Below are 56,751 nucleotides of genomic sequence, written 5' to 3' on the forward strand. Positions count from 1 at the left end.
CGCTGGTCACGATCGGGTTACAGCCTGCTGGCTTCGGGAAATGCTGGTTCTCATGACCACTGTGCCTGAGGTCGCCACCACCCCCGAGGTGCTGGAGAGCGAGTTCTCGCTCGTGACCGCCGTGACCCGGCTGAACTTCCTGAGCCGGCGCGACAACGTCGCCATCGACGGCCCCAACGACCGTGCGGACGACGACGACGACTGGGCCAGCTTCAAGGCACTCGGCACCTCGTTGGACGTCGACGAGGCCCTCGAGCTGCTCGCCCTCGGCGAGGTCGTCGCCCGCAAGGCCCACGCCCACCGCCAGCTCGGCATCCGAGCGGCGCTGCGTGGCGGTGCCGACTGGCAGCAGATCGGGCGGGCGCTCGGCATCTCGCCGCGGGCCGCCTGGGAGCGACACGTCAGCTGGCTGGACGGCCAGGCGGCGGCGCGCCGCGACGGGGACGTCGAGGCGCTGGACGCCCACACCGTCGCCGCTGCCCGCCAGCTCGCCGGCCGCCGGCCCGCCTGACCCGCTACTCGAAGTACCGCCGGGGCACCTGGACCAGCATCTGGTCCAGGTGCCCTTCGCTCGCTCCGCGCTCCCGCAGCATCGGCAGCACGTCCTGCGGGACGTGGGTGAAGTTCCAGTTCGGCATCGCCTGGGTCATCGCGGTGCGCGCCTCCCCGGGGAACCAGTCGATGTAGCAGCTGGCGTCCTGGCTGAGCACCATCCGGTCGGCGTAGCCCTGCTCGGCCAGCGCGACGATGGTGTCCACCCGCGCGCTGGTCGGGTTGTAGAGGTCCAGGCCGAACCGGTCCATGCCCAGGATGCAGCCGGCGTCGGCCAGTTCCTTGAGGTGGTCGAGGTCGTTGCTGTCGCCGGCGTGACCGATGACCACCTTGGTCAGGTCGGCGCCCTCCTCGCGGAGCACCTGGACAGCCAGTCGGCCGGTCTGTGCGGCGGCTGAGGTGTGCACGGTGATCGGCGCCCCGGTTTCCCGGTGGGTGGCTGCGACGGCCCGCAGGGTGCGCTCGACGCCCGGAGTGAGCCCCTTGGCCTCGACGGCGCACTTGAGGAAGGCGGCGTGCACGCCGGTGTCGGCGATGCCGTCGCGGACGTCCCGGGTGAAGTCGTCGACCATCGGGTCGGTGGGCGTCTCGATGAGGGTGCCCGGCCCGCGATGGGCGTACTGGAACGGAATCTCGTCGTAGGTGTACAGCCCGGTGGCCACGATGATGTTCAGCTCGGTCTGCGCCGCCACCCGCTGTACCCGGGGCAGGTAGCGGCCCAGCCCCCACACCGTCGGGTCGACGATGGTGTCGATCCCCAGGCCCTTCAGCTCGTTCAGCTTGGACACCGCATCGGCGACCCGCTCCTCCTCGTCCCACCAGTCGCCGGTGCCGTAGTTCTGCTGGTGCTCGGTGGAGAGCACGAACACGTGCTCGTGCATGAGCGTGCGGCCCAGCTCGGCGGTGTCGATCGGGCCACGGACGGTGTGCACGGTGGGCATGCGAGCTCCCTTGCTCGAGGTCAGGTCACCGGTGCAGCACCGCGAACGTGGCGACGGCGTGCACCAGGCTGCGGCCATCCTGCTCGACGTCGGCCTCGCACACCGTCAGGTGCTCGCCCTGCTTGCTGACCCGGCCGGTGACCTGGAGGGTGCCGGGACCGCCGGGCCGCAGGTAGGTGATGGTCAGCTGGCTGGTGGCCGGCACGTCGTCCTCCCCGGTGCGGCTGCGCACGGCCTGGCCCATCGCGGTGTCGACCAGGGTGGCCAGCACCCCGCCGTGCAGCGTGCCCGCCTCGTTGAGGTGCTGCTCGGTGACGTCCAGCCGGAGGTGCGCCTCCCCGTCGTCCGCCGTCCGGTCGTACACGCCGAGGGTCTCCACGAAGCGTTGGGGGTCTGTCATCCCCGCCCGCTACCCGGCGGTGTGTCAGCGACCCATCGACATGTCGACCGGGGAGAGAGCGGTGGCCATCTGATCACCTCAGGTGATCACATGGGTGCGAGAAGGCATTAGCGCTCATCACGCTGTGTGTCTAGGGTCACGTCGGCACAGGGCCATACCGCGCGAGGAGGACAACCATGACACCGCTTCACCGCGCTGTGACCAGTTCCCGGACTCCTGAGGTGGCAGAGCAGGACGTCGACGTCGACGGCGCCCGGATGCGCGTGCTGACCGCCGGCAGCGGCCGGGCACTGGTCTACCTGCACGGGGTCGGGGACCTCGGCGGGTGGCTGCCCTTCCTCGCCGACCGGGCCCGTTCGTACCGGGTCGTCCGGCCGGACCACCCGGGCTTCAACGGCAGCGAGAACGCCGACGTGACCACTCCCGCCGACGTCGCCGGGCGACATGCCCGGCTGCTGGACCGGCTGGGCCTGACCGACGTCACGGTCGTGGGCTGCTCCTTCGGCGGCTGGGTCGCCGCCGAGCTCGCCCGGCTCGAGCCGCGTCGGGTGCAGAGGCTGCTGCTGATCGACCCCGCCGGCATGCCGGCACCGGAGCCGGCGCCGCGCGTCCTGGACCTGGCCCCGGCCGAGTCCGCCGAGCTCACCTTCCACGGCGTCTCCGCCCGGGAAGCCGCCGTCGCGCGGGCCCGGCAGCTGGCCGCCACCGACCCCGCCGCCGCCGCCCGCGAGCTGCGCAACCGGACCACTGCCCGCCGGCTGGCCGGCGACCCGTACATGCACGACCCGGAACTCCCGGCCAGGGTCGCCGGGCTGCGCCAGCCGGTGCGGTTGCTGTGGGGGGCGTGCGACCGGATCGTGCCCCCATCGCACGCCCGCGCCTGGACCGCGGCGCTGCCGCAGGCGGAGCTGGCGGTCGTGCCCGACACGGGGCACCTGCCGCACGTCGAGCAGCCCACGGTGTCCGCCGAACTCGCCCGGCTCGACTGAGCGGCGGCGGACATGGAGCTCAGGCACCTGCGCTACTTCGTCTCCGTCGCCGAGGAGCTGCACTTCCGCAAGGCCGCGGAGAAGCTGCACATCGTCCAGCCGGCGCTGAGCAAGCAGATCAGCGCCCTGGAGAAGGAGCTCGGCGTCCAGCTCCTGGAGCGCGACCGGCGGCACGTCACGCTCACCGAGGCCGGCCGGGTCTTCCTGGAGGAGGCCCTCGAGGTCCTGGCCCAGGCCGACGGGGCGGTGGCCCGGGCCCGGGCGGTGAGCCGGGGTGAGGTGGGCCGGCTGAACATCGGGTTCATCCAGCCGGCGTTGGCCGACCTGTTGCCGCGCTCGCTGCAGGCGTTCCGGCAGCACTACCCCGGCGTGCTGCTGACCCTCAGCGAGGCCACCAGCCGGATGGCGGTGGAGCGGATCTCCAGCCGGAACATGCACTTCGCCTTCACCCGGCTGCCGATCGACGCCCGTCCGGACCTGAGCACCGAGGTGCTCAGCGAAGAGCCGGTGCTGCTGGTCGTGCCGCGCGACCACCGGCTGGTGGAGCGCGGCTCGGTGCGGCTGCCAGACCTGGCGGGGGAGGACGTCATCCTCATCGACCGCAAGGTGGAACCCGAGCTGCACGATTACTACGTCGCCCTGTGCAACGACGCCGGTTTCAGCCCACACGTCGCGCACGAGGTCAACAGCACCTCGGTGGCCATCGGCTTGGCGGCCGGCGGGCTGGGCGTGGCGTTCGCGCCCTCCTCCGCCCGGCTCGCCGCCCAGCACGGGGTCGCCTACCTGCCGATCGAGGGCGAGGCTCCGCGGCTGACCATGGGGGCGTTGTGGCACTCCGGCCCGCGGCCCACGGTGCTGGACAACTTCTTGCGGCTGCGTCCCTGGGAGGCCGCGCCGCCCCCGGCAGTCCGCACCCGTGCGGTGCCGGTGGTGTCCCGTGGCGTCTGAACCGACCTGCGGGCGGCCGCTCGCCGGGCTGCCGGGAAGCAGCCTCGGGCAGTTCCGACACCGCCGTTCCGGCTGATTCCCCAGGGTCATCAATTGAGAACATCCGAGTTCTCCGCGGAATGTCCTCGCTGGCTACTGTGAACTGCGACACGCCCACCGGGACGAAGTCAGGAAAATGGCCGTACCGTGCCGTTTCGTCCCGCACACATCAATGACGATGGAAAGAGGTGCGACCCGTGAGGAATGGTCGTCGAACGACGTCTGCCGCGGCACTCTCCGTGGCAGTGCTGCTGGGCGTCACCGCCTGTGGCGGAGACTCCGACGACGGTGGTGGTGGGTCGTCCGCCTCCGAGGGAGGGGCCACCACGGTGACCGTCAGCTACAACCCGGCTTCCCAGTTCGCCCCGATGTTCGTCGGGATGGACCAAGGCATCTTCGAGGAGCACGGGGTCCAGCTCGAGCTGGTGCCGCAGACCGACGTCGCCGCGATCATCTCCGGCGTCGCGAGCGGGCAGTACGACTTCGGGTTCGCCACCGTCGTGCACGTCATCAACGCCCGGGCCAACAACATCCCGATCAAGGCGGTCGCCACCCCGGACGGCCAGCAGGCCGTAGAGGAGGCCCCGGACATGGGCAACGCCCTGGTCGCCGGACCCGACTCGGGCATCAGCGACGCCGGGGACCTGGAGGGCAAGACCCTCGGTGTCATCGGTCTGGCCTCGCTGAACACCCTCGCCGCCCAGGAGCTCGCCGACGCGGCCGGCGTCGACCCCACCAGCATCCAGCTGGTCCAGATGCCGTTCGGTCAGATGCCGGCGGCACTGGCCGCCGGCGACATCGACGCGGCCGTGGTGCAGAGCCCGTTCATCGCCGAGGCGGTGGCCAGCGGGTCGACGGTCATCGCCAAGCCCAACGTAGAGCTGTTCGCCGACTCCGCCGTGGGCCTGTTCACCACCAGCGAGCAGAAGATCGCTGAGGACGAGGAGGTCGTCCGTGGCTTCGCCGCCGCCATGGTCGAAGCGCAGGAGTACGCCGCGGCGCACGTCGACGAGGCCCGGCAGACGCTGGTCGAGCACCTCGGCCTGACTCCCGAGGCGGCCGCGGCGGCGACCTGGTGCACCACGTGCACGCCGGAGCTGGACACCGATGGCTTCGCCACGGCGCAGGAACTGATGGAGAAGTACGCCGGCCTGGAGGACGCCCCGGGCGTCGACGAGTACGTCTGGAAGCCGGCGCTGGACCTGTGATCCCGGGGTCCGGTGCGGGCCGGCTCGAGCCGGCCCGCACCGGACCCCTCCTCCGGGGGCCTCCCGCCCCCGACCCCGTGCACGTGTCGACGATGAGGTTGAGCATGTCCGTGATCTCGCGGTTCGCCCGGGTGGCCATGGTGCCGCTGGCGACGCTGGCGCTGGTGCTGGCGCTCTGGCAGGCGGTCACTGCCGGCGGCCTGTTCCGCCCCGACCAGTTCCCCACCATGACCGCCACGCTGCAGGCGCTGGCCACCGCGCTCGGTACCGAGGCCCTGTGGTCCACCGTCGGCGCCACCCTGCAGGGCTGGGCCATCGGCCTCGCCGTCGCCGCTGTGCTGGCCGTCGTCGTCGGCTCGCTGCTGGCGGCCAACGACACCGCCTTCCGCAGCGCGGCCAGCGTGATCGAGCTGTTCAAAGCGATCCCGGCGATCGCGATCCTCCCGCTGGTGATCCTGGTGCTGGGGTCGACGCTGGACATGAAGGTCTTCCTGGTCGCCTTCGGCGCCTTCTGGCCTTTGGTGGTCCAGGTCGTCTACGGCGTCCGGTCGGTCGACCCGACCGTCCGCGACACCGCCCGGGTCCTCGGCGTGCGCGGGATCCGGCGGTTCCTCACCGTCACCATCCCCAGCGCCTCGCCGTACATGGCGACCGGGCTGCGGATCGCCTCGGCCAGCGCGCTGATCCTCTCCGTCGTCGCCGAGCTCGTCGGCGGCGCCGAGGGCATCGGCCGGGCGATCCTCTTCGCCCGCAACGCCGGCGTCACGTCCTACCCGACCATGTACGCCTACATCCTGGTCTCCGGTCTGCTCGGCATCGTGCTGACCGGCGCGTTCTTCCTGGTCGAGAAGAAGGCCATGCACTGGCACGAGAGCCAGCGCAACGCCAAGAACAACGAGTTGGGGGCCCGATGACCACCGCGACGACCGGCAGCACGGCAGCGGGACAGGACGCCGGCCGCACCGGCTCGGCGAGTGCCAGCGGTGTCGCGCCGGGCGCCGCCGTCCCGGTCACCGACGTGCCCAGCACTCAGGTCACCGGCGCCCCGGGCGGACGCCGTCCGAGCCGGGCCCGGGCCCGCGGCCGCAACGTGTTGCTGGCGCTCTGGCTGCCCGTCGTCCTGCTGGTCGGCTGGTGGTTCCTGTCCGCGAACAGCACCTCGCCGTACTTCCCGCCGCTGCAGCAGATCCTGCAGTCGGTGTGGGACGAGTGGGTTGTCGGCGACGCCAAGCAGCAGTTGCTGCCCAGCCTCCGCAACCTCGCGGCCGGCTTCGTCGGGGGCTCGCTGATCGGCGTGCTCGGCGGCGCGCTGCTGTGGCGGCTGCCGGTGCTGCGCAAGGGCGCCAACCCGGTCGTCTACTTCCTCTACGTGCTGCCCGCCCCGGCGCTGCTGCCGGCGATGATCGCGCTGTTCGGGCTGGGCGAGGCGCGGCAGATCGCGCTGATCGCCTTCGGTGCCACCTGGCCGGCGCTGCTGAACACCCTCGACGGCATGCGGGGCATCGATCAGGTCAAGTTCGACACTGCCCGGGCGATGCGGTTCAGCTCGCTGCGCACCGTCACCACGGTGGTGCTGCCGGGAGCCTCGCCGCAGATCGCCGCCGGCCTGCGGGCCAGCCTCCAGGTCTCGATCATCCTCATGGTGGTCAGCGAGATGATCGCCGCCTCCGAGGGCATCGGGTACTTCATCCTCCAGGCCCAGACCGTCTTCGCCATCGTGACGATGTGGGGCGGGATCGTCGTCCTCTCCGTGTTGGGCACGCTGCTCAACTACCTGTTCGTCTTCGCCGAGCACCGGCTGCTGCGCTGGTACTACGGCTCCCGCGCCGTCGGCACCGACAAGTCCTGACGGCCCCTCCCGCACCCCCTCCTCGCACCTCCCCGGCACGGAATCGGAGACACGGCATGACCCAGACCCTCGGTGCACACGCGGCCGGCTCGACCCCCGGCGGCTCCGCCGTCCTCGACGTCGTCGGCCTGCGCAAGGTGTTCAACGCCGGCCGGCCGGACGAGCGGATGGCCATCGACGACGTCACGTTCAGCGTGGCCAAGGGCGAGTTCGTCTGCATCGTCGGGCCCAGCGGCGCAGGCAAGACGACGCTGCTGCGCTGCATCTCCGGCCTGTCGGCGCCCAGCCGGGGGAGCGTGGAGTTCGAGGGCACCCCGCTCTCCGGCGTGCCCGATCAGCTGGGTGTGGTCTTCCAGGACTACGGCCGCTCGTTGTTCCCGTGGTTCACCAACGGCAGCAACATCGCCCTCCCGCTCAAGGCGCGGGGGGTGGGCAAGGAGGAGCGGCGGAAGCGGGTCGCCGAGGTGCTCACCGAGGTGGGCCTGGGGCACGTGGAGAAGCAGTACCCCTGGCAGCTGTCCGGCGGCATGCAGCAGCGGGTGGCGATAGCCCGCACGCTGTCCTACCAGCCCGACCTGCTGCTGATGGACGAGCCGTTCGCCTCGGTCGACGCGCAGACCCGCTTCGACCTGGAGGACCTGATCCTCAAGGTCCGCGAGGAGGTCGGCATCACCGTCGTGCTGGTCACCCACGACATCGACGAGGCGATCTACCTGTCCGACCGGATCGTCGTGCTGTCCGGCTCGCCGAGCAAGGTGCGGGAGATCGTCGACGTGCCCCTCGGGCGCCGGCGTGACCAGGTCGCCACCCGCTCGAGCGAGCAGTTCCTCGAGCTGCGCAAGCACCTGCTCTCCCTCGTCATGCCGCACTGACGTGACCGTCGGTACGACGATCGGGCGGGCTCCCTCGGCGACCACCACGGTCGTCGAGCAGCTCGCCGCGACGATGGCAGCGCTGGGGACGACGGACCTGTTCACCCTGATGGGCGCGGGCAACCTGCGGCTGGTGCACCACCTGGCCACCGGGCACGGGGTCGCCGTGCACCACCTGCGGCACGAGAACGGCGCGGTGGGGGCGGCCGACGGGTGGGCGCGGGTCACCGGCCGGGTGGGTTGGTGCACCGTCACCCAGGGGCCGGGGTTCACCAACACGCTCACCGCCCTGCTCACCGCCGACCGGGCGCACTCGCCGGTCGTGCTCATCACCTCCGACTCCTCGGGGCTGTCGGCCCGGCAGGCGCCGTTCGCCGGCGGCGTGCAGGGACTGGACCCGGAGCTGCTGCTCGACCCGCTCGGCCTGCCGGTGGTCCGCGCCCGCGCGGAGACCGCGGCCGCCGACCTGGTCACCGCCCACCGGCGCGCGGTCGAGGAGTCGCGGGTGGTGGTGTTCGTGGTGCCCGTCGGCATCGACCTGCTGCCGGCCGGCGACCCGCCGGCCGTCGCGGCCCCGGTCCGCCGCCCGGTCCCCGAGCCGGACGCCGCAGCGCTGGCTGCGGCGGTGGCCGCGATCGCGTCGTCCCGCCGTCCGGTGGTGGTGGCCGGCCGGGGAGCGGTGGAGTCCGGCGCCGGGCCGGCGTTGCGCCGGCTGGCCGCGCTCACCGGCGCCCACCTGGCGACGACGGTGCGTGCGCTCGGGCTGTTCGAGGGCGACCCGGCCGACCTCGGCATCCTCGGCGGCTTCTCCACCCCGGAGGCGGCAGCGGTGGTCGCCGAGGCCGACTGCCTGGTGGCGGTGGGCACCTCGCTGAACTTCTTCCACACCCGCCGGTCGCAGTTCGTCACCGGCCGCACGGTGGTGCACGTCGACGCCGACGCCGCCGCGTTCACCGCGTTCGACGAGCCGACGGTGGCGGTGCGGGGCGACGCCCGGGCAGTTGCCGAGCGGCTGGGCGCGGAGCTCGCCGGCCGGGTGGGGGAGCGGGCGCGGGCGGTCGCCCCGGTGCCTGGCGGCTTCGCCGACGTCTCGGCGCCCGGCCGGATGGACCCGCGCGCGGTCTCGGTCGAGCTGGACCGGCTGCTCCCGCGGCCCCGCCGGGTCTACGTCGACAACGGGCACTTCGGGGGCTTCCCGATCATGCACATGACCCACGACCGTCCCGGCTCGCTGGTCTGGCTGCCGGAGTTCGGCGCGGTCGGCAGTGCGCTGGCCGCCAGCGCGGCCGGCGCGCTCGCCGAGCCCGACGGGCAGGCGGTGCTGTTCATCGGCGACTGCGGCTTCTACCTGACCATGGGCGACCTCGAGCTGGCCGTGCGCGAGCGCCTGCCACTGGTGGTGGTCTGCATGAACGACGGGGCGGCGGGGTCGGAGCTGGCGCACATGAAGGACTGGTCGGTGCCGCCGGAGCAGGCGGTCTTCGGCTACGCCGACCTGGCCGCCGCCGCGCGGGGCATGGGTGCGCAGGCCGCGCTGGTCCAGGAGGTGGCCGGGCTGGCACCGGCGCTGCGCGACTGGGACCCCGCGGCCGGGCCGATGTTCCTGGACTGCCACATCAGCCGGGACGTCCGCTCGCCGCTGTACGACCACGTCTGACCGTCGGGCCGGTTGGGGGCGGGGCGCCGCCCACCGGCCCGACGACCTCAGCCGGTCGGTGCGACGAAGGTCTTGGCGGCGGAGCCCCGGCCCTCGGCCAGCTCCGCGAACGCCGCGGGTGCCTCGTCGATCGTCACCAGCCGCACCGACTCCGGCGGCCGCACCGTCCCGGCCCGCAGCCAGCCGACCGCCCGCTCGAAGTCGGCCCGGTCGAAGCAGTTGGCCCCGACGATGGAGATCTCTCGGCGGATGACGGAGAACCAGGGCAGCTCGGTGACGTCGCTGTGCAGCCCGACCATCACCACCTGACCGCCGGCCCGGGCCAGTTGCACGCCGGCGGCCCGGGTGGCGGCGGTGCCCACGACGTCGAACACCACGTCGAACCCGTCCTCGGCCCGCTGGGCCGCCAGGGGGCCTACCTCCTCGGTCGACCCGACGGTGACGTCGGCGCCGGCCTCGGCGGCGGCGGCCCGGCGCCGGGAGTGCGGCTCGACCACGGTGATCTCCGGGATGCCGGAGAGCCGGGCGGCCTGCACCAGCAGCCCACCGACCGAGCCGGCGCCGATGACCAGGGCCGCCCGCGGCCGGGCGGGCAGTGCGAGCTGGACGTCGTGGCACGCCTGGGCCAGCGGCTCGGCGGTCGCGGCGAGCTCGTCGCTCACCCCGTCACCCAGGGCCACCAGGTTGCGCACGGGCGCCGCGACCCGCTCGGCGAATGCGCCGGGCCGGTGCACGCCGATGATCTCCAGGCGCGGGCAGAGGTTGTCCCGGTCGCTGCGGCAGGCCCAGCATTCGCCGCAGGTCACCTGCGAGTTGACGGTCACCCGGCAGCCGACCCAGCCCCCGTCCGCGGCGTCGCCGACCGCGGCGACCACGCCGGAGAACTCGTGCCCGCGCACGTCACCGGGCCGGGCGATCCCCATCCGCCCGCGGTAGGCGGAGACGTCGGAGCCGCAGATGCCGGCCCGGTGCACCGTGACCACCGCCTCGCCCGGGCCGGCGACCGGCTCGTCGGCGTCGGCGGCGGTCATCTCGTCCGGGCCTGCCCAGCGCAGCGCCCTCATGCCGGCCGCGGCAGTCCGCGGGCGGCCTCGGCGCCGCCCAGCCCCTCGTGCATCGCGCTGCGGAAGAAGATCAGCGGGTCGGCGTCGTGCCGGTTCGTGGCGGCGGTGACCGAGCCGATCAGCAGCATGTGGGTCGCCTGCTCCAGTGCCGCGGACAGCGTGCACTCGATGGAGCCGGCGGCGCCGGCCAACAGCGGGGCGCCGTTGACGCCCGCCGCCCAGTCGACGTGGGCCATCTTGTCCGGCTCGCGGGAGGCGAACAGCCGGGCCACGGCCTGCTGGTCGGCGGCGAGGATGTTCACCGCGAAGCTGCCTGCGGCCTCGATCGCCTGCCAGGTCCGGGACTGGCGGGCGAGGCAGACGATCACCTGCGGCGGTTCGGCCGACAGCGAGGTGAACGAGTTCACCGTGCCGCCCTGCGGGCCGTCGGGCCCGGTGCTGGTCACGACCGTCACGCCGGTGGCGAAGGTGCCGCAGACGGCACGGAAGGCCAGCGGGTCGGGCGCGGGCAGGAGCGGTGCCGGCGGGGTGGCCTCGATCGTCATCCGGGTGGTCCTCTCCTCGCGACGTCGTCGTCGTCCGATCGGCACGTGCGCAGCACGGTGGCGCCGTTCTGTCCTGCTCTGTCTACGGCAGCGGACGGCTTCTCCGCCAATGCCCAGATAATTCCTGTGATGCCGTTCCGTGCTCTGTGCAGGAATGGCGCGGCCGCTCATTCCCCGGAGTTATGAGCAACGCACTGGTGCTCATCACTCGGGCATCGAGAATGCGTCATGGATCGCCTAGGTTCAGGACGACGGCGGCGCAGTCGGCGTTTCCCACGATGACGTAGGAGCTGAGCATGACGACCGTAGAAGTGGACCGGACTACCTCGGTCACGGGGTTCGACGCCGGCGCGGTCCTGCACGATGCCGCAGCGCTGCACGACCTGGTCGACGCGCACGGACCGGAGAACGACCGGGCCGGGCGGATCGCTGAGCCGGTCGTCGAGGCGCTGTACGCCAGCGGGGCCATCTCGGTCTTCACCCCCCGCGGGCTGGGCGGGGCGGAGATGAGCCCGCGGCAGTCGATGGACCTCTTCCGCACGTTGTCCTACGCCGACCCCTCCACCGGCTGGGTCACCATGGCGCTGGGTCTGGCCACCGGCCTGGCCGGGGCCTTCTTCGACCGGGACACCGCCGAGGAGCTGTTCGCCACGCCCCGGCTGGGCATCGCCGGTCAGGGGACCCGCCCCGGGCGGGCGGTGCCGGTCGACGGCGGTCACCTGCTCAGCGGGGAGTGGGCCTTCGCCTCCGGCATCAAGCACGCGACCCACCTGCACACCGCCGCGGCGGACACGGCGACCGGGGAGTCCCGGTTCTTCATCGTCCCGGTCGAGCAGGTCACCTTCATCGAGAACTGGGACGTCCTGGGGCTGCGCGGCACCGGCAGCATCGACTACACGCTGTCCGACGTCTTCGTGCCGGCCAGCCACAGCTACCCGAGCCTGAGCACCGAGCCGGTGACCGGGGGCGATCTCTACCGGATCGGCATCGGCAACTTCGCCAGCCTCAACCACGGCGCCTGGGCGCTGGGGGTGGGCCGCCGGCTGCTCGACGAGCTCGCGGCCGTGGTGCGCGCCAAGGCCGGGCAGCCCGGTGGGCAGGCCAGCAGCGACAGCTTCGCCGAGCAGTACGCCGCAGCCGAGGTCCGGCTGCGCGCCGCCCAGGCCCTGCTCTACGAGGTCTGGGAGGAGATCGAGGCGGTGCTGGCCGCCGGCGACGCCCTCCCGCTGCGGCTGGAGACGCTCAACCGGGCCGCGCTGAACAACGCCACCTGGAGCACGCACGCGATCGCGGAGTTCGTCTACAAGTCCGGCGGCACCGGCGCGCTGCGCTCCGGGACCATCCAGCGGCTGTTCCGCGACGTCCACGGCGGGACCCAGCACATCTCGTCCTCGCCGATGATCATGCAGTCCGCCGGCCGGGAGCTGGCCGGCCTCGCCGACGGCAAGCGGTGGGTGCACTTCTCGCTCAAGTGACCGCTGGGTCCGTGCCGCCCGACCCGAGACCGAAGGAGTTCTCACCATGAGCATCGACACCCATGCCGCGCCGGCGCAGGAGTTCGGCGACCAGGCGGACCTGCAGGAGCTGTACCGCGACCTCGCCGCGGTCGACCTCCGCCCGCTCTGGACGATCACCGAGCAGTTGCTGACCCCGACCCCGCGGCCGGCCGCCGTGCCGTGGTTGTGGTCGGCGGCGACGATGAAGCCACTGGCCCGCCGGGCCATCGAGCTGGTGCCCGTCGAGCGCGGCGGCGAGCGGCGGGTGCTCAGCCTGCAGAACCCCGGGCTGGGCGGCCGGCCGTACGCCGTCGGCACGCTGTGGGGTGCGCTGCAGTGCCTCGGGCCGCGCGAGGTCGCCCCGGCGCACCGGCACACCCCGGGCGCCATCCGCTTCGTGCTCGAGGGGGAGGGTGTCTGGACGACGGTCGACGGCGACGCCTGCGACATGCGCCCCGGCGACCTGGTGCTCACACCGTCGATGAACTGGCACGACCACACCAGCAGCGTCGACGGTGAGATGTTCTGGTTCGACGGCCTGGACCTGCCGATGGTGGCCGCGTTGGACGGCGTCTTCTTCGAGGAGTACCCGGGGCCGGGGGAGTCGCAGCCCGAGCCTGCCGAGCACAACGTCTCCGAGCGCCGGTACGCCGGCGGCACGCGGTACGTCTCCGGTGCCGTCGCCGAGCAGCTGAGCCCACGGCACTCCCGGCTGCTCAACTACCGGTGGGTCGACACCAGCGCCGAGCTCGACCGCCTCGCGGCGGCCTCCGACGACCCGCTGCTCGCGGTCCAGTACGTCGACCCGGAGACAGGTGCGAGCGTGCTGCCGACGATGGCGTGCGCGGTGCACCGGGTACGCGCCGGCCGCCGCACGGCTGCCGTGCGCCGCGCCGGCAACGCGATCTACGTCGTCTTCACCGGCACCGGCTCCAGCGTCATCGACGGCCAGCGGTTCGACTGGGGCCCCGGTGACATGTTCGTCGTCCCGTCCTGGGCGGCGGTGGAGCACGCCGCCGACGAACAGGCCGACCTGTTCGTCGTCTCCGACGAGCCGGTGCTCCGGGCCCTCGGCATCGCGCGCGCCGAGGTCCTCGCCGAGCCGCAGGCCGTCACCCGCACCTTCACCGCCCGCTGACCCCGAGGAGTACGCGATGAAGCTGGCCCTGTTCGACTCCGCCGACGGCCCCGCCCGCCTCGGCATCGTCACCACCGGCGCGGACGGCGACCGGGTCGTCGACGTCACCGGCGCGCTGCCCTGGCCGCACGACCCCGACCCGCTCACCGCGGGCTGGTGGCGGGCGCTGTGCCGGGACCTGGACGCGGTGCGGCCGGCGCTGGAAGCGGCCGCCGCCGCCGGCACCCCACGCCCGGTCGACGAGGTCACGTTGCGCGCCCCGGTGCTGGGACCGACGAAGATCGTGGCGGCGGCGAGCAACTACGGCGCGCACGTCGAGGAGATGCACGGCGTCCAGGAGCGCACGCTGGGCAAGGTCGAGCCCTGGATGATGGAGTTCGACGTCTTCCTCAAGGCGCCGTCGTCGATCGTCGGGCCGGGCGCCGACATCGTGCTGCCGCCGGAGGTCGTGGCGGCCGGGCACGAGGTGCACCACGAGTCGGAGCTGGTCATCGTCATCGGCAGCGGCGGCCGCGACATCCCGCTGGAGCGGGCGATGGACGCCGTCCTCGGCTTCACCGCGGGTCTGGACATCACCGTGCGGTCGGCCGCCGACCGCTCCAAGCGGAAGTCCTACGACTCGTTCAGCCCGCTGGGGCCGTGGATCGTGACCCGTGACGAGGCCGGCGACGGCGGCGACCTGGACATCCTGCTGACCTCCGGCGGCGACGTACGCCAGTCGGTGACCACCGCCGACCTGGTCACGCCGGTGCCACAGATCGTCGCCTACGCCTCGACGATCATGACCTTGAACCCCGGCGACGTGCTGTTCACCGGCGCACCGCCCGGGGTCGGCCCGATCACCGCAGGCGAGAAGCTCGAGATGAGCATCAGCCGGATCGGCTCGATGACGGTCCAGGTGGTCTGAGTGGACGACCAGCGCGCAGCGGTGCTGGACCGGCTGTTCGACGTGCGCGGGCTGGGGGTGGTGGTGACCGGCGCGGCCAGCGGCCTCGGGTTCGCCATCGCCGAGGTGCTGGCCTGCGCCGGTGCCCGGGTGACCCTCGCCGACCGGGACGCCGAGCGGCTGGACCGCGCGACCGGCGAGCTGGCCGACCGCGGGACGACAGTGCGCAGCCAGGTGGTCGACGTCGCCGACCCGGACGCCGTCGACGACCTGCTCCGCGAGGCGGCGGAGGCGCACGGCGGGCTGCACGTCGTGTTCGCCAACGCCGGGATCTCCGCCGGGCCCGGGCCGACGTCGGAGACCGGGCAGCTGACCGCGGTCGACCGGGCGCGCTGGGACCGGGTGCTGGACGTGAACCTCGGCGGGGTGTTCGCCACGCTGCAGGCGGCCGCCCGGCACGTGACCCCGGACGGCCGCGGCCGGGTGGTGGTCACCTCCTCGGTGGCCGGGCTGGGCGGCGACCCGATGGTCGGCTACGCCTACGCCGCGTCCAAGGCCGCGGTGCTCGCCCTGGTGCGCCAGGCCGCCGCGGACCTCGGCCGGCGCGGCATCCTCGTGAACGCGATCTCCCCGGGCTCGTTCCGCACCGAGATCGCCGACGGCCGGATCCGGGAGCCCGGCGTGGCCGAGCAGTTCGCCGCCACCACGCTGGTCGGGCGGCTGGGTGAGCCGGCGGAGCTGCAGGGGCTGGCACTGTTCCTGGCCTCCCCGGCATCGAGCTACGTCACCGGCGCCACCTTCACCGTCGACGGCGGAGCCACCGCGATGCGCCCACCACCGTGGGTGGCCGGTCACCCGGCAGCGCCGGTCGGCGGCTGAGGACAGCGTCTCGCCGCTCTGCACCGCCGGCCGCGGCTCCACCGGGCGGACGGTGGGCGAGCGCGCCCGCTCGGCCAGGCCGTTGTCGGGCGGCAGTGGTCTGATGGGGCAAGTCGACGGCGAGGAGGCCGACGTGCAGCAGGTGAGGCTCGCCTACGGGCGCACAGGACTGACCGTCGAGCTGCCGGACGACGCGGCGGTGATCACCCCGGTCGAGCACGCGGCCGCCCCCGACGTCGCCGCTGAGCTCCGCCGGGCACTGCGGGAGCCGGTGGGCGGTGCGCCGCTGCGCGAGCGGGTGCGGCCGGGGCAGACGGTGGCGATCTCGGCCTGCGACGGCACCCGCGCCCAGCCCCGGCACCTGATGATCCCGGCGGTGCTCGAGGAGCTGGACGGCATCGTGCGACTGGAGGACGTCGTCGTCCTGGTCGCCACCGGCACCCACCGGGCCAACACCGACGCCGAGCTGCGCGCGATGTTCGGCGACGAGGTCGTGGATACCGTGCGGATCGTCAACCACGACTCGCGGGCGAGCGACACCCACCGCTGGATGGGCACCTTCGGCGACGGGGTCCCGGTCTGGCTCAACGAGCAGTGGGTGGACGCCGACGTCCGGATCACCACCGGCTTCGTCGAGCCGCACTTCTTCGCCGGCTTCTCCGGTGGACCGAAGATGGTCGCCCCCGGCCTGGCCGCGCTGGACACGGTGCTGGTGCTGCACGACGCGAAGCGGATCGGCGACCCGCGGGCGACGTGGGGCGTCACCCAGGGCAACCCGGTGCACGACGACGTCCGGGCGATCACGGCGGCCACGGACGTCACCTACTCCTTCGACGTCGTGCTCAACACCCGGCAGGAGGTCATCGCCGCGTTCGGCGGGGACACCCTCCAGATGCACGCGGTGGCGATCGAGCGGGCCCGCGAGGTGGCGATGGCACCGGTGGACGCGCCGTTCGACGTCGTCGTCACCACCGGCTCGGGCTTCCCGCTGGACCAGAACCTCTACCAGTCGGTGAAGGGCATGTCCGCGGCCGCGCAGGTCACCCGGCCCGACGGGCTGATCGTCTGCGCCGCCGCCTGCGAGGACGGCTTCCCCGACCACGGCTCCTACCGGGAGGTGCTCACCTCGGCGGCGTCACCGGAGGCGCTGCTGGAGCTGATCTCCGCGCGGGAGCAGACTGTGCCCGACCAGTGGCAGGTGCAGATCCAGGCGCGGATCCAGTCCGCGCACCGGGTCGTGATGCACACCGACCACCTCACCGACGCCCAGCTCGCCGAGGCGCACCTGGCGCAGACGACCGACATCGCGGCCACCGTCGCCGAGGCGGTCGCGGAGGCGGGCCCCGGCGCGCGGGTCTGCGTGCTCCCGGAGGGCCCGCAGACGATCCCCTATGTGAAGGGCTGACGGTCCGCCCTCCGGCGCGGGGTCACCGCTGGGGGAGCAGGAGGGCCTGGTCGGGGTAGCACCAGGCCCAGTGCTCGCGGGGCTCGGCGGAGGCGACCACTGGGTGCCCGGTCGCGGTCGCGTGAGCGGTGGCGTGCCGGCTCGGCGAGGAGTCGCAGCAGGCCACGTGGTCACAGCTCAGGCAGCGCCGCAGGTGCACCCATTGCCCGCCGTCCCGGAGGCAGTCCGCGCACGCCTCGGCCGGGCCGGGTGCGGCCGGCAGCCCCTCGGCATGCCGACAGACGGCGTCCCCGTCCACCCGCCAGGACATGGCGGGTCAGTGCGTCCGGCTCAGCGGCAGCCGGACGCAGAACGTCGTCCCCTCCGGACCGGTCGTGTACGTCAGCGAACCGCCGTGCCGCCGCTCGATGATCCGCCTCGCGTTGTCCAGGCCGAGCCCGCTCCCGTCGCCGGCCCGCTTGGTGGTCACGAACGGCTCGAACAGGTCCTGGCGCACCGCCTCCGGCACCCCCGGGCCGTCGTCGGTGACCTCCACGAACACCGCGTGCTGGTCGGCCCGGGTGCGCAGGGTCAGCACCCCGGACCCGTCCATCGCGTCGGCGGCGTTGTCGATCAGGTTGGTCCAGACCTGGTTCAGCTCGGCCGGGTAGCCGGGCACCAGGGGCAAGTCGGCGGCGTAGTGGCGGTGCACCTCGATGCCGGTGAGCTTGCGGGCCAGCATCACCAGCGTGCTCTCCAGCCCGGGCTTGACGTCGACGTCGGAGTGCCGGGCCTGGTCCAGGTGCGAGTACTGCTTCACCGCGCCGACGAGGGAGGAGATGCGGGTGGTGGCCTCCTCGATCTCGTCCATCAGCGCCTCGGTCTCCAGGGTGTAGCGCAGCCAGCCGAACGCGGCGTCCCACTCCAGCCCGCAGTCGACCTGCTCCACGACGTCGTCCACCCACTGTGCGTCCATGCCGGAGCCGGCGAACACCGGCGCGAGCTCCAGCGCCTGCTCGACGCCGATCTCCTCCAGCCGGTCGGCGATCGCGTCCTCGAGGTCGCTCTCCTGGAGCGCGGTCAGATCGGCGTGCGGCTTGAGCGCCCGCTCGACGGACATCTCCTGCGTCTTGATCAGCCGGCCGACCAGCTCGGGGGAGAGCCCGGCCTCCGACAGCAGGCCGAGCTTCCGGCGCATGCCGGCCACCCGGGAGCGCAGCTGCTCGGTGGCCCGCACCGCGGCCGCTGCCGGGTTGTTCAGCTCGTGGGCGAGGTTGGCCGACAGCGCCCCCAGCTGCACCAGGTGCTCGCGCTGGCGCATCGTCGACTCGGTCATCCGGATGCCCTCGTACAGGCCGTCGAGCAGGTGCACCGCCATCGGGCACAGCCGGTGCACCAGCGCGGCGAAGTCCTCGGCCGGCAACCGCAGGAACCGGCTGGGCCGGGTGGTCCGCAGCGTGGTCTGGAAGTTCGGGTCACGGCTCTGGGTGAACGCCCGGACGGCGCCGGCGTAGGCACCGCGGTGCGTCGTGTCGTTGAGGACGACGTCCTCGCCGTCGGTGTGCTTGGACAGCAGCAGCCCACCCTCCAGCAGCACGTACAGCGCGTCGGAGGGCTGTCCCTCGGCGAAGACGACGACGTCGGCGTCGTACACCCGCACGTCGCTGCGCTCGGCCACCCAGCGCTGGTCGACGTCCTCGAGCTCGGCGAACAGGAACAGGCTGCGCACCTCGGCGAGGTCGACCCCCGAGGAGGGCCCGTGGCTCGCGGTCATCTCAGTTCGCCTCCAGGTAGCGGTGCACGAGGGTGACGGCCATCGCGCCCTCGCCGACGGCGGAGGCGACCCGCTTCACCGACTCGGCGCGGACGTCGCCGGCCACGAACACGCCGGGGACGGAGCACTCCAGGTGGTACGGGGCCCGGGTGAGCGGCCAGTCCCGCGGCGGGCGGCCCGCCTCGTCCAGCAGCGCCGGCCCGGTGCGCAGGAAGCCGCGTTCGTCGCGCAGGAACGCCTCGCCCAGCCACTCGGTGGGCGGCGAGGCGCCGATGAACACGAACAGCCGGGACGCCGGGACGACCTCGGTCGCACCGGTACGGGAGTCGGCGAGCACCAGGCGCTCGAGGTGGTCGGCGCCCTCCACGGCCTGTACCTGGGTGCAGGTGCGCACCTCGATCAGCGGGTCGGCCTCGATCCGGGCGACCAGGTACTCGGACATGCTCTGCCGGATGTCGGTGCCCCGGCAGAGCACCACCACCTTGCTGGCGAAGCGGGCGAAGTGCAGCGCGGCCTGGCCGGCGGAGTTGGCCGCGCCGACGACGAAGACCTCCTCGCCGGCGCAGTCGGCGGCCTGGTGGGCGACGGCGCCGTAGTAGACGCCGCGGCCGGTGAGGTCGGCGGCGCCCTCGGCCGGTAGCAGCCGCCAGGAGACGCCGGTGGCCAGCACGACGGCGTGCGCGGCGACCTGGCTGCCGTCGGCGAAGAGCAGCGCCCGGCCGTCGCCCTTGGGTGCGATCTGCACGACCTCGGCGGCGGTGAGCAGTTCGACGCCGAACCGCACGGCCTGGTCGCGGGCCCGCTGGGCGAGCTCGCTGCCCGACACCCCCAGCGGGAAGCCGAGGTAGTTCTCGATCCGGCTGCTCTGGCCGGCCTGCCCGCCGGTGGCCGTGCGCTCGACGAGCAGGGTGCGCAGCCCCTCGCTGGCCGCGTACACCGCTGCGCCCAGCCCGGCCGGCCCGCCGCCCACCACCACGACGTCGTAGAACGGGCTGCCGGCGGTCGTGGCCAGCCCGACCTGCTGCGCGACCTGCTGCAGGGTGGGCCGGCGGAGCACGGTGCCCTCGGGGAAGAGCAGGGCCGGCAGCGTCGCGTCGTCCGCCAGGTCCGCGGCGGTGCGGATGCCGGCGGCGTCCTCGCCCTGCAGGTGCCGGTAGGGCACCTGGTTGCGGGCCAGGAACTCCTTGAGCTGCTGGGTCTCCGCCGACCACTGGTGGCCCAGCAGCGTGATGCCCTCGAACGGCGCCCGGGCGGTGCGGGCCCAGTCCTCGAGCAGCTCGTCGAGCACCGGGTAGAGCAGCTCCTCCGGCGGGTCCCAGGGCTTGAGCAGGTAGTGGTCCAGGTCGACGTCGTTGATCGCCCGGATCGCGGCGTCGGTGTCGGCGTAGGCAGTGAGCAGCACCCGCTTGGCGGTCGGCGCCAGGTCCATCGCCTGCTCCAGGAACTCCACGCCGGTCATCCCGGGCATCCGGTGGTCGGCGAGGAGCAGGGCGGTGGCCTCTCCGCGCGCGGTCAGCTCACGCAGCACGGCGAGTGCGTCGCGGCCGCTCTCGGCGCGGACGATCCGGTAGCGGTCGCCGTAGTGGCGTCGCAGGTCGCGGGCGACGGCGCGGCTGACCGCCCGGTCGTCGTCGACGGTGAGCAGGACGGGTCGCGCGGGCACAGCACCTCCGGTCGGCGCCGTCGAGGTGACCGCCCCGGTGGGCAGGCCCCCGATGGCGCCTCCATCCAACCGGGTGCAGGTGAACGGCGGTAGTCCCGACCGCCAGCTCTGGCACACCGGCGCTCGGCGCGGCAGGGTGACGTCATGACCGCGCCCGCGCACGAGCCCGGAACCCGTCGATGACCGCGCCGGTCGAGACGCTCGGCTGGTGGGAGGACGGCGAACGGCTCCTCGGGACGGCGCTGGGCCGGCTGACCGACGAGGAGCTCGACGCGCCGTCCCTGCTCACCGGCTGGTCGCGGCGGCACCTCCTGGCGCACCTGGCGGCCAACGCCGACGCGCTGGTGAACCTGCTGACCTGGGCGCGCACCGGGGTGGAGACGCCGATGTACCCCTCGATGGAGGCGCGAGACGCCCAGATCTACGAGGCGGCGCAGCTGCCGGCCCCCGAGCTGCGCGCTGCCGTGGTCGCGGCGACCGGCCGGCTGGCCGCCGCGGTCCGTGGCCTGCCCGAGGAGGCGTGGACAGCCCAGGTACGCACCGCGCAGGGGCGCCAGGTGCCGGCCGCGGAGGTGCCCTGGATGCGCTGTCGGGAGGTGTGGGTGCACGCGGTCGACCTGGACGAGGGCGTCGCCTTCACCGATCTCCCGGACGACGTCCTGGCCGCGCTCGTCGACGACGTCTTCCGGATGTGGGACCGCCGCGACTCCGTGCCCGACGTCGCGCTGTTCGCCGGTGACCGGGAGTGGGGCACCGGCACCCTGGCCGTCGCCGGTCCGCTGCCGGCGGTCGCGGCGTGGGTCACCGGCCGCGGTGCGGGGGAGGAGCTGCAGGCCGACGGTCCGCTGCCGACGCTGGCGCCCTGGCTCTGACCGGCCTGCCGACTCAGCTGGCGGGACGGTCCCGCGGCATCGCCAGCGCAGCGAGCATCGCCGCACCCAGGACGGCGGCACTGACCGCGAAGGCGACCTGGTAGGAGAAGGCGTCGGTGAGCCAGCCGGCGACCAGCGGCCCGGCCACCGCGCCCAGGTCGGCGACCATCTGGAACACCGCCACCACCCGGCCGCCCCGAGCCGGGCTGACGTCGCCGACCACCGCGGCCGGCACGCTGGCCAGCAGTGAGGCGCCCAGCCCGAAGGTGGCCATCGAGAGCAGGAACGCCGCGGTGGTCGGCGGCAGCACCAGGACGGCGATCGCCGCGGTGGCCAGCCCCGAACCGAGCAGCAGCGAGGGACGGCGGCCCCAGCTGTCCGCCAGCCGGCCGGCCCGCAGCAGCCCGATCGCCTGCGCCACCGACCCGGCCAGCAGCCCGGCGCCGGCCCAGGCCACCGTCTTGCCCAGCTCCTCGGTCACGTACAGCGGCACCAGGGAGTTGCGGACGCCGAACAGCACCCAGCCCACGCCCAGGTTGGCGACCAGCGCCGCGACGTAGGCCCGGGACCGCAGCGCCGCGCGCAGCCCGCCACCGTCGGCGCCCGCGGGGGGCACGGCCACGGCCGAGGGGCCGCCGCCGCGCACCTGGTCAGCGGCGGGGGCCGGGTCGGCGGCGGGATCCGGGTCGGCCGCCGCCTCGGCGACCGGGGGCAGCGCGGCCGGGCGCAGCAGGACCAGCGCGACCACCCCCGCGACCAGCAGGAAGCCGCCGTAGACGAAGAACGGCAGCCGCGGGGAGACCTCGGCGAGGAACCCGCCGACCGCCGGGCCGGCGATGCCGCCGAGGATGAAACCGCCCTGGTAGGTGGCCGCGGCCCGGCCGCGCTGGGCCGCTGGAGCCGTGCGCAGCAGCAGCGAGAGGGCGGCCACGGTGAACATCGCGCTGCCGATCCCGCCGGCGGCGCGCAGGGCGACGAAGAGCGGGAAGTTGCCGGCCAGGGCGGCCGCGGCGGTGGCGACCGCGACGATCGCCAGCCCGGCGGCGAGCACGGCGCGCTCGCCGATCCGCTCGACCAGGGAGCCCCCGGCGAAGGCGGAGATGAACCGGAAGAAGGCGAACGCGCTGACGGCGAACCCGACGGCGGTGGTGCCGACCCCGTAGTCGCGGACGAACAGCGGGATCGCCGGGGCGACGATGCCGAAGCCGAGGGCGACGACGAAGGCGACGATCGCCAGGACACCGACCTCGCGGGGGAGCGGGGCGTCCTTGCTGCGATGTCGCACGAGCGCCGATCCTCACACGCGGCCCGGCACGCCGCTGCGGGGCGTCAGGGGATGAGCACGAGCCGCCCTGCGACGTCCCCGGCGCGCAGCCGGTCCAGCGCCTCGTTCACCTGGGTCAGCGGCAGCGTGCCGGCCACCGGTGGCGCCAGCTGCCCGGCCGCGGCCAGGGACACCGCCTGCTCCAGCTCGGCCAGCGTGTTGCCCACGCTGGCGATGACCCGTTGCTCGGCGACCACCAGCGCCAGCGGGCTCACCGTCAGGGCGTCGGCGCTGTAGCCGACCAGCACCAGCCGGCCGCGGCGACCGAGCACCGCCGTCGCCAGCTCCAGCGTCGCCGTGACGCCGGCGAGCTCCACGACGACGTCGGCGCCCTGCCCGCCGGACAGTCGGGCCACGGTGTCGGCGAGTTCGGCGGGGGCGACCGCGGCCACCGCCCCGGCGGACCGGGCAGCCGACCTGCGGGCGTCGTCCCGGCTGACGGCCACGACCACGCCGCCGCGTCGCCGGGCCTCCTGCACCGCGGCCAGCCCCACGCCGCCGGCGCCGAGCACGACGACCACGTCACCGGGCTCGACCGCGGCCTCGGTGAGCGCGTGCACCGCGGTGGTGCCGGCGCAGCACAGCGGTGCGGCAGCCTCGAACGGCAGCTCGTCGGGCAGCCGGACCAGGCAGTGCGCCGGCACGACCAGCTGCTCGGCGAAGGCGCCGTCCGCGGCGAAGGCGAGCACGCCGCGCGGGGTGAGGCACAGGTTCTGCCGGCCGCGCAGGCACCAGCGGCAGCTGCCGCAGAACAGGTAGTAGTAGACGGCGACCCGGTCGCCCTCGGCCCAGCCGGTGACCGCCGACCCGACCGCGTCGACCGTGCCGGCGGCCTCGTGGCCCAGCGTCATCGGCGTCCGGGACGGCGCGTACAGGCCGTCGGTGAAGTGCAGCTCGGTGCCGCAGACCCCGGCCGCGCGCACCCGCACCCGCACCTCGTCGGGGGCGGGTTCGGGCACCGGGACGTCGTCCAGGGCCAGGGGTCGACCGGGTGCGTGGAATCGAGCAGCGAGCATCGAGCAGCTCCCTCCGCCGGCATGAACCGGATCAGGTGTGGACGGTCGGCGGTGGTCGTCCGCCTTCTCAGCCCGCGCCCGGGCTCCCGTGTGCGCCGCTGAAGCTACCGCAGCGGGGGAACCGGCTCGACGCGGCGCAGGAACGACCGGATCGCCAGGTGGTGGGAGAGCTGCTCGCGGTGCGCCTCGCACGCCGTCCAGGTCTTCTCCCGGTCGGGGGTGTGCACCTTCGGGTTGTTCCACACCAGGACGACGGTCGCCGGCTCCCGGCAGCCCTTCGCCGAACAGATCACGCCGGCGTCCCCGGCCGGCCTCGCGTCCTCGGTCATGGGCCGAGTCTGAGCCGGTGCACAGGGAACTGTCAGGAGGGGGTGCCAGGGTCGGTCCGGCCGCACTCCCTGACCCCGGGTGCGGCCACCAGCCCCCGCGGCCGGAAAGGCGGTCGCGGGGGGTGAACCCGGCCATGGGGGCGGGTAGGGCGAGGTGCATGACCGACACCAAGCCCCTCGCCCTCGTCACCGGTGCCTCCAGCGGGATCGGGTACGAGCTCGCCAAGCAGTTCGCCCAGCACGGTTTCGACCTGGTGATCGACGCCGAGGACCCGACGATCGACACGGCGGCCGCGAAGCTGCGCGCCGAGGGCGCCGAGGTGACCGCCGTCCAGGCCGACCTGCGCACCCCCGACGGGATCGAGCAGCTGTGGACCCGGGTGCAGGGCCTCGGCCGCCCGCTGGACGCCGCCGCGCTGAACGCCGGCGTCGGCCGCGGCGGTGCGTTCGTCGACACCGACTGGGCCGATGACCTGGAGGTCATGCAGCTCAACGTGGTCTCCACCGCCGCGCTGTTGAAGCTGGTGCTCGTGCAGATGACCGGTCGCAACGCGGGCCGGGTGCTGGTGACCTCCTCGATCGCGGCGACCATGCCCGGCGCCTACCAGCCGGTCTACAACGCCTCGAAGTCCTTCGTCCAGTCGCTGACCGAGGCCGTGCAGCAGGAGCTCAAGGACTCCGCCGTCACGATCACCGCGCTGATGCCCGGCCCCACGGACACCGAGTTCTTCTCCCGGGCCGACCTGGACGACACCGCCATCGGCCAGGGCCCCAAGGACGACCCGGCCGAGGTCGCCGCGCAGGGCTTCGAGGCGCTGATGGCCGGGGAGGAGAAGGTGCTCGCCGCCTCGCTGAAGACGAAGGTGCAGGGCGCGGCGAACAAGCTGCTCCCCGACTCGCTCAAGTCCTCCGCGCACGAGGCGATGGCCAAGCCGCGCGACTGACCTGCTCCGACGACGCCCCTCCCGGTCCGCCGGCAGGGGCGTCGTCGGCGTTCCGGGCGACGCCGGCTTCCGGTCAGTGGTCGGCTCCACTGCACCGAGCCGGGGCGGAGCTGGCAGAGTCGGGGCATGGACGACGTCGTCATCTGTTCCCCGGTCCGCACTCCCGTCGGTCGCTTCGGCGGGGTCTTCGCCGGTCTGTCCGCCAACGAGCTCGCCGCCACCGCGCTGCGGGGCCTGGCGGAGCGGACCGGGCTGGGGGAGGGTGAGGTCGACGACGTCATCCTCGGAAACTGCAGTCCCAGCGGTGAGAACCCGGCGATCGGCCGGATCGCCGCCCTGGACGCCGGCCTGGGCGTGCAGGTGCCCGGCCTGCAGATCGACCGGCGCTGCGGATCCGGCCTGCAGGCCATCATCTACGCCGCGATGCAGGTGGCGGCCGGCGCCGGCAAGGTCGTCGTCGCCGGTGGGGTGGAGTCGATGAGCAACGTCGAGCACTACGCACTGGGGCTGCGCAGCGGGGCCAAGGGTGACGGCGTCATGCTGCACGACCGGCTGGCGCGTGCCCGGGAGACCGCCGGTGGCCTCCACCACCCCGTGCCCGGCGGCATGCTGGAGACCGCGGAGAACGTCCGCCGTGAGTACTCGGTCGACCGGCTGGAGCAGGACGCCTGGGCGTTGCGCTCCCAGCAGGCTGCCGGCGCTGCCATCCGCGAGGGCCGGTTCGCCGAGGAGATCATCGGCGTCGAGGTGCCCGGGACCCGCAAGACGCCGGCCCGCACGGTCACCGAGGACGAGCACCCCCGCCCGGACACGACGATGGAGGATCTGGCCGGCCTGCGCCCGGTCATGGGCCGGGTCGACCCGGAGGCGACGGTGACGGCCGGCAACGCCTCCGGCCAGAACGACGGCGCCGCCGTCTGCGTGGTGACCACCCGCGCCGAGGCCGACCGCCGTGGCTGGCAGCCGTTCGTCCGGCTGACCGGCTGGGCCGTGGCGGGCGTGCCGCCGGAGACCATGGGCATCGGCCCGGTGCCGGCGACGGCCAAGGTGCTGGAGCAGACCGGGCTGACGCTGGCCGACATGGACCTCATCGAGCTCAACGAGGCGTTCGCCAGCCAGGTGCTGGCCTGCCTGGGGGAGTGGGGCCTGGGCGGGGACGACCGCGACCGGGTCAACGTCAACGGGTCCGGCATCTCCCTGGGGCACCCGGTGGGGGCGACCGGCGCCCGGATCCTGGCCACGCTCGCCCACGAGATGCGCCGCCGGGAGGCCCGCTACGGCCTGGAGACGATGTGCATCGGCGGTGGGCAGGGGCTCGCCGCGGTGTTCGAGCGGGTCGTCTGACCGCACCCCCAGGTCTCGATCGGGCAACGAGGGCGACGACCGGTTAGTTAGGTAAGGCTGCCCTCAGGTAGAACAACACCATGTTGCTCTCCCGGTCGCTCGCGCGACGCACGTCCACCACCGCCGTGGTCCTCCCTGTCCTCGCGGTCGCCGTCCTGGCCGGCTGCTCGTCGGAGTCCGACGAGCAGCCGGCCGAGGCCGCCGCCGGCTCGGCAGCCGAGGCCGCCTTCCCGGTCACCATCGAGCACGCCTACGGGACGACGACGATCCCGGAGGAGCCCGAGCGGGTGGTCTCCCTCGGCTACACCGAGCAGGACGCGATCCTCGCCTTCGGTGTCGTCCCGGTCGCCGTCCGCTACGCCTTCGGCCCCGAGGACGACGTCTTCTTCCCGTGGGCCGACGAGGCGGCCGGGGACGCCGATCCGGAGATCCTGCCGCGGGCGGAGGTCGACCCGGAGCAGATCGCGTCGCTCGACCCGGACCTGATCATGGCGGTCACCGCCGGGCTGACCGAGGACGAGTACGAGACGCTCAGCGCCATCGCGCCGACGGTCGTCCAGCCCGAGGAGCACATCGCCTTCGGCACCCCCTGGCAGGAGCAGACCCGGATCACCGGCGAGGCGCTCGGTCAGCCCGACCGCGCGGAGGAGCTGATCGCCGACGTCGAGGAGCAGATCGCGGCGGCGCGAGCCGAGCACCCGGAGCTGGAGGGGAAGACGGTGACCCTCTCCGGCCCGGCGTACGGCGGGGAGTACCCCTTCCACACGTCCGACGACACCCGCACCCGGTTCTTCCTGGACCTGGGCATGGTCGTCGACCCGGCCCTGGACGCCGCGGCGCAGAGCGAGTTCTACGGGACCGTCAGCCGGGAGGAGGCCCGGATGCTGGACGCCGACGTGCTGGTCTTCCAGTCCGGGTCCGAGGCCGAACGGGCGGGGATCGAGGGCGACCCGGTGCTGTCCGGGCTCCCCACCGTGACCGAGGGCCGGTCGATCTTCATCGAGGGCGACGACTACGCGGCCCTGCAGTTCGCCAGCGCCCTGAGCCTGCCCTACCTGCTGGACGGCTTCGCGCCGGAGCTGTCCGAGCTGGTCGGCTGAGCTGAGTGCACCCCGGGGCCGCCGTGGACATCTCCGCGGCGGCCCGGCGGCCGCGCAGGTCGTGGCGCGGTCGACCCGCGCTCGACGAGCACCGGGGTCACCAGCTCGGTGTGGCGCGACGGGAGGTCCTGCGCGCCGGTCGTCAGCTGACCGAGCAGCAGGTCGGCCGCGCCGACGGCGAGCAGGGCGGCGCGGTTGTCGACGGTGGTGACCGGCGGCGACCACCACTCGTAGAACGGTTCGTCCTCCGTGCAGATCACCGACAGCTGGTCGGGCACCCGCAACACGCTGTCGCCGATCACCGGCAGCGCCCCGAACGACGCCTCGTGGTTGGTCACCAGCAGCGCCGTCGGCGGCTCGGGCAGGCCGAGCAACTCGGCGGCGGCCCACCGGCCGAAGTCGGGTGTGAAGGGCCCCCGGCACACCAGCTCGTCCAGGACCGGGACGCCGGCCGTCGCCATCGCGGCCCGGAAGCCGGCGTCGTGCAGTCGGCCGGAGGTCACCGCCGGCGGGCCCTCGATCGCGGCGATCCGGGTGTGCCCCAGCTGGAGCAGGTGCTCGGTGGCCAGCCGGGCTGCGGTCTCGTAGGCGGACATCACCGACGGGGCCAGGGAGCCGGGCACCTCGCGGTTCATCGTCACGACCGCGTGCCCCGCCTCGACCAGGGCGTTGACCAGGTCGGTGTTCGCGCCGGAGCCAGCGATCACCACGCCGTCGAAGTGGTGCTGGCGCACCGTCTGCAGGAACGAGGCCTCGCGCGCCGGGTCGCCCCCGGTGGTGCAGACCAGCAGCTGGTACTCGTGCTCGGCGGCCCAGCCCTGCAGGGTCTCCGCGATCGTGTGGAACGTCGCGGTGCGCAGGCTGTTGACGACCAGGCCGATCAACCCGGTTCGCCGGGTGCGCAGTGCGCTGGCCGTGCGGTTGGGCTCGTACTGCAGGGCCGCGGCGGCCGCCTCCACCCGGGCGCGGGTGCTGGGCAGCACCGCCGGGTGACCGGACAGGGCGCGGCTCGCGGTACTGGTGCTGACCCCCGCGGCCGCAGCCACGGAGCTCAACGTCGTAGGCACAGCGCGCTTTCTACCGAAGTGGAGAAAGGGGGAAAGCGCTGGGCCGTGCACAGCCGGCGGGTGTAGGTGTGCTGTCCGGGGAGGGCACATCCGTCGATGTGTCTTTCGATGTACGGGTCCATGTGTCCTCACGTGGCCGGTCGGCGCGCCCACAGGACGGCGACACCCACGGCACGCCGCACGAGGAGCAGCACGCGGCCCGCCGTCGGGCCCGCCCGGTTGCTCACCCGGCCTGCGGGCTGTGTGATGGTCCTCACGTCCAGTACGCCCGGATGGACCATCGCGTGACCGCCAGCGTGTCGAGACGAGGAGCCCTCGTGTGCCAGCTCCGCACCACCCCAGCACGGTCAGTCCAGCTCGGCCCGAGGAGCGCGACGTGAGCGGCCCCGCGCGCTCGTCCACGCAGGGCATCGCACGGTCCGTACCGGTGGCGGCGTCGACCACCGGCGGCGATCCCGATGCCGAACCGGAGCGGATCGCCGAGTCGGCCACCGGTCTGGACATGATCCTGACCGACGCTGCGCTCGGGCCGCTGCGCCGGTTGGTACCGCCGGTCAGCAGCAGTCTCCGCTTCACCGCGGCGCTGGCCCGCCGTCCGCGCACCGTGCTCGGCCACACCGGCCGGCTCGTCGGGGAGTGGGGTCGCATCGGGCTCGGCCGTTCCGAGGTGGCGCCGAACGCCAAGGACAAGCGTTACGTCGATCCCGCCTGGTCGGGCAACCCGGTGCTGAAGCGGGCCATGCAGGCGCACCTGGTGACGGCGCAGACGGCGACCCGACTGGTCGACGACGCAGCCCTGCCGTGGGCCCACGACGAGCGGATCCGGTTCTCCGTGACCAACATCGTCGAGGCCCTGGCGCCCAGCAACAACCCGGCGCTGAACCCCTCGGCGTGGAAGACGGCGATCGACACGGGCGGGCGCAGCGCGGTGTCCGGCACCAGGCGGCTGGTCCGTGACCTGTCCTCGGCGCCCCGGGTGCCCTCGATGGTCGAGCCGGACGCCTTCGAGGTGGGCAAGGACCTGGCGCGCACCCCCGGCGTCGTCGTGCTGCGGACGCCGGTCTTCGAGCTGATCCAGTACCAGCCCACCACGCCGACGGTGCACGCCGTCCCACTGGTGATGGTGCCGCCGACGATCAACAAGTTCTACATCGCCGACCTGGCCGAGGGCCGCAGCATCGCCGAGCACATGGTCGCCGACGGGCAGCAGGTCTTCATGATGTCCTGGCGGAACCCCGACGCGCGGCACGCCGACTGGGGCCTGGACACCTACGGGCAGGCGGTGCTCGACGCGATGGCCGCGGCGGAGCGGATCACCGGCGCGCGGCGGACCAACCTGATGTCCTTCTGCTCCGGCGGGATGATCACCGCGATGGTGCTCGGGCACCTCGCCGCGATCGGCGAGCAGGAGCGGGTCGCCTCCGTGTGCTTCGCCGTGACCGTGCTCGACCAGGCCCGCGGCGGGACGGTGGGGGCGTTCCTGGACGAGAAGTCCGCCCAGTCGGCCATCCGGGCGTCGACGAAGAAGGGGTACCTGGACGGCGCGACGCTGGCGGAGGTGTTCGCCTGGCTGCGGCCCAACGACCTGATCTGGAACTACTGGGTCAACAACTACCTGCAGGGCAAGCCCCCGCCGGCGTTCGACATCCTCTACTGGAACTCCGACACGACCCGGATGACCGCGGCACTGCATCGGGGCTTCCTGGACATGGCCGTGCACAACTCCCTGACCAAGCCGGCTGCGGCCACCATGCTCGGCACGCCGGTGGACCTGTCCGCGGTCACGGTCGACGCTTACGTGGTCGCCGGGATCGCCGACCACATCTGCCCGTGGCAGTCCTGTTACGCGACCACCCAGCTGCTCGGTGGGGACACCCGGTTCGTGCTCTCCACCAGCGGGCACATCGCCTCGCTGGTGAACCCGCCGAGCAACCCGAAGTCGACCTGGCGGACGGGCGCGCCCAACGTCCCGGACGCCGACGAGTGGCTCGCCGCCGCACACACCGAGAAGGGGTCGTGGTGGACCGACTACGCCCGGTGGGTGGGTGAGCGGGCCGGCGACGGGGTCGACGCGCCGGCGGAGCTCGGCGGTGGCCGGCCCACCCTGGGCGCGGCTCCTGGCACGTACGTGTTCGACAAATGAGCGCCGGGCAGGGAACCCGCCGGGCCGGCGACCCCCCGCTGCGGACGGTCACCGTCGGGGGCCGGACGCTGCGTGTCTCGGTCCACCCCGGCGACGGCACGCTGCCGCCGCTGCTGTTGCTCAACGGCATCGGCGCGAGCCTGGAGGTGTTGCAGCCCTTCGTCGATGCGCTCGATCCCCGGCGTGAGGTGATCCGGTTCGACGTCCCGGGTGTGGGCGGCTCCCCGAGGCCGGTCATGCCCTACACGATGATGACGTTCGCGCCCGTCGTGGCTGGGTTGCTCACCAAGCTGGGCCACCGGGAGGCCGTCGACGTCCTCGGCTTCTCCTGGGGTGGCGGTCTGGCGCAGCAGTTCGCCGTGCAGCACCGGCGGCGGTGTCGGCGGCTGGTGCTGGCCGCGACCGGGACGGGGTCGCTGATGGTGCCGGCGCACCCGCGGGTGCTGTCCAAGATGCTCACCCCGCGGCGGCACCGCGACCCCGGCTACGCCCGGACGATCGCGGGGGAGATCTACGGCGGCACGATGCGCCAGCACCCCGAGCGCGCGGCCGAGGTGCTGCATGCCGACTCGCGGCTCGGCCCGCGGCGCGGTTACTACTACCAGCTGGCCGCAGGTGCCGGCTGGTCGAGCCTCCCGCTGCTCCGCATGATCAAGCAGCCCACCCTGGTGATCGCCGGCGACGACGACCCGATCATCCCCGCTGTGAACCCCCGCCTGATGGCCCGGCTCATCCCCGACTCGCAGCTGCACCTCTACCGCGGCGGACACCTCGCCCTGGTCACCGAGGCGCCGGAGCTGGCGCCGGTGGTGGAGCGCTTCCTCAGCTGACCAGTGCTGTGGGAGGGGAGCGGCCGGCGCCTCCGCCGACGTGTCGTACCCCCGCCGTACGGTCGCTGCAGCTCCTCCACGAGGGGGAGGGGACGGGGGCAAGGTGTACGAGTTCGACGGCGCGCTGGTGGTCAGTGCCAGTGACCTGACCGGCTTCATCGAGTGCGAGCACCTCACCCGGCTCTCCCTCGAGGTCGCCCGCGGCTCCCGCAGCCGCCCGCCGGTGGTCGACCCGATGACCGAGCTGGTCGCCGCCCACGGCATGGCGCACGAGGAGCGGCACGTGCAGCGGCTGCGCGACCGGGGCCTGTCCGTCGTGGAGGTCACCGGGCCGTCGGGCAAGGACGCCGCCGGGCTGCGTCGCGCCCAGGACGAGACGCTCGCCGCGATGCGCGCCGGCGCGGACGTCGTCTACCAGGCCACCTTCTTCGACGGCACCTGGCGCGGGCACGCCGACTTCCTGCTCAAGCGCACCGACCGGGTCAGCGACCTGGGGGCCTGGGCCTACGACGTCGCCGACACGAAGCTCGCCCGCCGGATCAAGGTGCCGGCCCTGCTGCAGATGGCGCTGTACGGCGACCTCCTGGCCGGGCTGCAGGGCGTGCCGCCTGAGCTGCTCACCGTGGTCACCGGCGACCAGCAGGAACTGGTCTTCCGGTACTCCGACGCGGAGGCCTACACCCGGGCCGCCCGCACCCGGTTCCTCTCCCGGCTCGCTGACGGGGAGCTGGCGCCGCCGTACCCGAACGCGCACTGCGGCGTCTGCCCCTGGCGGGAGACCTGCACGGCGCGCTGGCGCGAGGAGGACTCGCTGTCCCTCGTGGCCTTCATGCGCCGCGACCACGCGACCGCGCTGGTCGAGGCCGGTGTCCCGACCGTCACCGCGCTGGCCACCCGCGCCCCCGACGAGCTGCCCGACGCCATCGGCCGCAGCTCGCGGGAGCGGCTCACCCAGCAGGCGCGACTGCAGGTGGCCGAGCGCGAGTCCGGGCTGCCGAGCTACGAGTTCCTGCCGCGCGAGCCGGGGCGCGGCTTCGAGCTGCTGCCGCCGCCGAGCGCCGGCGACCTGTTCTTCGACATCGAGGGCGATCCGTTCGCCGGCGACGCCGGGCTGGAGTACCTCTGGGGGGTCTTGGACACGGCGGGGGAGTTCACCGCCTTCTGGGGCTGTGACCCGGCCGCGGACGACCAGTCCGATGCCGAGCGTCTCGCGTTCGAGGCGCTGGTCGACCACCTGACCGCGGCCCACGCCGCCGACCCGGCGATGCACGTCTTCCACTACGCGCCCTACGAGCCGACCCGGCTCACGACGCTGTCGGCCCGGCTGCAGACGCGGGAGGCCGAGGTCGACCGGTTGCTGCGGGGCGACGTCCTCGTCGACCTCTACGCCGTGGTGCGCCAGGGGCTGCGGCTGAGCAAGGAGTCGTACTCGATCAAGCAGGTGGAGGACTACTACCGCGGGCACACCCGCACGCACGGCGCGGACGTGTCGGACGCCGGGGAGAGCATCGTCGCCTTCGAGCGCTGGCTCGCCACCCGCGATCAGGCGCTGCTCGACCAGATCGAGGCCTACAACCGCGACGACTGCGTCTCCACCCGGGAGCTGCGCGACTGGCTGGAGGCCCGGCGCACCGAGCTGCTCGCCTCGGGCGCGCGGCTGGGCCGGCCGGAGGACGGCGACCCGGACGGCTCCGCCGAGAACGCCGCGGCCCAGGAGCTGCGCGAGGAGCTGGAGCTCCGGCTGACCGCCGGGCTGCCCGACACCGACCGGACCCCGGAACAGGAGGCCACCTGGCTGCTGGCCCAGCAGCTGGGGTGGCACGCCCGGGAGGCCCGCTCGGCCTGGTGGGAGTACTTCCGGCTGCGCGACCTCGCGGCCGACGACCTGGAGCGGGAGACCCCGGCCCTGGGCCCGCTGGAGGCCCCCGAGCTGGTCGGAGCGGCCCAGCGGTCGCAGCACTGGCGCTACCGCTTCCCGCCGCAGGAGACCAAGGTGTCGGCCGGCAACCGGTACGAGCACCTGGTGCCCGACCCGGACGGGAAGCGGCTGACCAGCTCGGTCGTCGACATCGACCCGACCGCCGGCTGGGTGGTGCTGGCGCGCGGCGCGGCCGCCGCACTCGAGCACCCGACCGGACTGCTGCCCACCTCGCCACCGAGCGACAAGCTGTTCCGGGCCGCACTCACCGACCTCGGTGAGCAGGTCGCGGTCAGCGGCATCGACGCCCCGGGCCCTGCGCGGTCGGCCCGCGACCTGTTGCTGCGCCGACCGCCGCGGCTGCTCGCCGCGGCGCCGCAGCGCGAGCCGGGAGAGGAGTCGGCGGCCGCGGTGCGCCGGCTGGCCGGACTGCTCGACGGCGGGGTGCTCGCGGTCCAGGGCCCGCCGGGAGCCGGCAAGACCTACACCGGGGCACGCGCGGTCGTCGACCTGATCCGCGCCGGCAAGCGGGTGGGGGTGACCGCCTCCAGCCACAAGGTGATCGGCAACCTGCTCGATGCGGTGATGGCGGCCGCCCGCGAGGCCGGGGTGCCGGTCCGGGCGCTGCAGAAGGCCGACGAGCTGCAGCGGTGCGGCGACGTCGACGTGCAGTGCGTCGGCTCCAACGGGCAGGTCGTCGACGCACTCGACGGCGGCGACGTCGACCTGGTGGCCGGCACCTCGTGGCTGTTCGCCCGCCCGGAGCTGGCCGGCCGGCTGGACGTGCTGGTGGTGGACGAAGCCGGGCAGCTGTCCCTGGCCAACACCCTGGCGGTGAGCCGGGCCGCGGCCAGCCTGGTGCTGCTCGGCGACCCCCAGCAGCTCCGCCAGCCGGGCCGGGGCATCCACCCCGACGGCGCGGACGTCTCCGCACTGCAGCACGTGCTCGGCGAGCAGGAGGTGCTCACCCCCGACCGGGGGGTCTTCCTGGACCGCAGCTGGCGGATGGCGCCGGCGCTGTGCCGGGTGGTCTCCGGGCTGTCCTACGGCGGGGAGCTGCAGCCGGCGCCGGTCACGGCCGACAACGAGCTCGACGCCCCGGCCCGGTGGGCGGCGCCGGCCGGGATCGGCTGGGTGCCGGTGGTGCACGAGGGCAACGGCTCCGCCTCCCCGGAGGAGGCGGCCGTCGTCGCCGAGCTCGTCGCCGGGCTGATGGGCCGGAGCTGGCGGACCGGCGGGGTCGAGCGGGTGATGGGGCCGGCCGACGTCCTGGTCGTCACCCCGTACAACGCGCAGGTCAACCAGGTGCGCAGCGCACTCGCCGCGGTCGGGCTGGGTGAGGTGGAGGTCGGCACGGTGGACAAGTTCCAGGGCCGGGAGGCGGCGGTGGCGGTCTTCTCCCTGGCCGCCTCCAGTGGTGCCCACGTGCCCCGGCGGCTGGACTTCCTGCTCGACCGGCACCGGCTGAACGTCGCGCTGTCCCGGGCGAAGACCGTCGCCTACCTCGTGGGCAGCCCGGCTCTGCTCACCTCACCGGTGCAGACCCCCGAGCAGCTGCGGCTGGTCAACGGGCTGTGCCGGCTGGTCGAGATCGCCACCGCGGCGGCCCTGCCCGCGCCACCGGCTCCGGCCGTCGCCCAGGTGTGAACACGGCGGCGGCGGTCGACCTCCGGCGCGCCCCGGTCCCCTCGTCGGCTCCGGTGCGGGCCCGGTTCCGCCGGCAGGGGAGGCGGGACACCGCACCGGAGCTCGCCGTCCGCCGGCGGCTGCACGCCCGCGGGGTCCGCTACCGGGTCGACGTCCGGCCCTGTCGCGCCACCCGGGCCCGTGGCGACCTGGTGTGGAAGGGCCGGCGCCTCGTCGTCTTCATCGACGGTCGAAGGACCTCTCTGCCCCCCACCACTCGCAAGCTCGCGGCGGGCCCCTGCAGAGAGGCCGATGGGCGGCGAAGCTGACCGCCAACGTCGCCCGCGACCGGCGCACCGACGCGGTGCTGACCGGTCTCGGATGGCGGGTGCTGCGCTTCTGGGAGCACGAGGACCCCGAGGTGGTCACGGAGGCCATCTGTGCCGCGCTGGGGCGCGCGCCGGGCGCTCGGTGAGCGGCCTCAAGTAGATGTTCTTGCTTTGGGCGTTCCCTCGATGTTCTGGTTAGGCTAGCCTCACCATCGTCCGGTTGCGCACGAGCCGGTCACGACGAGCGCGGGAGCAGCGATGACCACGGCGGTGACCGGACGTGCCGGAACGGCGGTTCTCGAGAACCTCACCCAGCCGCAACCGGCGGTCGCCGCACCGAGCTACCGCTTCTTCAGCGCCACCGTGAGGCGCGTCCAGCGGCTGAGCGCCAGCTTCCTGCGCCTCACCCTCCGCGGCCCGGAGCTCACCGGCTTCGGCGCGGCCGGTGACGACCAGCGGATCAAGCTGGTGCTCTCCCGGGACGGCGCCCCGGTCACCGATCTCCTCACCGACGGCCCGACCTGGTACCAGGACTACTGCGCGCTCCCCGACGAGCGCCGTCCGTACCTCCGCACCTACACCGTGCGCGCCGCCCGCCCGGAGCTCGGCGAGCTGGACGTCGACGTGGTGCTGCACGGGGTCGAGGAGGGCCACTCCGGCCCGGCCGCCAGCTGGGCCGCCGCCGCCGTCCCGGGCGACCCGATCGTCGTGCTGGGCCCCGACCGGCCCCGCCCCGGCCGGGCCGGGTCCGGCCGGCCCTGGGGGGTCGAGTGGGCGCCACCGGCCGACGGTCCCCTGTTCCTCGCCGGGGACGAGACCGCCGTCCCGGCGATCAGTGCGATCGTGGAGGGGCTGCCCGCCGGCCGGCGCGCCATCGCCGTGCTCGAGGTCCCCGAGGCCCGCGATGTGCTGTCGCTCGCCGTCCCGCCGGGGGTGGAGGTCCGCTGGCTCGTCCGCGGCAGCCGGGCCCCCGGCGAGGCGCTCGGCACGGCGGTGCACGCCGCCCTCTGCGAGCTCGGCGTGGCCGCCCGCACCGCCGGGCAGGAGGTCGAGGACGTCGACCTGGAGGGCGGCGTCCTCTGGGAGGTGCCCGACGAGGGCGGCGCCGACGGCTGTTACGCCTGGCTGGCCGGGGAAGCGGGCATGGTCAAGAAGCTGCGCCGCCGCCTGGTCCGCGACCTCGGCGTGCCTCGCACCTCGGTGGCGTTCATGGGCTACTGGCGGCTGGGCGCAGCCGAGGGCAGCTGACCCTCGCTACGGTCGGACCCGTGCTCCGTCTCCTGCTCCTGCTGCTCCTCGTCTGGGTCGCGGTGACCGTGGTCGGCGTGATCGTGGAGGGCCTGTTCTGGCTGGCCATCGTCGGCCTGCTCTTCTTCGTCGCCACCGCGGTCCTCGGCGCGTCCCGACGACGATGACGACCCTGCTGGTCGACGTCGCCAACACCGTGGGCGCCCGGCCCGACGGCTGGTGGCGCGACCGGGCCGGCGCCACCGCCCGGCTGCTGGAGCGGCTCGCCGCCCTGCCCGGCCGGGAGCTGACCGGGCCCGACGGCGAGCCGGTACCGGTGACCGCACTGGTCGCGGTGGTCGAGGGGCAGGCCCGGGACGTCTCCGCCCCGGCCGGCCTGCGGGTGGTCCGGGCGCCCGGCAGCGGCGACGATGCGCTGGCCGAGACCGCCGCCGACCTCGCCGACGGCGACGACGACCTGCTGGTGGTCACCGCCGACCGGGGGTTGCGGGACCGGCTCCCCGCCGTCGCCCGGATCGCCGGGCCCGGCTGGCTGCTGGCCGCGGCCGACCGAGCGGCCGACCCCGCCGAGGGCTGAGCCACCCGCACGGCGGAGCCACCCGCACGGCGGAGGTACGTCCCCCGAGCGGGGGAGCCGGTGGTCCAGCGCGCTCACGACGCTGGACGGCGACCCCGGGACCCACCCGGGCCGCTGATCCGGAGGCCTCCCGTGAACCTCGCCCCTGCGCCGTCCTCCACTGCGCGGCGACGCGCGCCCACGGTCGGCCGGCTGCTGGTCGCCGCCGCCGTCTGGAGCCTGCTGCACGCCCTGCTGGCCCTGCGCTGGCTGCTGGACCCGGGCAGCTGGCCCGGACTGGACGCCGACGAGCGGTACGGCGTGCTCACCCTGCTCGATCGCACGTCCACGGCGTGGACCGTGCTGGCGCTCTCCGGCGCCGGCCTGTTCCTCGTCCTGCTGACCCGCCGGCGGGACGGGGCGCCCCCGCTGGTGGCCGCCATGGCGGTGCAGGCTGCGGTCCTCGGTGTGCTCGCCGCTGACCTCGGCTCGCTGGTGCTGCTGGGCTACCTGGCCGCGATCGTCGGCCCGGCCACCTTCCTGGTGGTCTTCACCGTCGGGGCGGCGCGGGACCGGCGCACCCGGCCCTGGCTGATCGGGGTGGCTGCGGTGGTCGCCGCCGGGATGGCCGCCGGACTGCTGCGCCCGGGCACGGTCACCGACCTCGCCGGCGAGCTGGGCTCCGGCTTCGCCGAGCACGCGATGCCGCACCTGCACCTGGCGCTGCTGCTGGCCGGCGCCACGATCTGGGGGACCACCGCGATGCTGCTGCGGCGGTCGGCGACCGGCCGGTGCGCGGTCTGCGGGCGCCCCGGTGCCGCGTGGACCCGGCCGGCCGCGGCCCGGCGCTGGGGGACAGTGGCCACCTGGATCGCCGTGGCCGGTCCGCTGCCGTACGCCCTGCTGCGGATGACCTGGCTGACCCCGTGGCCGCTGGGCATGCCCACTGATGGGGTGCTGGAGCCGCAGATGCGGTTGTTCGGGCTGGGCCTCGGCTTCGCCGCGCTCGGCGGGGCGGTGCTCACCCTCGGGCTGATCCGGCCGTGGGGTGAGGTCTGGCCGCGCTGGGTGCCCGGGTTGCGCGGCCGCCCGGTGCCGGTGCGGGTCCCCGTGCTGGCCGGCGGGGTGGTCGCCGTGGCCCTGCTGGCAGCCAGCCCGGCGTTCCTGGCGATGGCGGTGGAGCAGCTGCTGGCCGGCGACCTGGGCGACGCTGCTCTCGTGCTGGTCTTCCCGACGCTCCCCTGGGGACTGGCGCTGGCCGCGGCGGTGACAGGCTACGCGTTCCGGCGCCGGGGTACGTGCGCCACCTGCGGGCAGGGCGAGCCGGCGCTGTCGGTGCGCGACTGACCGGGGCCTTCGACGCCCGCGCCGATCGGGTGGCGCGGGCGTCGTCGGGGTCTTGTCCGGCCGGAGAGGATGGCGTCGTGGCTCGAGAGGTGGTGCGGCGGACGGTGGCCCAGTCGCTGCACCGCTGGCTCTACCTGCTGCTGGGCGGGGCGATCGGGGTGGCGGTCGGGATCGTGCTGGCCTGGCCGGTGCAGGTGATCGCCACGTCCGGCCTGCCGCCGGTGCTGATCGGGGTGCTCGTGGCGCTGCTGGTGGCCGCCCCGGTCGTGGCGGTCGGCGCGCTCGCCGAGGTCCGGCCGGTGGAGGCGGTCGCGGTCGGTGGGCTGCTGGCCCGTGGGTTCACCGACCGCCCCGGGCCGTCGACCACCGCGCCGCAGCGGGCCCGCACCGCGCTGCTGCTGGCCCTGCACGTGCTGGCCGGCACGGCCGCCGGTGCCCTGCTGGTCATCGGTGTGCCGTCCGCGGTGGTGCTGGTGGCCGTGCCGGGCGGCGCGGGAGCGGAGGACCTGCTGGGGATGGCCGTGCCCGCTGGATGGCCGGGCCGGGTCGTGCTGACCGCCGGCCTGCTGCTGCTCGTCGTGGCCGGCGGGGAGCTCCTCGGCCGGGGCCTGGCCGCGGTCGCCCCCCGGCTGCTGGCCGGCTCCACGGCCGAGCGGCTGGCTGCGGCCGAGGCCTCGGTGTCGGTGCTGACCGGCCGGGACCGGCTGGCCCGCGAGCTGCACGACAGCGTCGGGCACGCGCTGAGCCTGGCCAGCGTGCAGGCCGGCGCCGCCCGCCGGTTGCTCACCCGCGACCCGGTGGCCGCAGAGGAGGCCATCCGGGCGACGGAGGACGCCACGCGGCGGGCGCTGGTCGACCTGGACCACGTGCTCGGCCTGCTGCGCGAGGAGGAACAGGCCGCCACCGACGTCGCCCCGGCCCCGGACCTGCGCGACCTGACCGAGCTGGTCGGCACCGCCCGGGCCGCCGGTGCAGTGGTCTCGGTGGAGGTCCGCGGTGCCGTCGAGAGCCTGCCGGCGCTGGTCTCCCGGGAGGCCTACCGGATCGTGCAGGAAGGGCTGACCAACGTGCTGCGGTACGCCCCGGGCACCGCCTGCCGGCTGGTGGTCGACGCCGCCGGCGACGACCTCGAGCTGGTGCTGGCCAACACCGGGCCGGGCGCCGCGGCCGCCGGCGCCGGCGGTGGGCGCGGGCTGCGCGGCGTGCGGGAACGGGTGCGCGACCTCCGGGGCGAGGTGCGGGCCGGCGTCGGCGACGACGGCCGGTGGCAGCTCGCCGTCCGGCTGCCGGTGCACGCCCGGAGCGCGGTCCGGTGACCGTCCGGGTGGCGCTGGTCGACGACGAGCCGATGATCCGCCGCGGCCTGGCCGCCGTGATCGGCGCTGAGCCGGACCTGTCGGTGGTCGGGGAGGCCGGGGACGGCGCTGACGTGCTGGACCTCGTCGGCCGCACCTCGCCGGACGTCGTTCTGATGGACGTGCGGATGCCCCGGCTGGACGGGATCGCCGCCACCCGGGCGCTGGTGCGGGCCGGCTCGCCCGCCCGGGTGCTGGTCCTCACCACCTTCTCCAACGACGACCACGTCTTCGACGCCCTGGCCGCCGGCGCCGACGGGTTCCTGCTCAAGCGGTCGACGCCCGAGGAGCTGCTGCACGGCATCCGGACGGTGGCCCGCGGGGAGTCGCTGCTGTTCCCCGACGCCGTCCGGGAACTGGCCCGGCGGCACGTGCGCGCCGCCGACCCGGTCGCTGCCCCGGAGCTGGCGCGGCTGACGGAGCGGGAACGGCAGGTGCTCCGGCTGATGGCCCAGGGGCTGAGCAACGCCGAGATCGCCGGAGAGCTGTTCCTCGGCGTGGAGACCGTGCGCACCCACGTCGCCGGGGTGCTCGCCAAGACCGGGGCCCGGGACCGGACGCAGGCCGTGGTGCTGGCCTACCGCTCGGGCTTCGTCCCCGGCTGAGCCACCGGGCGGGCAGGGTGCAGGCTGCCTCCATGACCTCGCCCCTCAGCCCGCCCGCTGCGGTGCGCGCCGCCTCGGACCTGGCCGCCACCGCGCTGGTCGCCGTCCGCCCCGAGCAGCTCACCGCGCCCACGCCGTGCGGCGACTACGACGTCCGCGCCCTGGTCGACCACCTGGCGTGGGCCGCCCTGCTGTCCCAGCGGTCGGCGACCGGCATGCCGCTGGAGCAGGACGGGAGCAGCCTGCGGCCGGCGCCGTTCCTGGACGGCGTGCCGGTGGAGCAGTGGGCCGCTGCCGTCCCCGTCGAGCTGGACACCGCGGCCGACGCCTGGGCCGACCGCGCCGCGTGGCAGGGCGAGACGCTGCTCGGCACGACGCCGATGCCCGCCGGGGTCGTCGGCCCGCTGATGCTCGCCGAGTTCGCCCTGCACGGCTGGGACCTGGCCCGGGCGATCGGCGCCCGCTACGACGTCCCGGCCGGGCTGGGGGAGGCGGTGCTGGCGGCGGTCGAGCCGCTGGCGCCGATGGGCCGGGACGGCGGCTGGTACGGGCCCGCGGTGCCCGTGCCGGCCGACGCCCCCGCCTTCGATCGGGCGCTCGGGCTCGTCGGCCGGGACCCCGGCTGGCGGGCCTGACCGGTCAGTCGAGCATCGTGACCACGCGCAGCCGGGTCGAGCGCCGGCGGCCGGGCAGGCAGGCGGACAGCGCCAGGACCACGGCCACGCCGTCCTCGATCAGCGCGGCCTGCCAGTCCGGCATCAGGTCCGCTGCCCAGCGCCGCCAGGCCAGGCCGCCGAAGGAGCCGGCCGCGGCACCGGCGGCGCCGGCCAGCACCGGCAGCGCGGCGTTCTGCCCCTGACGCCGGGCGAGGAGCCCGGCGCCGCCGGCCCCGCTGGCCAGGCGCGCGGGGAGGACCGCAGGACTGGTCCGTGGCGGGATGCCGGGCTGCTTGTCGGCGTAGACCTCGCCGCCCACGGAGAGCAAGGAACCCAGCTTCTTGACGACGCCGGTGTCGGCGGCGGTGAGCGTCGGCGCGGCGAGCCCGAGGGAGCTGCGGCACCCGGCCGCCGTGCCGAGCAGCAGCGAGCGGGCGACCAGCCCGGCCGAGGCGCGCTGCTTGACCAGGACCCGCTCCTTGCGCGTCGGCAGTGCGGAGACGACCGCCTGCACGGCCGCACCGTAGGCGAGGTGGGGCACCGCGTCGGCCGCCCAGTCCGAGGACGTCCAGGTGCGCGGATCGGTCACGCCCAGCGCCGCCGTCGGCCCGTCGGTGGCCGCCATCGACGCCGCACCGACGACGACCGCACCGACCGGCCCGGGCATCCGCACCCCGCCGGCGCGGGCCAGGCTGGCCAGCAGGCCGACGCCGAGGCCGTTGCCGATCCCCAGGAGCGCACCGAGCCCGGTGGTCCGGGCCTGGCGCTCCGCACCCCTGCCCGGCACCTCCACTCCGGCGGCGTCGGCGAGCGCGGCGGCGGTCTGGCCGGGCACGGTGCTGGCCGGACGGCCGCGGCGCAGCATGTCGGCGTAGGTCAGGGCGTTGAGGGCGGTCGTGCCGGCGGCGCCGGCGAGCAGCCCACGAGCGAAGGTCCCGGTCATCCTCTGACCCTCGTTCTCCCGCGCTGCTCCGGCAACTGCAGAGGCGGCCGGGACGTGCGGTGCGACACCGTGGGCGCTCTCACCCCCGGTCGACCCCGGATCGACACGCATCGTGCACATCCGAGTGGCACCGTGGGAGACAGCGCCCGAGGTCGTGTGCTCCCCGACCCCCGCCAGCCGTTCCGCGGTGCTGCGCGTCCACTCCCTGAAGGTCTCCCATGGTCATTCCTGTGTCCTCCCGTGTCCCGGGGCTGCTCCGTTCGGTGCTCGCCCGGGCCGTCCCCTCGTCCACCCCGCCCTCGCTGCGCCGGCTGCGCGTGGCCGTCGCCGTCCTGTTCGGTCTCGACGGCTTCGTCTTCGGCAGCTGGGCCGCCCGGGTGCCCGACGTCAGCGCCGCCACGGGCGCCGGCCACACCGCCCTGGGCGTCGCGCTGCTGTGCCTGTCCCTCGGCGCGCTCGCCTGCATGCAGGTCACCGGTGCGCTGTGCACCCGGTTCGGCACCGGGCGGGTGGCGGCGCTGGCCGGCGTCGCCGCCAGCCTGAGCGCCGTCCTGCCCGGGCTGGCCGGCACCCTCCCGGCGCTGTGCGCCGGGCTGTTCCTGTTCGGCGCCGTCACCGGTGCGGTGAACGTCGCCGCCAACAGCGTCGGGGTGCAGGTCGAGGCGCGCGCCGGGCGGCCGTTGCTGTCCGGGCTGCACGCCGCGTTCAGCGGTGGTGGTCTGGTCGGTGCCCTCGTCGGCGGGCTCGCTTCGGCCGTGATGGGGGTCGCCCCGCACCTGGCCGGCGTGGCGATCATCGGGCTGCTCGCGATGGCCTGGGCCGGGCCGGTGCTCGTCCGCGGCGACCGCCCGGAGCCGGCGGTCGACCTGCGGGGGCCGGCCGCCGAGGGCACCCGCGGCGCCCGTCCCACCGGCGTCCTGGTGCTGCTGGGCGCCGTGGCGGGGGCGACCGCCTACGGCGAGGGCGCGCTCAGCGACTGGGGTGCGCTCCACCTGCGCGAGCAGCTGGCCGCCGCCCCCGCCCTGGCGGCGGCCGGGTACGCCGGCTTCTCCTCGGCGATGGCCGCCGGCCGGCTGGCCGGCGGTCGGCTGGTGCTCGCCCTGGGTGAGCGGCGGCTGCTGGTCGGCGGCTCGTTGCTGGCCGCGGCCGGTGCGCTGGCCGCGGTGACGACGACGTCGCTGCCGGTCGCCCTGGCCGGTTTCGTGCTCGTCGGGCTCGGGCTGGCCAACGTCTTCCCGCTGGCGATCGCCCGGGCCGGTGCGCTCGGCGGGCCCTCGGGCGTCGCGCTGTCCACCACGGTCGGGTACACCGGCCTGCTCGGTGGCCCGCCGGTGATCGGCTTCCTCGCCGAGCACGCCGGGCTGCCCGCCGCGCTGGGCACGGTGGCGCTGATGGCGGTGCTGGCCGCGGTGCTGGTGCTCGGCATCGAGGGCGAGCAGGTGCGGCGCCCGCCGCTGCCCCGGCGCGGCTGGACGCAGCCGGTGCTCTTCGGCCGGCGCCCGGTGGCGGTCGTGCTGCGCCCGGTCGGTGTGGCGCTGCGTCCGGCCGCGGCCCGCGTGAACGTCGGCGCCTGCAGCTACGTGCGCGACCTGCAGCTGCTCGAGGTCGGCTGACCGGCGCTTGTGAACAACGTGTTCCGGGACGTCGCACCCCGTTGACCGGCGGGGGCGAGGGGAACACGCTGGCCCCCGCCTGATCCCAGGGGCCACGAGCCGGAGGACCGCAGATGACCGTCGAACCCGCACCCGCCCGAACAGTCCACGGACCGGGGCGGGGGGTCGAGGCGGAGACGGTCGACGCCGGCTACCTGGAGAAGCGGCAGCTCCGCGGCGGCACCGCCGGCTGGGTGCTGCTCGCCGGGCTCGGCGTCGCCGCGGTCATCTCCGGTGACTACGCCGGGTGGAACTTCGGGCTGGAGCAGGGCGGGTTCGGTGGGCTGCTGATCGCCGTCGTCCTGATGGCGGTCATGTACTCGGCGATGGTCTTCGGCCTGGCCGAGCTGGGCTCCGCGCTGCCCACCGCCGGCGGCGGGTACACCTTCGCCCGCCGGGCGCTGGGGCCCTGGGGTGGTTACGCGACCGGCGTCGCGGTGCTGATCGAGTACGCGATCGCCCCGGCGGCGATCGCCACCTTCATCGGTGCCTACGTGGAGTCGCTCGGGCTGTTCGGCATCACCGACGGCTGGTGGGTCTACCTCGCGGCCTACGGCCTGTTCATCGGCATCCACCTGCTGGGCGTCGGTGAGGCGCTGAAGGTGATGCTGGTGATCGCCGCGGTCGCCGTGGCCGGGCTGGTGCTCTACCTGGTCGGGGCGGTCCCGGCCTTCGACGCGGCCAACCTCACCGACATCGCGCCCACCGACGCCGCCGGCGCCTCGGAGTTCCTGCCGTTCGGGCTGATGGGCATCTGGGCGGCGTTCCCCTTCGCCATCTGGTTCTTCCTGGCGGTGGAGTGCGTGCCGCTGGCGTCGGAGGAGGCCAAGGACCCGGCCCGGAGCATGCCCCGGGGGATCGTCGCCGCGATGGGCCTGCTGCTGGTCCTGGCGGTGCTGATGCTGGTGTTCACCGCCGGCGCGGGCGGTGCGCAGACGATGTCGGTCAGCGGCAACCCGCCGGTGGAGGCGCTCGAGGTCGCCGGGGCCTCCAGCGGGCTGACCACGGTGATCAACTACGCCGGCCTGGTCGGCCTGGTCGCCAGCTTCTTCTCGATCATCTACGCCTACTCCCGGCAGACCTTCGCGCTCTCCCGTGCCGGGTACCTGCCGCGGGCGCTGTCGGTGACCAACTCCCGCAAGGCGCCGACGCTGGCCCTGCTGGTGCCCGGGGTCATCGGCTTCGCGCTCTCGCTGACCGGGCAGGGCGCCATGCTGCTGAACATGGCCGTCTTCGGGGCCACCGTCTCCTACGTGCTGATGATGGTCAGCCACATCGTGCTGCGCCGCCGGGAGCCGGAGCTGCACCGGCCCTACCGCACGCCCGGCGGCACGGTCACCACCGGCGTGGCCCTGGTGCTGGCCGCCGCCGCGGTGCTCGCCACCTTCCTGGTCGACCCCGTCGCCGCGGCCTGGACGCTCGCCGCCTACGCCGTCTTCCTCGGCTACTTCGCCCTCTACAGCCGCCACCACCTGGTCGCCTCCGCACCGGAGGAGGAGTTCGCGCTGCTGGCCGCCGCCGAGGAGGACGTGCGATGACCGTCCGCCGGACGACGCTGGGCGGGCACACCCACGAGTTCCGCTCGCTGACCGACGTGCTGGCGAAGGCGACGCCGGCCCGCTCCGGTGACGTGCTCGCCGGGGTGGCCGCGGAGTCGCAGGCCCAGCGGGTCGCCGCGCAGCACGTGCTGGCCGACGTCCCGCTGGCCACCTTCCTCACCGAACCGGTGGTCGGCTACGACGAGGACGACGTCACCCGGCTGATCCTGGACACCCACGACCCGGCTGCCTTCGCCCCCGTCTCCGCACTGACGGTGGGGGAGTTCCGCGACTGGCTGCTGGCCCGTGCCGCCGAGCGGGACGAGGCGGCGATCTCCGGCCTGGCCCGCGGGCTCACCCCGGAGATGGCCGCCGCCGTCTCCAAGGTGATGCGCAACGCCGACCTGATCGCGGTCGCCCGCCGGACCCGGGTGGTCACCGGCCTGCGCAGCACGCTCGGGCTGCCCGGTCGGCTGGCCTCCCGGCTGCAGCCCAACCACCCCACCGACGACGCCGTCGGGGTGACCGCGGCGATCCTGGACGGGTTGCTGCACGGCAGCGGCGACGCCGTCATCGGGATCAACCCGGCCACCGACTCCCCGGCGCAGACCATCGCGCTGCTGGAGCTGGTCGACGCGGTGATCAGCCGGTACGAGATCCCCACCCAGTCCTGCGTGCTGGCGCACGTGACCACCACGCTGCGGGCACTGGAGGCCGGTGCGCCGGTCGACCTGGTCTTCCAGTCGGTCGCCGGCACCCAGGCCGGCAACCGCGGCTTCGGCGTCACCCTCGACCTGCTCGCCGAGGCGCGCGCCGGCGCACTGGAACTGCGCCGGGGGACGGTGGGGGACAACGTCACCTACTTCGAGACCGGGCAGGGCTCGGCACTGTCGGCCGACGCCCACCACGGCGTCGACGGCCCGGTCGACCAGCAGACGCTGGAGTGCCGCGCCTACGGAGTGGCCCGGCACTTCGACCCGCTGCTGGTGAACACCGTGGTCGGGTTCATCGGCCCGGAGTACCTCTACGACGGCAAGCAGGTCATCCGGGCCGGGCTGGAGGACCACTTCTGCGGCAAGCTGCTGGGCCTGCCGATGGGCGTGGACGTCTGCTACACGAACCACACCGACGTCGACGGCGACGACACCGACACCCTCACGCTGTTGCTCGGCGCGGCGGGCTGCTCGTTCGTCATCGCCGTCCCGGGCTCGGACGACGTGATGCTGCACTACCAGTCGCTGTCGTTCACCGACGTCCTCACCGCCCGCGCGGTGCTGGACCTGCGGCCGGCGCCGGAGTTCGAGGCGTGGCTGACGATGATGGACCTGCTCGACGACGCCGGCCACGTCCGCGAGCTGACCCCCGAGGCGCCCGCGGCCCGCGCCCTCCTCGCCGCCGCCCGCCCATGACCGACCTCCAGGGCCAGAGTCGCGATTTCGGCCCCTCGGACGACCCGTGGGCGGTGTTGCGGGACGCCACCCGGGCGCGGGTCGCGCTGGGCCGGGCCGGGGACGGGCTGCCGACGTCCCGGGAGCTGGAGTTCCGCGCCGCGCACGCGGCCGCCCGCGACGCGGTGCACACCGCCTTGGACCCCGACCGGGTGCGGACGGCGCTCACCGAGGCCGGGGTCGGGCTCGACGTGCTGGAGGTGCACAGCCAGGCACCGGACCGGACCACCTACCTGCAGCGGCCGGACCTGGGCCGGCGGCTGGCCCCGGACACCCGGTTGCCCGGCGGGCCGCACGACCTGGCGCTGGTGCTGGCCGACGGGCTGTCCCCACGGGCGGTGCACGAGCACGCGGCCGGCACCGTGGCCGCCGTGCTGGCCCGGCTGCCCGGCTGGTCGGTCGCCCCGCTGGTCCTCGCCCACCAGGCACGCGTGGCCCTCGGCGACCCGGTGGGCGAGGCGCTGGGCGCGGGGATCGTCGTCGTCCTGGTGGGGGAGCGGCCGGGGCTGAGCTCCGCCGACAGCCTCGGCCTGTACCTGACCCACGGCCCGCGCCCCGGGCGGGCGGACTCCGAGCGCAACTGCATCTCCAACGTGCGTCCACCGCACGGCCTCGGCTACGCCCAGGCCGCCGACACCCTCGCCGGGCTGCTCCAGGCGTCCCGACAGCTGGGGGCCTCCGGGGTCGTGCTCAAGGACGAGGGGACGACGCTCCCGCCGGGCGCGGGCTGAAGGACCCTCTCTCCCCCCACCCCTCGCACACGCTCGGGGCGGGCCCCTGAGAGAGAGCCGTCAGAAGCGGCGGAGGGGCCCGACCCGCATCACCGTGCTGAGCAGCGCCTCCATCGGGTGGCGCTGCGGCCGCTCGACCTCGGCCGGCCAGTCCGGGACGAGGTCCGGGTCGGCGTCGGCGGTCGCCACCTCCGCCACCCGGCCCTGCAGCCGGGCGCGCACCTCCTCCGGTGAGTAGGCCCGACGGTGGCGTTCGTGGCGGAGCAGGACGGTGCCGGTCGCGGCAACGCCGACGATCCCGGCGACTCCGAGCAGCTTCGAGAGGCGCATGAACCGTTACGGTAGTGGTGTGGCTCACTCTCGCGCTGGGTTCCGCACCTCGTCCGCCCGCGTCCTGCCGCTGCACGACGCCGTCGAGCTCACCCGGACCGGCGACGTCTGGGTCTTCCGTGGTGGGTCGGTGGCCGACCGGGCCATCCAGGCCGTCACCAACGCCCCGGTCAACCACGTCGGCATGGCCGTCGTCATCGAGGACCTGCCGCCGCTGCTATGGCACGCCGAGCTGGGGCACTCCCTGTCCGACGTGTGGTCCGGCCGCCATCAGCGCGGCGTCCAGCTGCACGACCTCTCCGATGCGGTCTGCGTCTGGAAGAAGCGTTACGGCCAGCAGGCCTGGCTGCGCCAGCTGGTCGGCCCCGCCGACGACGGCGGGGTGCCCCGGGAGATGGAGGACGCCGTGCTGCGCACCATCGCCCGGCTCGACGGCAAGCCGTTCCCCACCACCCGGCACCTGGCGCACGGCTGGGTCAACGGCAAGCTGCGCCGGCACCAGACGAACGACACGATCTTCTGCGCCGAGTTGGTCGCGACCACCTACACGGCGATGGGCCTGCTGCCGAAGAACCGGCCGCTCAACGCCTACGACCCGGGCAGCTTCTGGTCCGGTGACGACCTGCCGCTGGTCGACGCGGAGCTGGGCCCGGAGATCCAGGTCGACGTCCCGGCGGGGCCGCCCTGCGACTGAGCCGGCTCAGACCCGCACCCAGCGCTCCACGAGGGCCACGATCGCGTCCAGCTTGGCGGCCACATCGGCGGAGTCGCCCAGTGACAGCACGGCGCGGTCGGTGTCGGCCCAGCGCAGCAGCCCGGTGTCGTCCCCGAACGCGAAGCCCTCGGTCTCCTGGGGCTTCGCGCCGCGGTGGAAGACCAGCTGCAGGTGGTCGGCCGGGAACAGCCGGAAGGTCACCCGGTCCACCCCACGGGCGCAGAAGCTCGGCGCCCGCCACTTCACGTGTTCGGTGAGCTCGGCGTCCGAGGCCATGATCGCCGCGCGGAGCCGCCGGACGTCGTCCACGCGCGGGTGGTCCAGGGCGTCGAGGAACTCCTCGACCGTCGGCTGCGCCATGGGCCCAGCGTGCCCCATGCACGCTCCCGCTCAGGGTCCGCCGGGCCGTCCGACGACGTCGGCGGTCACCAGCCGGCCGCTCACCAGGTCCGCCGCCACCGAGTCGACCGAGCGTCCTGTGGCCCAGGCGTGCGCCCGCAGCATGGCCAGCGCGGCTCCCGCGTCGACGTCCAGGGACGCGCTGAGCGACCCGACCGCGCGCCAGACGGCGGCCCGGCGCACCGCGGCCGGGCTGCGCAGCCAGTCCGGGTCCGCGGCGCCCGACCGCGCCGACCACGCCACGGCCTCGCTGAGCGCGCCGGACACCAGGTGGCCGATGGCGAGGGCGTCGAACACGTCCAGCCGCAGGACGTCGTCGGGGTCGACGAGGAAGAGGTCCAGCGCACCGGCGCCGGCCAGTGCGTTCGGGATCGGCAGGGACACGACGCCGCGGTAGGGGGTGCGGGCCACCAGTACGTCGGCGAACTCCGGCCACCGTCGGCGGAGGTCCTGCTCGGCGGCGAAGACCGGTTCACCGGTCGCGTGGGCCAGCAGGCAGGGGCCGGTGCCCACGGTGAACTGCAGCCGCTCGGCCCGGCCGGCCTCCGGGGAGCTCGCGCCCAGCGGGCAGCGGCCCCGGGCGCCGGTCAGCACGCTGAGCCCGGCACCGTCGACCGCCAGCACCTGGACGGTGGCCCGGGTCAGCTGGTCGGGGAGCAGGTGCCCCTCGTCGTCCGCCGCCGCGGCCGCCTCTGCCGCGGCCGCGGCGGCGAAGCGCTCGGCCAGGGTCATCCCGGAGACGTGCCGCAGCAGGAGCCGCGGCAAACCGGTCAGCGGCGCGCCGGAGCCGGAGTGTGCTCGGGGACCGCCCCGGCCAGCCGCAGGACGCTGTCGTGCTGCTCGGCCACCGCCGGGTCGTGGGTCACGCAGACGACCAGCCGGCCCGCCAGCGCCCGGCGCAGGTCGGCCACCAGGGCGGCGGCCGTCGGCGGGTCCAGGTGGGCGGTCGGCTCGTCCAGCAGCACGACGTCCCGGTCGGCCAGCAGCGCCCGAGCCACGGCCAGCCGCCGCCGCTCGCCTCCGGACAGCGAGGTGCCGCCCGCCCCGACCGGGGTGTCCAGCCCTGCCGGCAGGCCGGCCAGCAGCGCACCGAGCCCGGCGTCGGTCAGGGCCCGGCGCATCGCCTCCTCGCCGTCGGCACCGGCCAGCTCGCCGCGGGGGCGGGCCAGCGCGAGGTTGGCCCGCAGCGGAGCGTCGAAGACGTGTGCCTCTTGCGGGCACCAGGCGATGGCGCCCTGCACGTCGGCCCGGGTCAGCCGGTCGGCCGGCACCGGGCGGCGCCCGTCGCCGAGGACGTAGGCGCCGGCCGCGGGGCGCAGCGAGGCCATCAGCACCGACAGCAGCGTCGACTTGCCCGATCCGGAGGGGCCGGTGACCACCAGCCAGTCGGACCCGGCGGTGGCGACGGCGTCCAGGTCGCGCAGCACCGCCGGGCGCCCCGGCCAGCCGGCGGTGAGCTGCTCCAGCGCCAGCTCGCGCACCGGCCGCGGCGGGGCCACCCGCTCGGCCGGCGCCGGGTCGGCGGCCACCGGCTCGGCGAGCACGGATTCGACCCGGGCCCGCGCGTCGTGCCAGGCCAGCCGGTGCCGCTGCGCGGCGCCGAGTGCGGTGAGCGGCTCGAGCAGCGCCAGGGGCGCCAGCGCCAGGACGGCGGCGGTGGGTGCGGAGAGCTCCCCGGCGCGGACGCCGACGGCCGCGACGGCCAGCGCACCGACGGCGGCGGCACCGGTGGCCAGCACCGCGAGCGCGTCGCCCAGCGCCGTGGCGGTGGCCCCGGCCCGGGCAGCGCGGCCCTGCCGGCGGCCCAGCTGGTCGAGCCGGTCGACGGCCTCGCCGGTGAGGCCGTGCGCCCGCAGGTCGCCGGCGGCCTCGAGGGCTGCGCTGGTCTCCCGCAGGGTCACCGTGCGCAGCTCGGCGGCGTGCCGGGCGCCGCCCCGGTCGGCCCAGCGGTGCACGCCGAGCACGCCCAGTACCGCGACCCCGACGAGCGCGGCCACCAGTGCGCCGGCCCGCGGGTCGAGCAGGGCCAGCACCGCCGTCGTCCCGGCCAGCACGATGCCGGAGACCAGGGGCGGGGTGACCACCCGGACGGAGAGGTCCTGCAGCAGGCCGACGTCCCCGACGACCCGGGCCAGGGCCCGGCCGGGGGTGCGGTCGGCGGCCGGGCCCTGCGCGACCAGCGCGCGCCACACCTGCAGCCGGGTGCTCGACGCCAGCCGGAAGGCGGCGTCGTGGCCGGACAGCCGCTCCAGCCAGCGGAGCCCGGCCCGGGCCAGCCCGAAGCCGCGCACCCCGGCCGTGGCCACCAGCAGGGTGAGGATCGGCGGCTGCTCGGCGGCCCGCACGATCAGCCAGCCCGAGACCGCAGTCAGCGCCACGGCCGACGCAGCCGAGGCCGAGCCGGCGGCGACCGCCCGCACCACCGCCCGCCGCGGCCAGCTGAGGCCGGCGGTGCCACGGTCCGCCTCTGGGGCGGCGGCCGGCTCGGCGACGGCGGCGGGGAGCGGGGCACCGGCGTCCTCGGTGCTGTCGGTGCGCTCGGGCGCCGGGACGGTGGTGAGCGGCGGCAGGGCGTGGGGTCCGGTGAGGTCGACGGCGCGGTCGGCGAGCGCGGCCAGCGCGGGAGAGTGGGTGACCAGCACGGTGCAGAGCGAGCCGCGCAGCCGGACCAGCAGCTCGGCGACCTGCGCGGTGCTCGCCGCGTCCAGCGACGCCGTCGGCTCGTCCAGCAGCAGCACCCGGGCGCCGCGCTGCACCCGGACCAGCGCCCGGGCCAGCGCGACCCGCTGCAGCTCGCCGGGGGAGAGGGTGCGGCAGGCGCGCTCGCGCAGGTGCCCGGCGTCCAGCCAGGCCAGCGCGGTGTCGGCCAGGTCGGTGGCCCACTCGTCGGGGACGTCGCCGGCGTGCCGGCGCAGCTCGTCGAGCACGGTGTCGGCGACGGTGTGCGGGAACTGCGGGACGACGGCGACGTCCGCAGGTGCCAGCACCACGCCGTCGACCTGCGCGGTGGCCCCGTCGAGGAGCTGGCCGGCCAGGACGGCGAGCACGGTGGACTTGCCCGATCCGCTCGGCCCGCGCAGGGCCACCAGCTCGCCCGGCGCCACCTCGAACGAGGCGCCGTCGACGGCGGGCCGGCCGCGGCCGGGGAAGGAGACGGTGAGGCCGTCGACGGTGACCCCGCGCAGCTGCCCGGCGGGCGGCGCGGCCAGCACCGGCCGGGGAGCGGGGACGGCGAGCACGGCGCGGGCGGCGGCGGCGGCCTCGGCGGCGTCCTCGGAGGCGTGGTGCGCCGCGCCCAGTGCCCGCAGCGGCGCGAACGCCTCGGGGGCGAGCAGCAGGGCGAGCAGGCCGACGTCCAGGCCCATGTCCCCGTGCACCAGCCGCACGCCGACGGTCACCGCGACCAGCGCGACCGACAGGGTGGCGAGCACCTCGAGCACCAGCGAGGAGAGGAAGGCGATCCGCAGGGTGGCCAGCGTGCGCCGGCGGTGGGTCTCACCCAGGTCGGCCAGGGCGGACAGCTGGTCGGCGGCGCGGCCCAGCCCGACCAGCACTGGCAGGCCGCGGACCAGCTCGGCGACGTGCCCGGCGATCCGGTCCAGCGCCCGGGCCGCCTCGACGGTCCGGTCCCGGGTGTGCAGCCCGACCAGCGCCATGAACAGCGGCACCAGCGGCAGGGTGAGCGCCACCAGCAGCGCGGAGAGCCAGTCGGTCAGGCCCAGCACCACCAGCAGCACCGGCGGGACGACGATCGTCTGCGCGAGCGCCGGCAGGTAGGTGGCCAGCGCCGGGCCCAGGTCGTGCAGCCGGGTGCTGGCCAGCACCGCGGCCGGCCCGCTGCCGCCGGCGGCCGCGACCGCCTCGCCCTCGCCGGCCAGCAGCCGGGTGAGCAGCCGGCGCCGCAGGGTGTCCTCGGCCCGCCGGGCGTCCCGGGTGGCCAGCACGCTGCCCAGCCCACCGGCGGCGGCCCGGATGGCGACGCCGAGCAGCGCCACGAGCAGCGACGTCCCCGGGGTGACGCCGTCGGCGACGTCCGCCACCGCGCGGGCGAGCCCGGCCGCGAGCAGGACGACCCCGACGGTCTGCCCGAGTGCGGCGACCGCGGCCCGCACCAGCGCCCCGGGCAGCCCGGGCACCCCCGCGAGCGCCCCCAACGGCCCCCGCCCCCGCTCGGCACCACCAAGATGGCCATTGTGGTGGCCGTCAGGCGAGGTCATGCGCGCACCTGCTCCTCGGTGGCGTCGGCGTGCGGGGTCTCCGGGTCGGCGGTGAGCCGCTTGCGGAACACCCAGTAGGTCCAGGCCTGGTAGCCCAGCACGACCGGCAGCCCGAAGCCGGCCGCCCAGGTCATCACGGTCAACGTGTAGTCGCTGACCGAGGCCTCGGCGATGGTGACGTCGAAGGCCGGGTCGATCGAGGAGACGACGACCACCGGGTAGACGGCGCCGAAGATCGTCGCCGCCGAGGCGAGCATGACGACGGCCCAGGCGGTGAAGGCCGGTCCCTCCCGGTCGACCCGGATGCTCGCCCAGGCGACCAGCACCGCCAGTGCGGCGACCAGCCACAGCACCGCGGTGACGGCGGTGCCCTCGCGCAGCTGCACCAGCCCGGCCCAGGCCAGCAGCGGCACCGCCGCGACCAGCGACCAGCGGCGGGCGAAGGCGCGCGCGGCCAGCCGCACCGGGCCCTCGGTCTTCAGCGCCAGGAAGACGGCGCCGTGCACCATCGAGTAGGCGAGCACGGCGACCCCGCCCAGCAGTGCGGACCAGGTGACGCCGGCGAAGGCGCCGCCGACCCGGATGCCGTCGCCGTCGATCGGCAGGCCCAGCGTGGTGCCGCCCAGTGCCGCGCCGACCCCGAGGGCGGCGATGAGCGATCCGGTGACGATGACGTTGGTCCAGGTGCTGTCCCACTGCGGGGTGTGGTGCGAGTGCCGCCACTCGAAGGCCACGGCCCGGATGATCAGGCCGAACAGCACCAGCACGAACGGCAGGTACAGCGCCGGCAGCCAGGTGGCGTACCAGCCGGGGAAGGCGGCGAAGACGGCGCCGGCCGCGGTGATCAGCCAGACCTCGTTGCCGTCCCACAGTGGGCCGATCGACCGGAGCATCAGGTGCCGGTTGGCCGGGCGGCGCCCGATCACCGGGATCAGGGCGGCGACGCCGAAGTCGAAGCCCTCCAGGAGCAGGAAGCCGGTCCAGAGCACGGCGACCGCGGCGAACCAGAGTGTCTGCAGGTCCATGGGAGTGTCTCTCTCGGTCTCTGGGCCGGTCAGTAGGCGAAGGAGAGGACGTCGTCGTCGTCGGCCCGGCGGGTGCTCGCGCTGCCCGGGGTGACGTCGGCGTCGGGGTCGCCGTCGGGGGTGTGGCCCGGGGTCGGGGCGCCGTCGCTGGTGGTGACCCCGCGGCGGACGAAGTTCACGATCAGCCAGAGCTCCACCACCGCCAGGGCGCCGTAGACCAGCGTCAGGGCGATCAGCGAGGTCCAGACCTCAGCCGCGCTGACGCCGGGGGAGACGGCCTGGGCGGTGAAGAAGTAGACCTGGTCCTCGCGCGGCACGTCGGGGTTCGGGTGGACGACGAAGGGCTGGCGGCCCATCTCGGTGAAGATCCAGCCCGCGGCGTTGGCGACGAAGGGTGCGCCGACCGCGAGCAGCGAGCCGTAGACGCCGATCTTCGACGTCGGCACCCGGCCCCGGCGAGTGGCCCACAGTGCGTAGGCCGCCACCCCGGCCGAGAGCATGCCCATCCCGATCATCAGCCGGAAGTTCCAGTAGGTGACCGCCAGCAGCGGCGTGTAGTCGATCGGCTCGCCGGCCTTGTCGCCGAAGGACGGGTCGTCGGGGTAGGTCGCCCCGTAGGCCGCCGCGTACTCCTCCTGCAGCTGGTTGACCCCGGGCACCGCGGTCTCGAAGTCACCGTGCGCCAGGTAGGAGAGCAGCGCCGGGACGGTCCAGGAGTGCACGTCGTCGCACTCGTTGCTGCCGAGCTTGCCGAAGGCGAAGACCGAGAAGGGCGCCGGCGCCTCGGTCTCGCAGAGCGCCTCGGCCGAGGACATCTTCAGCGGCTGCTGCTGGTACATCAGCTTGGCCTGGTAGTCGCCGGTGATCGCGACGAGCACGAACGCGATGAGGGAGGCGAACCCGCCGATCCGCACCGAGCGCCGCCACACGCTGTGGTCGACGTCCTCGGGAGAGAGACCGGCCAGCCGGCGCTTGCGCAGGTGCCACAGGCCGATGCCGACCAGCAGCGCGGCGGCGACCATCAGCGACCCGACGATGGTGTGGCTGAACGCGGCGAGCGCGGTGTTGTTGGTCAGGACGGCGAGGAAGTCGACCTGCTCGGGCCGCCCGGTGGCGCCGTTGGTCACGACCCCGACCGGGTGCTGCATCCACGAGTTGGCCGCGATGATGAAGTACGCGCTGACGATCGAGCCGATCACCGCCGCCCAGAGCGCGGCGAGGTGCACCTTCTTCGGGATCCGGCCCCAGCCGAAGATCCACAGGCCGAGGAAGGTCGACTCGAGGAAGAAGGCCAGCAGGGCCTCGAGGGCGAGCAGCGACCCGAAGACGTCGCCGACGAACCGGCTGTACTCGCTCCAGGCGAGCCCGAACTGGAACTCCTGGACCAGCCCGGTGGCCACCCCGAGGACGAAGTTGATCAGGTAGATGCGGCCCCAGAACCGGGTCATCCGCAGCCACTCGGGGTTGTCGGTGCGCACCCACATCGTGTGCATGACCACCAGCAGGATCCCGAGCCCGATGGTCAGCGGGACCATCATGAAGTGGTAGACGGTGGTGATCCCGAACTGCCAGCGCGCTACGTCCAGGACGTCCACGGCTGTTGCCTCCCTGTCTCCTACGACCGGCGCGTAGTCTTCTACATGTCGTAGAACTCATTTCTACGCTTCGTAGAACTTCTCGTCTACGACCCGCAGAGACCATCGGTTGTGAGACACCGGACAGAGGAGGGACCAATGGCCTCACTTGGTGAGTTGGAGCGCACACTCATGGACCGGCTGTGGGCGGCCGCCGGTCCGGTCAGCGCGACCGAGCTGCAGCAGGAGCTGGCCGACCGCGGGCTCGCGCTGACCACGGTCCACACGGTGCTGAGCCGCCTGGAGCAGAAGGGGTTCGTCGTCCACGACGACCGGCGCCCCCGGCGCTTCGCCCCCCGGGCCACGCGCGAGGCGCACGCGGCCGAGCTGATGCACGAGGTGCTCGGCCAGGCGGGTGACCGGCAAGCAGCGCTGGCCCGGTTCGTCGGCAGCGTCGACGCCGAGGACGCCGCGATGCTTCGTGAACTGCTCGGCGGCGGCGGCACAGCGGCCGGTCCGGACGCCACCGGCGCTCGCTGAGCGTGCTCCCGGCGACCGCCCTGGCGCTCGGCCTCCTGGCTGCGCTGCTGGCCTGGCCGGTGCCGGCCGCGCTGGCCCGGGCCCGCTGGCCCCGGCGCGACCCGCTCGCGGCCCTGGTCTGCTGGCAGGCGATCGGCCTGGCCGGTGGCCTGGCGATCATCGGCGCCCTGCTGGTGCACGGGCTCGCGCCCTGGGGGCACTCGCTCCCCGAGGCGTGGTGGCACTGGGTGACCCGGCAGCCCAGCGCCGAACCGGTGCGCGGTGACCACTGGGTCGCCCAGACCCTCGCCGCGGTGCTGGCGCTGGAGCTGCTGGGCGTGCTCGCGCTCTCCGGCGTCCGCACCGCGCGCACCCGGCGGCGGCACCGTGCGCTGCTGGAACTGCTCGTTCGGCCCGGCGCGTCGTCGGGGGAGTCGGCAGCGGGGGAGCGGGCGTCGGCGGAGGAGACGCTGCTGCTCGACCACCCCGCGCCGGTGGCGTTCTGCATCCCCGGGGCGCGCCCGTTGCTGGTGCTCTCCTCCGGCATGGTGGCCGAGCTGGACGGTGCGCAGCTGGACGCCGTCGTCGCCCACGAACGGGCGCACCTGCGCGAGCACCACCACCTGCTGCTGCTGCCCTTCGTCGCCTGGCGGGCGGCGCTGCCGGTGCTGCCGGCGGCCGACCGGGCGCACGACGGGGTGCGCGACCTGGTCGAGATGCGCGCCGACGACGTCGCCCTGCGGTCGCTCTCCGGGCCGGACCCGCGG

53 protein-coding genes and 1 riboswitch (1 of these 54 only partly in view) are annotated in these 56,751 nt (G+C 74.6%); of the genes, 35 read left to right on the forward strand and 18 right to left on the reverse strand.

All coding sequences use genetic code 11. The features are described 5' to 3' along the window. The first annotated feature begins 52 nt into the window (after positions 1–52). Positions 53–511 carry a hypothetical protein gene (locus O2W53_RS14615; RefSeq protein ID WP_269163775.1) on the forward strand — a complete coding sequence of 153 codons (459 nt, stop codon included), beginning with the start codon at positions 53–55 and terminating at the stop codon, positions 509–511. A 4-nt stretch (positions 512–515) separates the two neighbouring features. Here the strand turns inward: O2W53_RS14615 and O2W53_RS14620 are convergent, their stop codons facing one another. Together O2W53_RS14620 and O2W53_RS14625 are read right to left on the reverse strand one after the other, a co-directional pair. Beyond that, on the reverse strand, positions 516–1,493 hold the full coding sequence (locus O2W53_RS14620; RefSeq protein ID WP_269163776.1) for a phosphotriesterase family protein: 978 nt from the start codon (positions 1,491–1,493) through the stop codon (positions 516–518). A gap of 25 nt (positions 1,494–1,518) precedes the next feature. Beyond that, positions 1,519–1,893 (reverse strand): PaaI family thioesterase, encoded by a 375-nt coding sequence (locus O2W53_RS14625; RefSeq protein ID WP_269163777.1) that lies wholly within the window; start codon positions 1,891–1,893, stop codon positions 1,519–1,521. 221 nt (positions 1,894–2,114) lie between these two features. Between O2W53_RS14625 and O2W53_RS14630 the strand changes: the two genes are divergently transcribed. The 7 genes from O2W53_RS14630 (at position 2,115) to O2W53_RS14660 (ending at position 9,455) form a co-directional block, all read left to right on the forward strand. Then, positions 2,115–2,882 (forward strand): alpha/beta fold hydrolase, encoded by a 768-nt coding sequence (locus O2W53_RS14630; RefSeq protein ID WP_269163778.1) that lies wholly within the window; start codon positions 2,115–2,117, stop codon positions 2,880–2,882. Between the two features lie 12 nt (positions 2,883–2,894). Further along, complete coding sequence (locus tag O2W53_RS14635; RefSeq protein WP_269163780.1) at positions 2,895–3,830, forward strand: LysR substrate-binding domain-containing protein; 936 nt, start codon at positions 2,895–2,897, stop codon at positions 3,828–3,830. Positions 3,831–4,108: 278 nt separating this feature from the next. Continuing rightward, positions 4,109–5,077 (forward strand): ABC transporter substrate-binding protein, encoded by a 969-nt coding sequence (locus tag O2W53_RS14640; protein ID WP_269163781.1) that lies wholly within the window; start codon positions 4,109–4,111, stop codon positions 5,075–5,077. Between the two features lie 104 nt (positions 5,078–5,181). Further along, on the forward strand, positions 5,182–5,991 hold the full coding sequence (locus O2W53_RS14645; protein WP_269163782.1) for an ABC transporter permease: 810 nt from the start codon (positions 5,182–5,184) through the stop codon (positions 5,989–5,991). Next, on the forward strand, positions 5,988–6,926 hold the full coding sequence (locus O2W53_RS14650; protein WP_269163783.1) for an ABC transporter permease: 939 nt from the start codon (positions 5,988–5,990) through the stop codon (positions 6,924–6,926). Before O2W53_RS14645 ends, O2W53_RS14650 begins: the two co-directional genes overlap by 4 nt. Positions 6,927–6,982: 56 nt before the next feature. Then, positions 6,983–7,798, forward strand: a complete 816-nt coding sequence (locus O2W53_RS14655; protein WP_269163784.1) for an ABC transporter ATP-binding protein — start codon at positions 6,983–6,985, stop codon at positions 7,796–7,798. Position 7,799: 1 nt separating this feature from the next. Beyond that, complete coding sequence (locus tag O2W53_RS14660; RefSeq protein WP_269163785.1) at positions 7,800–9,455, forward strand: thiamine pyrophosphate-binding protein; 1,656 nt, start codon at positions 7,800–7,802, stop codon at positions 9,453–9,455. 47 nt (positions 9,456–9,502) lie between these two features. On the opposite strand, the gene O2W53_RS14665 is transcribed toward O2W53_RS14660, so the two are convergent. Both O2W53_RS14665 and O2W53_RS14670 read right to left on the reverse strand, forming a co-directional pair. After that, positions 9,503–10,519, reverse strand: coding sequence for a zinc-dependent alcohol dehydrogenase (locus O2W53_RS14665; protein ID WP_269163786.1), 1,017 nt, complete (start codon positions 10,517–10,519; stop codon positions 9,503–9,505). After that, positions 10,516–11,064 carry a flavin reductase family protein gene (locus tag O2W53_RS14670; protein WP_269163787.1) on the reverse strand — a complete coding sequence of 183 codons (549 nt, stop codon included), beginning with the start codon at positions 11,062–11,064 and terminating at the stop codon, positions 10,516–10,518. The genes O2W53_RS14665 and O2W53_RS14670 overlap by 4 nt, the downstream gene beginning before the upstream one ends. A gap of 296 nt (positions 11,065–11,360) precedes the next feature. Between O2W53_RS14670 and O2W53_RS14675 the strand changes: the two genes are divergently transcribed. The 5 genes from O2W53_RS14675 (at position 11,361) to larA (ending at position 16,868) form a co-directional block, all read left to right on the forward strand. Continuing rightward, positions 11,361–12,539 (forward strand): acyl-CoA dehydrogenase family protein, encoded by a 1,179-nt coding sequence (locus O2W53_RS14675; protein WP_269163788.1) that lies wholly within the window; start codon positions 11,361–11,363, stop codon positions 12,537–12,539. A gap of 46 nt (positions 12,540–12,585) precedes the next feature. Continuing rightward, entirely contained in the window at positions 12,586–13,698 is a 1,113-nt protein-coding gene (locus tag O2W53_RS14680) for a cupin domain-containing protein (protein WP_269163789.1), read from the forward strand. 16 nt (positions 13,699–13,714) lie between these two features. Next, positions 13,715–14,605 carry a fumarylacetoacetate hydrolase family protein gene (locus O2W53_RS14685; protein WP_269163790.1) on the forward strand — a complete coding sequence of 297 codons (891 nt, stop codon included), beginning with the start codon at positions 13,715–13,717 and terminating at the stop codon, positions 14,603–14,605. Next, positions 14,606–15,463: an SDR family NAD(P)-dependent oxidoreductase gene (locus tag O2W53_RS14690; protein WP_269163791.1), complete on the forward strand. Its 858-nt coding sequence runs from the start codon at positions 14,606–14,608 to the stop codon at positions 15,461–15,463. 133 nt (positions 15,464–15,596) lie between these two features. After that, on the forward strand, positions 15,597–16,868 hold the full coding sequence (gene larA / locus O2W53_RS14695; protein ID WP_269163792.1) for a nickel-dependent lactate racemase: 1,272 nt from the start codon (positions 15,597–15,599) through the stop codon (positions 16,866–16,868). Between the two features lie 22 nt (positions 16,869–16,890). Here the strand turns inward: larA and O2W53_RS14700 are convergent, their stop codons facing one another. The 3 genes from O2W53_RS14700 to O2W53_RS14710 are packed head-to-tail and all read right to left on the reverse strand — an operon-like array spanning position 16,891 to position 20,284. After that, positions 16,891–17,178, reverse strand: a complete 288-nt coding sequence (locus O2W53_RS14700; protein ID WP_269163793.1) for a UBP-type zinc finger domain-containing protein — start codon at positions 17,176–17,178, stop codon at positions 16,891–16,893. A gap of 6 nt (positions 17,179–17,184) precedes the next feature. Further along, positions 17,185–18,621 carry an ATP-binding protein gene (locus O2W53_RS14705; protein ID WP_269163795.1) on the reverse strand — a complete coding sequence of 479 codons (1,437 nt, stop codon included), beginning with the start codon at positions 18,619–18,621 and terminating at the stop codon, positions 17,185–17,187. A 1-nt stretch (position 18,622) separates the two neighbouring features. Then, positions 18,623–20,284 (reverse strand): FAD-dependent oxidoreductase, encoded by a 1,662-nt coding sequence (locus O2W53_RS14710; protein WP_269163796.1) that lies wholly within the window; start codon positions 20,282–20,284, stop codon positions 18,623–18,625. A gap of 179 nt (positions 20,285–20,463) precedes the next feature. On the opposite strand from O2W53_RS14710, the gene O2W53_RS14715 reads away from it, so the two are divergent. Continuing rightward, the gene (locus tag O2W53_RS14715; RefSeq protein WP_269163797.1) at positions 20,464–21,156 is read left to right on the forward strand and encodes a maleylpyruvate isomerase family mycothiol-dependent enzyme; all 693 of its coding nucleotides are present in this window, start codon (positions 20,464–20,466) and stop codon (positions 21,154–21,156) included. A gap of 13 nt (positions 21,157–21,169) precedes the next feature. Here O2W53_RS14715 and O2W53_RS14720 read toward each other — a convergent pair whose 3' ends face one another. The 3 genes from O2W53_RS14720 to O2W53_RS14730 form a co-directional block, all read right to left on the reverse strand. Beyond that, entirely contained in the window at positions 21,170–22,441 is a 1,272-nt protein-coding gene (locus O2W53_RS14720; RefSeq protein ID WP_269163798.1) for an MFS transporter, read from the reverse strand. Between the two features lie 44 nt (positions 22,442–22,485). After that, positions 22,486–23,496 carry an alcohol dehydrogenase catalytic domain-containing protein gene (locus O2W53_RS14725; protein WP_269163799.1) on the reverse strand — a complete coding sequence of 337 codons (1,011 nt, stop codon included), beginning with the start codon at positions 23,494–23,496 and terminating at the stop codon, positions 22,486–22,488. Next, positions 23,487–23,596: riboswitch (TPP riboswitch) on the reverse strand. It overlaps the preceding gene by 10 nt. 4 nt (positions 23,597–23,600) lie before the next feature. Continuing rightward, positions 23,601–23,825: a hypothetical protein gene (locus O2W53_RS14730; RefSeq protein WP_269163800.1), complete on the reverse strand. Its 225-nt coding sequence runs from the start codon at positions 23,823–23,825 to the stop codon at positions 23,601–23,603. A gap of 158 nt (positions 23,826–23,983) precedes the next feature. Here O2W53_RS14730 and O2W53_RS14735 point away from each other — a divergent pair, with 158 nt between their 5' ends. From O2W53_RS14735 to O2W53_RS14745, 3 genes are all read left to right on the forward strand, one after another. Further along, positions 23,984–24,769 carry an SDR family NAD(P)-dependent oxidoreductase gene (locus O2W53_RS14735; protein WP_269163801.1) on the forward strand — a complete coding sequence of 262 codons (786 nt, stop codon included), beginning with the start codon at positions 23,984–23,986 and terminating at the stop codon, positions 24,767–24,769. 126 nt (positions 24,770–24,895) lie between these two features. Continuing rightward, positions 24,896–26,113: an acetyl-CoA C-acetyltransferase gene (locus O2W53_RS14740; protein ID WP_269163802.1), complete on the forward strand. Its 1,218-nt coding sequence runs from the start codon at positions 24,896–24,898 to the stop codon at positions 26,111–26,113. Positions 26,114–26,193: 80 nt separating this feature from the next. Further along, the gene (locus O2W53_RS14745) at positions 26,194–27,213 is read left to right on the forward strand and encodes an iron-siderophore ABC transporter substrate-binding protein (RefSeq protein WP_269163803.1); all 1,020 of its coding nucleotides are present in this window, start codon (positions 26,194–26,196) and stop codon (positions 27,211–27,213) included. Here O2W53_RS14745 and O2W53_RS14750 read toward each other — a convergent pair. Beyond that, positions 27,165–28,259 (reverse strand): LacI family DNA-binding transcriptional regulator, encoded by a 1,095-nt coding sequence (locus O2W53_RS14750; protein ID WP_269163804.1) that lies wholly within the window; start codon positions 28,257–28,259, stop codon positions 27,165–27,167. The two genes, O2W53_RS14745 and O2W53_RS14750, sit on opposite strands and share 49 nt — an antisense overlap. Positions 28,260–28,656: 397 nt before the next feature. Between O2W53_RS14750 and O2W53_RS14755 the strand changes: the two genes are divergently transcribed. The 11 genes from O2W53_RS14755 to O2W53_RS14800 all read left to right on the forward strand — a co-directional run bounded on the left by O2W53_RS14755 (position 28,657) and on the right by O2W53_RS14800 (position 40,872). Continuing rightward, entirely contained in the window at positions 28,657–30,423 is a 1,767-nt protein-coding gene (locus O2W53_RS14755) for a PHA/PHB synthase family protein (protein WP_269163805.1), read from the forward strand. Beyond that, on the forward strand, positions 30,420–31,253 hold the full coding sequence (gene phaZ / locus O2W53_RS14760; protein WP_269163806.1) for a poly(3-hydroxyalkanoate) depolymerase: 834 nt from the start codon (positions 30,420–30,422) through the stop codon (positions 31,251–31,253). The genes O2W53_RS14755 and phaZ overlap by 4 nt, the downstream gene beginning before the upstream one ends. A 103-nt stretch (positions 31,254–31,356) precedes the next feature. Then, complete coding sequence (locus O2W53_RS14765; protein ID WP_269163807.1) at positions 31,357–34,818, forward strand: TM0106 family RecB-like putative nuclease; 3,462 nt, start codon at positions 31,357–31,359, stop codon at positions 34,816–34,818. Between the two features lie 53 nt (positions 34,819–34,871). Further along, a complete protein-coding gene (locus O2W53_RS23930; RefSeq protein WP_442929284.1) occupies positions 34,872–35,126 on the forward strand; it encodes a hypothetical protein in 255 nt (84 codons plus the stop codon). 258 nt (positions 35,127–35,384) lie between these two features. Continuing rightward, positions 35,385–36,374 (forward strand): siderophore-interacting protein, encoded by a 990-nt coding sequence (locus O2W53_RS14770; RefSeq protein WP_269163808.1) that lies wholly within the window; start codon positions 35,385–35,387, stop codon positions 36,372–36,374. A gap of 20 nt (positions 36,375–36,394) precedes the next feature. Further along, entirely contained in the window at positions 36,395–36,541 is a 147-nt protein-coding gene (locus O2W53_RS14775; protein ID WP_036337061.1) for a hypothetical protein, read from the forward strand. Further along, positions 36,538–36,951 carry a hypothetical protein gene (locus O2W53_RS14780; RefSeq protein ID WP_269163809.1) on the forward strand — a complete coding sequence of 138 codons (414 nt, stop codon included), beginning with the start codon at positions 36,538–36,540 and terminating at the stop codon, positions 36,949–36,951. The genes O2W53_RS14775 and O2W53_RS14780 overlap by 4 nt, the downstream gene beginning before the upstream one ends. A 132-nt stretch (positions 36,952–37,083) precedes the next feature. Next, positions 37,084–38,277 (forward strand): hypothetical protein, encoded by a 1,194-nt coding sequence (locus tag O2W53_RS14785; protein ID WP_269163810.1) that lies wholly within the window; start codon positions 37,084–37,086, stop codon positions 38,275–38,277. 77 nt (positions 38,278–38,354) lie between these two features. Further along, entirely contained in the window at positions 38,355–39,593 is a 1,239-nt protein-coding gene (locus O2W53_RS14790) for a sensor histidine kinase (RefSeq protein WP_269163811.1), read from the forward strand. Continuing rightward, positions 39,590–40,237 carry a response regulator gene (locus O2W53_RS14795; RefSeq protein ID WP_269163812.1) on the forward strand — a complete coding sequence of 216 codons (648 nt, stop codon included), beginning with the start codon at positions 39,590–39,592 and terminating at the stop codon, positions 40,235–40,237. Before O2W53_RS14790 ends, O2W53_RS14795 begins: the two co-directional genes overlap by 4 nt. Positions 40,238–40,269: 32 nt before the next feature. Beyond that, complete coding sequence (locus O2W53_RS14800; protein WP_269163813.1) at positions 40,270–40,872, forward strand: TIGR03086 family metal-binding protein; 603 nt, start codon at positions 40,270–40,272, stop codon at positions 40,870–40,872. Between the two features lie 4 nt (positions 40,873–40,876). On the opposite strand, the gene O2W53_RS14805 is transcribed toward O2W53_RS14800, so the two are convergent. Further along, on the reverse strand, positions 40,877–41,836 hold the full coding sequence (locus O2W53_RS14805; RefSeq protein WP_269163814.1) for a hypothetical protein: 960 nt from the start codon (positions 41,834–41,836) through the stop codon (positions 40,877–40,879). A gap of 230 nt (positions 41,837–42,066) precedes the next feature. Between O2W53_RS14805 and O2W53_RS14810 the strand changes: the two genes are divergently transcribed. From O2W53_RS14810 to eutC, 4 genes are all read left to right on the forward strand, one after another. Further along, entirely contained in the window at positions 42,067–43,449 is a 1,383-nt protein-coding gene (locus O2W53_RS14810; RefSeq protein ID WP_269163815.1) for an MFS transporter, read from the forward strand. Positions 43,450–43,562: 113 nt separating this feature from the next. After that, complete coding sequence (gene eat, locus O2W53_RS14815; protein ID WP_269163816.1) at positions 43,563–45,026, forward strand: ethanolamine permease; 1,464 nt, start codon at positions 43,563–43,565, stop codon at positions 45,024–45,026. Then, on the forward strand, positions 45,023–46,435 hold the full coding sequence (locus O2W53_RS14820; RefSeq protein WP_269163817.1) for an ethanolamine ammonia-lyase subunit EutB: 1,413 nt from the start codon (positions 45,023–45,025) through the stop codon (positions 46,433–46,435). The genes eat and O2W53_RS14820 overlap by 4 nt, the downstream gene beginning before the upstream one ends. Next, entirely contained in the window at positions 46,432–47,205 is a 774-nt protein-coding gene (eutC, locus tag O2W53_RS14825) for an ethanolamine ammonia-lyase subunit EutC (RefSeq protein WP_269163818.1), read from the forward strand. The genes O2W53_RS14820 and eutC overlap by 4 nt, the downstream gene beginning before the upstream one ends. Before the next feature lie 60 nt (positions 47,206–47,265). Here eutC and O2W53_RS14830 read toward each other — a convergent pair whose 3' ends face one another. Continuing rightward, complete coding sequence (locus O2W53_RS14830) at positions 47,266–47,535, reverse strand: hypothetical protein (protein WP_036337054.1); 270 nt, start codon at positions 47,533–47,535, stop codon at positions 47,266–47,268. 19 nt (positions 47,536–47,554) lie between these two features. Here O2W53_RS14830 and O2W53_RS14835 point away from each other — a divergent pair, with 19 nt between their 5' ends. Further along, a complete protein-coding gene (locus O2W53_RS14835; protein ID WP_269163819.1) occupies positions 47,555–48,229 on the forward strand; it encodes a hypothetical protein in 675 nt (224 codons plus the stop codon). A 6-nt stretch (positions 48,230–48,235) separates the two neighbouring features. On the opposite strand, the gene O2W53_RS14840 is transcribed toward O2W53_RS14835, so the two are convergent. The 5 genes from O2W53_RS14840 to O2W53_RS14860 are packed head-to-tail and all read right to left on the reverse strand — an operon-like array spanning position 48,236 to position 55,486. After that, a complete protein-coding gene (locus O2W53_RS14840; RefSeq protein ID WP_269163820.1) occupies positions 48,236–48,610 on the reverse strand; it encodes a DUF1801 domain-containing protein in 375 nt (124 codons plus the stop codon). A gap of 30 nt (positions 48,611–48,640) precedes the next feature. Next, on the reverse strand, positions 48,641–49,414 hold the full coding sequence (locus tag O2W53_RS14845) for a GAF domain-containing protein (RefSeq protein ID WP_269163821.1): 774 nt from the start codon (positions 49,412–49,414) through the stop codon (positions 48,641–48,643). A 5-nt stretch (positions 49,415–49,419) separates the two neighbouring features. Beyond that, entirely contained in the window at positions 49,420–52,866 is a 3,447-nt protein-coding gene (cydC, locus tag O2W53_RS14850; protein ID WP_269163822.1) for a thiol reductant ABC exporter subunit CydC, read from the reverse strand. Next, positions 52,863–53,891: a cytochrome d ubiquinol oxidase subunit II gene (gene cydB / locus O2W53_RS14855; protein WP_269163823.1), complete on the reverse strand. Its 1,029-nt coding sequence runs from the start codon at positions 53,889–53,891 to the stop codon at positions 52,863–52,865. The genes cydC and cydB overlap by 4 nt, the downstream gene beginning before the upstream one ends. Positions 53,892–53,920: 29 nt before the next feature. After that, on the reverse strand, positions 53,921–55,486 hold the full coding sequence (locus O2W53_RS14860) for a cytochrome ubiquinol oxidase subunit I (protein WP_269163824.1): 1,566 nt from the start codon (positions 55,484–55,486) through the stop codon (positions 53,921–53,923). Between the two features lie 138 nt (positions 55,487–55,624). Between O2W53_RS14860 and O2W53_RS14865 the strand changes: the two genes are divergently transcribed. Together O2W53_RS14865 and O2W53_RS14870 are read left to right on the forward strand one after the other, a co-directional pair. Beyond that, a complete protein-coding gene (locus O2W53_RS14865; RefSeq protein WP_269163825.1) occupies positions 55,625–56,005 on the forward strand; it encodes a BlaI/MecI/CopY family transcriptional regulator in 381 nt (126 codons plus the stop codon). 2 nt (positions 56,006–56,007) lie between these two features. Next, positions 56,008–56,751: the 5' portion of a M56 family metallopeptidase gene (locus O2W53_RS14870; protein ID WP_269163826.1), read on the forward strand. It continues 222 nt past the right edge of the window; only the first 744 of its 966 coding nucleotides appear in the window; the start codon lies at positions 56,008–56,010; its stop codon lies off the right edge, out of view.

Source organism: Modestobacter sp. VKM Ac-2978 (genome assembly GCF_026968025.1).
Classification (GTDB): Bacteria; Actinomycetota; Actinomycetes; order Mycobacteriales; family Geodermatophilaceae; genus Modestobacter.

Coding starts and splice junctions, on each gene's coding strand:
- O2W53_RS14615 (WP_269163775.1), top strand. CDS start 53: ATGACCACTGTGCCTGAGGTCGCCACCACCCCCGAGGTGCTGGAGAGC.
- O2W53_RS14620 (WP_269163776.1), bottom strand. CDS start 1,493: ATGCCCACCGTGCACACCGTCCGTGGCCCGATCGACACCGCCGAGCTG.
- O2W53_RS14625 (WP_269163777.1), bottom strand. CDS start 1,893: ATGACAGACCCCCAACGCTTCGTGGAGACCCTCGGCGTGTACGACCGG.
- O2W53_RS14635 (WP_269163780.1), top strand. CDS start 2,895: ATGGAGCTCAGGCACCTGCGCTACTTCGTCTCCGTCGCCGAGGAGCTG.
- O2W53_RS14645 (WP_269163782.1), top strand. CDS start 5,182: ATGTCCGTGATCTCGCGGTTCGCCCGGGTGGCCATGGTGCCGCTGGCG.
- O2W53_RS14650 (WP_269163783.1), top strand. CDS start 5,988: ATGACCACCGCGACGACCGGCAGCACGGCAGCGGGACAGGACGCCGGC.
- O2W53_RS14655 (WP_269163784.1), top strand. CDS start 6,983: ATGACCCAGACCCTCGGTGCACACGCGGCCGGCTCGACCCCCGGCGGC.
- O2W53_RS14665 (WP_269163786.1), bottom strand. CDS start 10,519: ATGAGGGCGCTGCGCTGGGCAGGCCCGGACGAGATGACCGCCGCCGAC.
- O2W53_RS14670 (WP_269163787.1), bottom strand. CDS start 11,064: ATGACGATCGAGGCCACCCCGCCGGCACCGCTCCTGCCCGCGCCCGAC.
- O2W53_RS14675 (WP_269163788.1), top strand. CDS start 11,361: ATGACGACCGTAGAAGTGGACCGGACTACCTCGGTCACGGGGTTCGAC.
- O2W53_RS14680 (WP_269163789.1), top strand. CDS start 12,586: ATGAGCATCGACACCCATGCCGCGCCGGCGCAGGAGTTCGGCGACCAG.
- O2W53_RS14685 (WP_269163790.1), top strand. CDS start 13,715: ATGAAGCTGGCCCTGTTCGACTCCGCCGACGGCCCCGCCCGCCTCGGC.
- O2W53_RS14700 (WP_269163793.1), bottom strand. CDS start 17,178: ATGTCCTGGCGGGTGGACGGGGACGCCGTCTGTCGGCATGCCGAGGGG.
- O2W53_RS14705 (WP_269163795.1), bottom strand. CDS start 18,621: ATGACCGCGAGCCACGGGCCCTCCTCGGGGGTCGACCTCGCCGAGGTG.
- O2W53_RS14715 (WP_269163797.1), top strand. CDS start 20,464: ATGACCGCGCCGGTCGAGACGCTCGGCTGGTGGGAGGACGGCGAACGG.
- O2W53_RS14725 (WP_269163799.1), bottom strand. CDS start 23,496: ATGCTCGCTGCTCGATTCCACGCACCCGGTCGACCCCTGGCCCTGGAC.
- O2W53_RS14730 (WP_269163800.1), bottom strand. CDS start 23,825: ATGACCGAGGACGCGAGGCCGGCCGGGGACGCCGGCGTGATCTGTTCG.
- O2W53_RS14735 (WP_269163801.1), top strand. CDS start 23,984: ATGACCGACACCAAGCCCCTCGCCCTCGTCACCGGTGCCTCCAGCGGG.
- O2W53_RS14740 (WP_269163802.1), top strand. CDS start 24,896: ATGGACGACGTCGTCATCTGTTCCCCGGTCCGCACTCCCGTCGGTCGC.
- O2W53_RS14745 (WP_269163803.1), top strand. CDS start 26,194: ATGTTGCTCTCCCGGTCGCTCGCGCGACGCACGTCCACCACCGCCGTG.
- phaZ (WP_269163806.1), top strand. CDS start 30,420: ATGAGCGCCGGGCAGGGAACCCGCCGGGCCGGCGACCCCCCGCTGCGG.
- O2W53_RS14770 (WP_269163808.1), top strand. CDS start 35,385: ATGACCACGGCGGTGACCGGACGTGCCGGAACGGCGGTTCTCGAGAAC.
- O2W53_RS14780 (WP_269163809.1), top strand. CDS start 36,538: ATGACGACCCTGCTGGTCGACGTCGCCAACACCGTGGGCGCCCGGCCC.
- O2W53_RS14800 (WP_269163813.1), top strand. CDS start 40,270: ATGACCTCGCCCCTCAGCCCGCCCGCTGCGGTGCGCGCCGCCTCGGAC.
- O2W53_RS14805 (WP_269163814.1), bottom strand. CDS start 41,836: ATGACCGGGACCTTCGCTCGTGGGCTGCTCGCCGGCGCCGCCGGCACG.
- eat (WP_269163816.1), top strand. CDS start 43,563: ATGACCGTCGAACCCGCACCCGCCCGAACAGTCCACGGACCGGGGCGG.
- O2W53_RS14820 (WP_269163817.1), top strand. CDS start 45,023: ATGACCGTCCGCCGGACGACGCTGGGCGGGCACACCCACGAGTTCCGC.
- eutC (WP_269163818.1), top strand. CDS start 46,432: ATGACCGACCTCCAGGGCCAGAGTCGCGATTTCGGCCCCTCGGACGAC.
- O2W53_RS14830 (WP_036337054.1), bottom strand. CDS start 47,535: ATGCGCCTCTCGAAGCTGCTCGGAGTCGCCGGGATCGTCGGCGTTGCC.
- O2W53_RS14840 (WP_269163820.1), bottom strand. CDS start 48,610: ATGGCGCAGCCGACGGTCGAGGAGTTCCTCGACGCCCTGGACCACCCG.
- cydC (WP_269163822.1), bottom strand. CDS start 52,866: ATGACCTCGCCTGACGGCCACCACAATGGCCATCTTGGTGGTGCCGAG.
- cydB (WP_269163823.1), bottom strand. CDS start 53,891: ATGGACCTGCAGACACTCTGGTTCGCCGCGGTCGCCGTGCTCTGGACC.
- O2W53_RS14865 (WP_269163825.1), top strand. CDS start 55,625: ATGGCCTCACTTGGTGAGTTGGAGCGCACACTCATGGACCGGCTGTGG.